The organism is Pseudoxanthomonas taiwanensis (genome assembly GCF_010093135.1).
In the GTDB taxonomy this organism is placed as follows: Bacteria; Pseudomonadota; Gammaproteobacteria; order Xanthomonadales; family Xanthomonadaceae; genus Pseudoxanthomonas; species Pseudoxanthomonas taiwanensis.
Genome location: NZ_PDWK01000011.1, coordinates 1 through 53,625, shown reverse-complemented (window position 1 = coordinate 53,625; position 53,625 = coordinate 1). Strand labels below are relative to the sequence as shown.

Genomic DNA, 53,625 nt, shown 5'->3' with positions numbered 1-53,625 from the left:
AACCAATCTGGTCGAAGGCATCAACAACAAGATCAAGGTCATCAAGCGGGTGGCCTACGGCTACCGGGACGACGCCTACTTCTTCCTGAAGATCCGGGCGGCCTTCCCCGGACTTGGGTGAAGAACCTTTTTTCCAGGGCCCGGGGAGGCCCCGCTTGCCGAAGGCGCGGCCTGCCGATATGGTCGGGCCGTCGGACGGAGGCGGCACGCAACCCGCCTGTGTCCTCCCCCGGGGACGACGACTACACGGAACCGCCATGCCCCGCTACGAGATGCTCGACAACATCGCCCACAAGGGCCTGCGGGTGTCCGCCCGGTTCGGGCCGGAGTACGGCGACGACGTGGGGCTGGTGCAGGCGTTCCCGACCGAATTCGCCGAGCTGCAACGCGAATATCCGATCTTCTTCCGCAAGGGCGAGGACGGCAGCTTCCACGCCGTGGCGCTGCTGGGCTTCTCGCCGCGCGAGAACCTGTTCCTGCGCGACGGCCGCTGGAACGCGCGCTACCTGCCCGGCGCGATCGCGCGCGGGCCGTTCCTGATCGGCTTCCAGGAGCAGATGGTGGCCGGCGAGCTGCACAGCGAGCCGGTGGTCCACATCGACATGGAGCACCCGCGCCTGCGCGACGGCGACGGCCATCCGCTGTTCCTGCCGCAGGGCGGGTACAGCCCCTACCTGGAGCGGGTGATCACCGTGCTGCGCGGCATCCACACCGGTGTCCAGGCCGGCGCGGCGATGTGCGCGGCGCTGCAGGAACACGAACTGATCCAGCCGTTGGCGCTGGAGGTGCGCTTCGACGACGACCACGCCGTGCGCCTGGAGGGGCTGTACGGCATCGATCGCGAGCGCCTGGCCGCGCTGGACGCGGCCCGGCTGCACGCCCTGCACCGCGACGGCTGGCTGGAGGGCGCCTACCTGGTGCTGGCCTCGCTGCACAACATGCGTCACCTGATCGCCGAGAAGCAGCGGCGCCTGCGCGAGGAGGCGGGCCTGCCGGTGGAGGGCCTGGTGGCCTGAGGACCATGGACGCGCGTTTCGCCCCCGTCCGCGTGCTGGAGGGCTGCCGGCCGGAGACGCTGCCGCTGCGGCGCCTGCTCGAGGAAGGCGTGCCCACCGTGCTCAAGGGCCTGGTGCGCGACTGGGGCCTGGTGCAGGCCGGCCTGCGCTCGCCGCAGGCGGCGATGGACCACCTGCGCCGCCACTACAACGGCCGACCGGTGCAGTACAACTGGGGCGAACCGGCCACCGCCGGCCGCCCGTTCTACAACGAGGACTTCACCGCGCTGAACTGCCAGGTGCGGCGCGGCAGCCTGGAGCAGGTGCTGGACGAGCTGGCCGCGCTGCTGGACGAACCGAACCCGCCCACCTACTACGTGGCCTCGCTGCCGGTGGACTACTGCCTGCCCGGGCTGCGCGCCGACAGCGACCTGGACCTGGCCGCGCACGGCGTGAACGCGCCGCCGGCCATCTGGATCGGCAACCGGGTCACCGCCTCGTGCCACTACGACGCGCCGGACAACATCGCCTGCTGCGCGGTGGGACGGCGCCGCTTCACCCTGTTCCCGCCGGAGCAGATCGCCAACCTCTACCCCGGCCCACTGGATCCCACGCCGGGCGGACAGGCGATCAGCGTGGTGGACTTCGAACATCCGGACCTGGTCCGCTACCCGCGCTTTGCCCAGGCGCTGGAGGCGGGGCAGAGCGTGGAGCTGGAGCCGGGGGATGCCATCTTCATCCCCAGCATGTGGTGGCACCACGTCCAGGGGCTGACCCCGTTCACCGTGCTGGTGAACTACTGGTGGGGCAGCATGCCGGCCTGGATCCCCACGCCGATGCACGCGCTCTACCACGCCATGTGGGCCATCCGCGACCGGCCCGAGCGCGAGAAGCGCGCCTGGCGCGAGGTGTTCGAGTACTACGTGTTCGGCCCGTCCGGGCGCGCCGGCGAGCACCTGCCGGAGCAGGCGCGCGGCCTGCTCGGGCCGATCGACGAGGTCCGTGCGCGCCAGCTGCGGGCCATGCTCATCCAGAAGCTCAACCGTTGAGGGGCGCCGCGCCGGCCGGCGCGGCGGAGGTCCAGTCCGGCGTACGCCGGGGCCAGGGGAGGAACCGACTTGGAGAACGCAAACGGGAGGATCCGCAAGGTCGTCATCGCCGGCGGCGGCACCGCCGGCTGGGTCACCGCCTGCGCGCTGACCCACCAGTTCCGCGACCTGCTGGAGATGGTGCTGGTGGAGTCGGAGGAGATCGGTACGGTGGGCGTGGGCGAATCCACCATCCCCACCATCCGCACCTTCCACCGCCTGCTGCAGATCGACGAGCGCGAGTTCATGAGCGCGGTGGCCGGCAGCTTCAAGCTGTCGATCTCCTTCGAGAACTGGAAGCGGCCGGGTGACCGCTACTTCCACCCGTTCGGCACCACCGGCATGAACACCTGGTCGTGCGACTTCCACCAGTTCTGGCTGGAAAGCCTGCGCCGCGGTGTGAAGTCGGAGCTGGGCGACTACTGCCTGGAAACGGTGGCCTCGCGCCAGGACCGGTTCGCCCTGTTCGGGCCGCCCGGCGGTGCCGCCCAGCAGTGGTCCATGCGCTGGACCCGCCCGGCGACCTCGTTCGAGCGCTCGGACCTCAGCTACGCCTACCACTTCGATGCGGCGCTGTACGCCGCCTTCATGCGCCGCAAGTGCGAGGGCCGTGGCCTGGTGCGCATCGAGGGCAAGATCCGCGAGGTGCGCAAGGATCCGGAGAACGGCTTCGTCCGCGCCCTGGTCCTGGAGGACGGCCAGGTCGTGGAGGGGGACCTGTTCATCGACTGCACCGGCTTCCGCGCCCTGCTGATCGGCCAGGCCCTGGGCACCGGCTACGAGGACTGGAACAACTGGCTGCCCTGCGACCGTGCGGTGGCCATGCAGGTGGAGACGGACGACCCGCCGGTGCCGTATACCCGAGCGGTGGCCCACCAGGCCGGCTGGCGCTGGCACATCGCCCTGCAGCACCGGGTCGGCTGCGGCTGGGTGTTCTCCAGCGCGCACATGTCCGACGACGAGGCCGCGGCCAGGCTCAAGGCGGCCTATCCGGGCACACGCCTGGTGCGCGAGCCCTGGGTGGTGCGCTTCCGCACCGGCCGCCGCCTGCAGGTGTGGAACAAGAACGTGGTGGCCCTGGGCCTGGCCTCCAGCTTCATCGAGCCGCTGGAGTCCACCAGCATCCACCTGACCCTCAGCGCGGTGACCCGCCTGGTGCAGATGTTCCCGCACACCGGCATCGACGAGTCGGTGGTGGCGCGCTACAACCAGGTCAGCCGGGCCGAGCTGGAGCACGTGCGCGACTTCATCATCCTGCACTACCACCTCAACCAGCGCGACGAGCCGCTGTGGCAGGCCTGCCGCAACATGCGCATCCCCGACGCGCTCGCCAACCGCATCCAGGTGTTCCGCGACACCGCCTACGCCTGGCAGGGCGAGGACGAGCTGTTCCGCCTGGACTCCTGGACGCACTGCATGCTCGGGCAGGGGGTGGTGCCGAAGAACCACCACCCGCTGGCCCGCGGCCTGGCCGACGCCGACATGCGCAAGCTGTTCGAGGCCATCCGCCGCCCGATCGAGCAGCTCGTGGCGGCCATGCCGCCGCACCACGAGTTCCTGCGCAGCTACTGCCCGGCCGACCCGTCGGTTTGGGAAATGCGCGGCAAGTCCACGGTGGGCTAGGGGTGATCATCGACCTGAACCCGCGGATGCGCGTGCAGCGCCTGTCGATCGGACGGGAAGGCACGCCGCTGCTGGTCATCGACGGGCCGGTGCTGGAACCGGAGCGGCTGGTGCGCAAGGCCGCGCGCAGCCGGTTCACCCCGCAGGGGGCGATGTTCCCCGGCATCCGCGCCCGCGCCCCAGCCTCGTACGAGGTGTTCCTGGAGAAGCTGGTCCGGCCGTACCTGGTGGACTTCTTCGGCCTGCGGCCGGGCCGCTTCGCCTTCCCGATGTGCCACTACTCGCTGGTGACCCGGCCGCCGGAGCAGCTGGCCTTCCTGCAGCGCATCCCGCACATCGACTCCACCACCCGCCAGGGCCTGGCCTTGGTCCACTACCTGTTCCGCGGCCCGTGGGGCGGCACCGCCTTCTACCGGCACCGCGCCACCGGCTTCGAGTACGTGGACGTGGAGCGCTACGAGGCCTACTTCGGCCAGCTGGAGCGCGAGGCGCAGGGGCCGGACGCGCCGGGGCCGGGCTACATCGGCGAGGACACGCCGATGTTCGAGCGCATCGGCCAGGTGGAGGCGGCGTTCAACCGCATCGTCATCTACCCGCGCAACTGCCTGCACTCGGCCACCATCGACAACCGCAACGTGCCGCCGCCCGACCCGCTGGCCGGGCGGTTGTCGGTCAACGCGTTCATTGACGTGCTCGACTGAACCGCCGCGCCCGCTTGCGCTATCGTTGGCCCGGGCACACGGGCACGGGAGAGGATGCGGTGATCCGCCAGATCGTGAGGATGGGCGAGCCGGTGCTGGTGCGCGCGGCCGAGCCGGTGGAGCACATGGGCACCGGCGAGCTGCGCGACCTGGCCGAGGACATGTGGCAGACCATGGAGCAGGCCGGCGGAGTCGGCCTGGCCGCGCCGCAGGTGGCCGTCGGCCTGCGCGTGATCGTGTTCGGCTTCGAGCACAGCAGCCGCTATCCGCATGCCCCGCCGGTGCCTCCCACGGTGCTGGTCAACCCGGCGATCGAGCCGCTGACCGGCGAGGTCGAGGAGGACTGGGAAGGCTGCCTGTCCATCCCCGGGCTGCGCGCGAAGGTGCCACGCATCCGCCGCATCCGCTACAGCGGCTACGACGTGGAGGGCCGCCGCATCGAGCGGGTGGCCGAGGGCTTCCACGCCCGCGTGGTGCAGCACGAGGTGGACCACCTGGACGGCATCCTGTACCCGATGCGCATGCGCGACTTCACCAGCTTCGGCTTCACCGACGTGCTGTTCCCGGAGCTGGCCGACCGCCGCTGAGGCGGCCTCCGCCACGCCGCGACGCTGGCGTTTCCCCTTCCCATTCCGAGGAGAACGCATGAGAAGAGTGCTTGCCTGCCTGTGCCTGCTGCTCGCCCCGGCCCTGTCCGTGCAGGCGCAGGCGCCTGCGCCGGCGGACGACTGCCTGCGCGCCCGCGCCGTGGTCGCCGACCTGATGCGCATCACCAGCCCGGACGGCGTGCAGGAGTCGTACAAGGTGCGCATCGGCGGCATCGAGCAGTGGCTGTACGTGCGCGGGCAGGACCGCGCCAACCCGCTGCTGCTGTTCGTGCACGGCGGCCCGGCCTCGCCGGCCGCGCCCAGCCTGTGGCAGTTCCAGCGCCCGCTGGAGGAGTACTTCACCGTCGTGCAGTGGGACCAGCGCGGCGCCGGCCGCACCTTCCTGGACAACGATCCGGACGCGGTGGCCGACAGCATCCGCATCCAGCGCTACGTGGACGACGCCATCGAGGTGGCCGAGCACCTGCGCCAGCGCTACGGCAAGCGCAAGCTGGTCCTGGTCGGGCACAGCTGGGGCACGGTGGTGGGCATGCACGCGGCGCTGCGGCGCCCGGACCTGTTCCACGCCTACGTGGGCATCGGCCAGGTGATCAACACCCGCGAGAACGAGCGCCTGAGCTTCGAGTACGGCCTGCGGCAGGCGCGCCTGCACGGCAACACCGAGGCCCTCGCCGAGCTGGAGTCCATCGCTCCGTACCCGGGTGATGCGCCGATCACCCGCGAGCGCATCGTCGTCGCGCGCAAGTGGCCGCAGTTCTACGGTGGCCTGAGCGCCTTCCGCGAAAGCTCGCTGTACTACTTCGGCGCCTGGCGGCTCTCGCCCGAGTACGACGCGGCCGCGGCCCGGGCCATCGACGCCGGCAGCCTGTTCACCCTGGACCGGCTGCTGCCGGAGTTCCTGCAGGTGGATTTCACCGGCGTGCAGGAGTTCCCGGTGCCGGTGGTGATGTTCATGGGCCGGCACGACTACACCACGCCGTCCGGGCCGACCGCGCGCTGGCTGGAGCAGGTGCGCGCGCCGTACAAGCGCGGGGTGTGGTTCGAGCACTCGGCGCACATGATCCCGTGGGAGGAGCCGGGCAAGACCCTGGTCAGCCTGCTGGAGCACGTGCGCCCGCTGGCGCTGGAGGACTAGGCGCGGGCGTGTCCCGGCCTCAGGCCAGGGCGTAGCGCAGCGCGAACAGCCCGGCCACCAGCCACACCGCCGGGTGCACCTGCCGCCAGCGGCCGGTGCCGGCCTTGAGCACCGCGTAGGCGATGAAGCCGAAGGCCAGGCCGTTGGCGATGGAGTAGGTGAAGGGCATGGCCAGGGCGCACAGCGCCGCCGGCACCGCCTCGGTCAGCTCGCTCCACTGCACCTCCACCAGCTCGCGCAGCATCAGCCCGGCCACGTACAGCAGCGCCGGCGCGGTGGCGTAGGCCGGCACCATCGCCGCCAGCGGCGAGAACAGCAGCGCGGCCAGGAACAGCGCGGCCACCACCAGCGCGACCAGGCCGGTGCGGCCGCCGGCCTGCACGCCGGAGGCGCTCTCGGCGTAGGCGGTGGTGGAGCTGGTGCCCAGCAGCGAGCCGGCCAGGATCGCGGTGCTGTCGGCCAGCAGGGCGCGGCCGAAGCGCCGGCGGCCGTCCGGCAGCCGCAGCAGGCCGGCGCGGCCGGCCACGCCGTACAGGGTGCCGGTGGCGTCGAACACCTCCACCAGCACGAACACCAGCACCACGTGCAGCAGCACCGACCAGCCGGAGCCCTCCTCCCAGTGCAGCAGGCCGGGCAGGTCCAGCTTGAGGAAGGTGGGGGCCAGGCTGGGCGGCAGCGAGACCAGGCCGTTCCACTGCACCAGTCCCAGCGCCCAGGCCAGGGCGGTGACCGCGAGGATGCCCGCCAGGATCGCGCCGCGCACGCCGCGCGCCTCGAGGATGGCGATCAGCAGGAAGCCGCCGAGGGCCAGCAGCGGCTCGGGCGCGGTCATCGCGCCCAGGCGCACCAGGGTGTCCGGGTCGGCGACCACCACCCCGGACTTCTGCAGGGCGATGATGGCCAGGAACAGGCCGATGCCGGCGACGATGGCGCTGCGCAGCGAGGCCGGGATGCCGTCCACCAGCCAGCGCCGCACACCGGTCACGGTCAGCAGCAGGAACACGACGCCCGACAGCAGCACCGCGGCCAGCGCCTGTTCCCAGGGCAGGCCGGCGGCGCCGACCACGGTGAAGGCGAAGAAGGCGTTGAGGCCCATGCCGGGGGCCATGCCCACCGGGAAGTTGGCCGCCAGCCCCATCACCGCCGAGCCCAGCGCCGCGGCCAGGCAGGTGGCGACGAACACCGCGCCGGCGTCCATGCCGGTGGTGGCCAGGATCGCCGGATTGACGAAGACGATGTAGGACATCGTCAGGAAGGTGGTCAGGCCTGCCAGCAGCTCGGTGCGCACGCTGGTGCCGTGCTCGCGCAGCTTGAACAGGCGTTCGGGCAGGGACATGGCGGCCTCCGGACGCGGCGGGGGCTGGAAAAGGCACCGGCCGCGCGGGGCGGCCGGTGGCAGCTTACTTCAGGGCCTTGAAGCGCAGGCGCTTGGGACCGGCGTCGTCGCCGAGGCGGCGCTTCTTGTCCTCCTCGTACTCGCGGTAGTTGCCCTGGAAGAACTCCACGTGCGAGTCGCCCTCGAAGGCGAGGATGTGCGTGGCGATGCGGTCCAGGAACCAGCGGTCGTGGGAGATCACGAAGGCGTTGCCCGGGAACTCCAGCAGGGCGTCCTCCAGGGCGCGCAGGGTCTCCACGTCCAGGTCGTTGGACGGCTCGTCCAGCAGCAGCACGTTGCCGCCCTGCAGCAGGGTCTTGGCCATATGCAGGCGGCCGCGCTCGCCGCCGGACAGCGAGCCGACGCGCTTCTGCTGGTCCGGGCCCTTGAAGTTGAAGCGGCCGATGTAGGCGCGCGACTGGATCTCGATGCCGTTGATGTTGAGGATGTCCAGGCCGCCGGACACCTCCTCGAACACGGTCTTGTCCGGGTCCAGCGCGTCGCGGCTCTGGTCCACGTAGGCCAGCTTCACCGTCGGGCCGATGATGATCTCGCCCGAGTCCGGCTTTTCCTGGCCGGTGATCATCTTGAACAGCGTGGACTTGCCGGCGCCGTTCGGGCCGATGATGCCGACGATCGCGCCCGGCGGCACGATGAAGCTCAGGTCGTCGATCAGCAGGCGGTCGCCGAAGCGCTTGGAGACATTGCGGAACTCGATCACGTTGTTGCCCAGGCGCTCGCCGGGCGGGATGAAGATCTCGTTGGTCTCGTTGCGCTTCTGGTACTCGATGCTCTGCAGCTCCTCCAGGCGGGCCAGGCGCGCCTTGCCCTTGGAGCGGCCGCCCTTGGCGTTCTGCCGGGCCCACTCCAGCTCGCGGGCGATGGCCTTCTGGCGCGCCTTCTCCTGGTTCTCCTCCTGGCGCAGGCGCTCTTCCTTCTGCTTGAGCCACTCGGTGTAGTTGCCCTTCCAGGGGATGCCGCGGCCGCGGTCCAGCTCCAGGATCCACTCGGCGGCGTTGTCCAGGAAGTAGCGGTCGTGGGTCACGGCCACCACGGTGCCTGGGTAGCGCTGCAGGAACTGCTCCAGCCACTCCACCGACTCGGCGTCCAGGTGGTTGGTCGGCTCGTCCAGCAGCAGCATGTCCGGCTTGGACAGCAGCAGGCGGCACAGCGCCACGCGGCGCTTCTCGCCGCCGGACAGGTGGGCGATCTTCGCGTCCCACGGCGGCAGGCGCAGGGCGTCGGCGGCGACCTCCAGCTGCTGCTCGAGGGTGTGGGCGTCGCCGGAGGCCAGGATCGCCTCCAGGCGCTCCTGCTCCCTGGCCAGGGCGTCGAAGTCGGCGCCTTCCTCGGCGTAGGCGGCGTAGACCTCCTCCAGGCGCTTCTGCGCCTGCAGGATCTCGCCCACGCCTTCCTCCACCGCCTGGCGCACGGTGTGCTCGGGGTTGAGCTGCGGCTCCTGCGGCAGGTAGCCGATCTTGATGCCGGGCTGCGGGCGGGCCTCGCCTTCGTAGTCGGTGTCCACGCCGGCCATGATCCGCAGCACGGTGGACTTGCCGGCGCCGTTGAGGCCCAGCAGGCCGATCTTGGCGCCCGGGAAGAAGCTCAGCGAGATGTCCTTGATGATCTGCCGCTTGGGCGGGATCACCTTGGACACCCGGTTCATGGTGTAGATGTATTGCGAGGACAAGGCAGACTCCTGGCGCGCGTCCGGCCGGCCCGTGCCAGCGGGCCGGCAAGGTAGGAATGAGGGATAGCCCGCGATTATAGCCCCTTCCCGCGGAGGTGCCCGGCTTCCGGGGGCACCGGGCGGGGCGGGGGCGGCCCGGATTCAGGCGCCGCCCCCGGCCCGCCCGGCGATGCGGCGGCCGGGCGGGCCGGGCCTTACAATCAGCAGCTTGCCCCATCCTCCCCGGAGTGACCGATGTTCCCGCGCGACGCCCGCATCGAAACCTACGACCCCGAACTGGCCCAGGCCATCGCCGCCGAGCGGCGCCGCCAGGAGGACCACGTCGAGCTGATCGCGAGCGAGAACTACGCCAGCCCCCGGGTGATGGAGGCGCAGGGCAGCGTGCTGACCAACAAGTACGCCGAGGGCTACCCGCGCAAGCGCTACTACGGCGGCTGCGAGTACGTGGACGTGGCCGAGCAGCTGGCCATCGACCGCGCCAGGCAGCTGTTCGGCGCCGACTACGCCAACGTGCAGCCGCACTCCGGCTCCCAGGCCAACCAGGCCGTGTACTTCGCCCTGCTGCAGCCGGGCGACACGATCCTGGGCATGTCCCTGGCCCACGGCGGCCACCTGACCCACGGTGCCAGGGTCAACGCCTCGGGCAAGCTGTTCAACGCCGTCCAGTACGGGGTCAACGACCAGGGCCTGATCGACTACGACGAGGTCGAGCGCCTGGCCGTGGAGCACAAGCCGAAGATGGTGGTGGCCGGCTTCTCGGCCTACTCGCGCGTGGTCGACTGGGCGCGCTTCCGTGCCATCGCCGACAAGGTCGGCGCGTACCTGTTCGTGGACATGGCCCACGTGGCCGGCCTGGTGGCCGCCGGGGTGTACCCGAGCCCGCTGCCGCACGCCCACGTGGTCACCTCCACCACCCACAAGACCCTGCGCGGCCCGCGCGGCGGCATCATCCTGGTCAGCCGCCAGGGGGCCGGCGAGGCCTTCGAGGAGATCGAGAAGAAGCTGCAGAGCATCGTCTTCCCGGGCATCCAGGGTGGCCCGCTGATGCATGTGATCGCGGCCAAGGCGGTGGCCTTCAAGGAGGCGCTGGAGCCGGAGTTCAAGGCCTACCAGCAGCAGGTGGTGAAGAACGCCCGGGCCATGGCCCGCACCCTGGTCGAGCGCGGCTACAGGATCGTCTCCGGGGGCACCGACAACCACCTGATGCTGGTGGACATGATCGGCAGGGAGGTGTCCGGCAAGGACGCCGAGGCCGCCCTGGGCCGCGCCCACATCACCGTCAACAAGAACTCGGTGCCCAACGACCCGCGCTCGCCGTTCGTGACCTCGGGCCTGCGCCTGGGTACCCCGGCGGTGACCACCCGCGGCTACACCGAGGCCGACTGCGTCGAGCTGGCCCACTGGATCGCCGACGTGCTCGACAACCCCAACGACGAGGCGGTGATCGCGCGCGTGCGCGAGCAGGTCACCGCGCAGTGCCGGAAGTACCCGGTCTACGGCTGACCGCGGCCGGAACGCGCCGGCGGGCCAGGTCCGCCGGCCGCCGGCCGGCGGACCGCCAGCGCAAAACGGAGCGCCGCCATGCATTGTCCCTACTGCCAGCACAGCGAAACCCGCGTGATCGACTCGCGCGTGTCCGACGACGGCGCCACCATCCGCCGCCGCCGCGAGTGCGAGGCCTGCGGCGAACGCTTCAGCACCCTGGAGACGGTGGAGCTGAAGCTGCCGGCCATCATCAAGAACGACGGCAGCCGCGAGGCCTTCGACGCGCGCAAGGTGCGGGTGGGCTTCGACCGCGCGCTGCAGAAGCGGCCGGTGTCCGAGGAGCAGATCGAGGCGGCGGTGCGCGCGGTGGTGCACGCCGCGCGCATGAGCGGCGAGCGCGAGCTGCCCTCGCGCCGGATCGGCGAGTTCGTCATGGAGCAGCTGCGCAAGCTGGACCACGTGGGCTACGTGCGCTTCGCCTCGGTCTACCGCAGCTTCCAGGACGTGGCCGACTTCCGCGAGGAGATCGAGAAGCTGGAGCGCGAGCTGCCGCCGGCTGCCGGCCAGCTGCCGCTGCTGCAGGGCGCCGAGGTGGTGCCGCTGGAGCCGCACGGCGAGCGCCAGCGCAAACGCTGAGTGTCCGGTGCGCATCGACTGGCTCAGCGCGCATCCGCGGCATGCCGCCGCGCTGGCGCGGGCCCACGTCGCGGCCTTCGGGGCGCTGCTGCCGGACTGGACCGTGGCCGAGGCGTTGGCCGAGCTGCGCTCGCACGACCGCCCGGCGACGATCCCGTCCACCCTGGTGGCGCTGGACGGGGGCGGCGGCTGGCTCGGTTCGGTGAGCCTGCTGGCCGAGGACCACCCGGACATCCCGCAGTATTCGCCCTGGCTGGCCAGTCTGTACGTGCGCCCGGAGGCGCGCGGCCGCGGCGTCGGCCGTGCCCTGGTGGCGCGCGCCGTGGCCGAGGCCGGCGCCCTGGGGACGCGGACCCTCTACCTGTACTGCGCCTCCGACATGGCCGTCTGGTACCGTGGCCTGGGCTGGCGCGAACACGAGGTGCTGCGGCTCGGGCCGCTGCTGGTGCACGTGCTGGCCACCGACTGCCTGGAACACGCATGAGCTTCGACGCCTTCGACCACGCCTGCATGGCGCGCGCCCTGGAGCTGGCCGAACGCGGCCTGTACACCGCCCGTCCCAATCCCGCGGTCGGCTGCGTGATCGCGCGCGACGGCCGGGTGGTGGGCGAGGGCTGGCACCCGCGCGCCGGCGAGCCGCACGCGGAGGTGTTCGCCCTGCGCCAGGCCGGCGAGGCCGCGCGGGGCGCCACCGTCTACGTCACCCTGGAGCCGTGCGCCCACCACGGCCGCACCCCGCCGTGCGCCGATGCCCTGGTCGCGGCCGGCGTGGCGCGGGTGGTGGCGGCCGTGCGCGACCCGGTCCCGCAGGTGGACGGGGCCGGGTTCGCCCGCCTGCGCGCGGCCGGCGTCGAGGTGGCCTCCGGCCTGCTGGAGGCGCAGGCGCGCGAGCTCAACCGCGGCTTCCTGGCGCGGGTGCAGCGCGGCCGGCCGTGGCTGCGGGTGAAGCTGGCGGCCAGCCTGGACGGGCGCACCGCCCTGGCCAGCGGCGAGTCGAAGTGGATCACCGGCGAGCAGGCCCGTGCCGACGTGCAGCACTGGCGCGCCCGCAGCGGCGCCATCCTCACCGGCGCGGACACCGTGCTGGCCGACGACCCGGCGCTGACCGCGCGGGTGCAGGCCGAGGTGGTGCCGCCGCTGCGCGTGGTGGTGGACTCGCGCCTGCGCAGCCTGGCGCGTGCGCGGGTGCGCGACGGCGCCGCGCCCACCCTGTACCTGCACGCGCCGGACGTGGTGCCGCCGGCCGGGCTGCAGGCGGAGTTCGCCGCCGTGCCGCTGCGCGACGGCCATCTGGACCTGGAGGTGGCGCTGCGCCTGCTGGGCGAGCGTGGCATCAACGAGGTCCAGGTCGAGGCCGGCCCCGTGCTGTGCGGCGCCCTGCTGCGCGCCGGCCTGGTGGACGAGCTGCTGCTGTACCAGGCGCCGCTGCTGCTGGGCGATGCGGCGCGGCCGCTGTTCGCCGGGCTGGGCATCGGCTCCATGGCCGGGCGCCTGCGCTTCCGCCTGATGGACGAGGCGCGTCTGGGCGAGGACCGGCGCCTGCTGCTGCGGCCGCAGGCCTGAAAACGCGGACGGGCCCCGCAGGGCCCGTCCGGTGGCGGGTGGCGGCCGGCCTCAGAAGCTGGCGCGCACGCCCAGGTTGTAGCGGGTGACGTCCTCGTAGGCCTCGATCTCGCCGACCAGGCCCCAGGTGCGGTTGAGGTTCACCTGCAGGCCCAGGCTGCCGAGCCACTCGCCGTCCAGGTCGCTGCCGTCCAGGTAGCCGGCCTTGGCCCACAGCTCCGTGTGCGCCGAAGGCTTGCCGCGCAGGCCGACGGTGGCACGGCCGGCGGTGACGTGCTCGTCCACGAGGTCGACCGGGTCGGCGATGCCGGACAGGCGGACCTTTCCGTTCAGGCGCACCCAGGCCAGGTCGGCGGTGAAGTCCAGGCGGTCGGTGAAGCCCTGGTGCCAGCCGATGCCGAACTCCGGCTGGGCCAGCTCGAACTTCACGCGGCCCGGCGCCAGGCGGTAGGTCTTGGACACCTCGGCGTAGCCACCGAACAGGTAGACCTGGTCGGCAATGGCATAGGAGCCGCGGATGTAGGCGCCGTCCCCCTTGGGGTCGTCCAGCCAGTCGTCGTCGATCTTGACCTCGGTCCAACCGGCTTCGACGTAGGTGTAGCTCATGTCCCCGGCCACCGCGGTGGCGAAGGGCGTGGCGGCCAGCATCAGGGCTGCAACCAGCTTGCGCATATTTCTGTCTCCTGTTCCGTGTATGGCTTCCGTTCCGCGGAAGCCGCACGATCAACCGTGATCGTGCGCACGCAGATTAACGGGATCTTTATGAACGGTTCCGGACGTGCCGGTGCGGCGGTGTAGAATCCGCCCGCCGGGTCTCCCGGCAGAACCGAACGTCTTCAGGGCGGGGTGGAATTCCCCACCGGCGGTAGGCGCGGTCCCGGCATCGCCGGCCCGCGCGAGCCCGCGAGCGCTCCCGCTACGCGGGAGGTCAGCAGATCCGGTCCAAAGCCGGAGCCGACGGTCCGGGCACGCGGCCTGCCGCGCGCCCCACAGTCCGGATGGAAGAAGATGGCCACCACCCGGTCCGCATGCGGACCGGCGGCGGCTCGTGCCTTGGGGCGTTTTTCGCTTCCACTCCTGCGAGAAACGCGACATGCCCTCCTTCTGCAACACCGCTTTCCTGCCTCCGTCCCGGGAGGTGCGCTGATGTTCACCGGCATCATCGAGGGCGTCGGCCGCCTGACCGCGCGCGAGGCGCGCGGTGGCGATGTCCGCTTCACCTTCCAGGTCGGCAGCCTCCCGTTCGACCATGTCTCCCTCGGCGAGAGCATCGCCGTCAACGGCGTGTGCCTGACCGTGGTCGCCTTCGACGCGGCCTCGTTCCAGGCCGACGCCTCCAACGAGACCCTGGCCCTGACCACGCTCGGCACCCTGGAGTCCGACGCAATGCTCAACCTGGAGCGGGCCATGCGTCCGACCGACCGCCTCGGCGGCCATCTGGTCAGCGGCCACGTGGACGGCATCGGCCGCGTGCTGGCCATCGAACCGGACGCGCGCGCCCAGCGCTGGCGCTTCGCCGCGCCCGCGCACCTGCTGAAGTACATCGCGAAGAAGGGCTCGATCTGCGTGGACGGGGTGAGCCTGACCGTCAACGCCGTGGACGGGGAGGGCTTCGAGGTGGCGCTGATCCCGCACACCGTGGCCCACACCCGCTTCGCCCACATCGGCGTGGGCGAGCCGGTCAACCTGGAGGTGGACCTGGTGGCCCGCTATGTTGAGCGCCTGCTGGCCGCGCGGGAGGTGCAGGCATGAGCTTTGCGCCCATCCCCGAGCTGCTGGAGGAGATCCGCGCCGGCCGCATGGTCGTGATCGTGGACGACGAGGACCGCGAGAACGAGGGCGACCTGATCATGGCCGCCGAGCTGGTCCGCCCGGCCGACATCAACTTCATGGTCACCCACGCCCGCGGCCTGGTGTGCCTGAGCATCACCCGCGAGCGCGCCAACCAGCTCGGCCTGGCGCCGATGGTCTGGCACAACACCGCCCAGTTCCAGACCAACTTCACCGTCTCCATCGAGGCGGCCGAGGGCGTGACCACCGGCATCTCCGCCTACGACCGCGCCCACACCATCCGCACCGCGGTCAAGCCTGATGCCAAGCCTTCCGACCTGTCGCAGCCGGGCCACATCTTCCCGCTGATCGCCCAGCCGGGCGGCGTGCTGACCCGTGCCGGCCACACCGAGGCGGCCTCCGACCTGCCGCGCCTGGCCGGCCTGGAGCCGGCCGGCGTGCTGGTGGAGATCCTCAATCCCGACGGCACCATGGCACGGCGCCCGCAGCTGGAGGCCTTCGCCCGCGAGCACGGGCTGAAGATCGGCTCCATCGCCGACCTGATCGCCTGGCGCCTGGCCACCGAGCACACCGTCGAACGGGTGGATGAACGCGACATCCAGACCGAGTTCGGCCCGTTCCGCCTGGTCACCTACCGCGACCGCATCGCCCACGAGCTGCACTTCGCCCTGGTGCGCGGCAACCCGGACGGGCAGCGGCCGACCCTGGTGCGCGTGCAGGTGGAGAATCCCCTGGCCGACCTGCTGCACTGGCGGCGCGAGGACTTCGGCGTGGCCGCCACCGACGCGCTGCGCGCCATCGCCGCCGAGGGCGAAGGCGTGATGGTGGTGCTCTCGGCCCCGCGCGACAGCGAGGCGCTGCTGGCCCGCCTGCGCGAGCAGCCGGAGCCGCGCGCCGGGCACAAGGACAAGGACGTGGGCCAGTGGCGGCGCAACGGCGCCGGAGCGCAGATCCTGGCCGACCTGGGCCTGCGCAGGCTGCGTGTGCTGGGTACGCCGCGCCGCCAGGTGGGCCTGTCCGGTTTCGGCCTGGAAGTCGTCGAATACCTGGCCCCGTGACCGCCGGCCGGCCCCACCGGCCCGGCGGCCCCGCGTCCGGTAAACTGTGCGACCCCGACAATCCCCGATCCCATGCCCCTTTACGAAGGTGATCTCCGCCTGCCGGCCGGCGCCCGCTTCGCCATCCTCGCCAGCCGCTGGAACGCGCGCATCACCGACGCCCTGGTCGCCGGCGCGCGCCGCTGCCTGGCCGACAACGGCGTGCCGGAAGCGGCGGTGGACGTGGTGCGCGTGCCCGGCGCCTGGGAGCTGCCGATGGTCGCGCGCCGCCTGGCCGCCGCCGGCGGCCACGCCGCGCTGATCGCGCTCGGCTGCGTGGTGCGCGGCGACACCCGCCACTACGAGCACGTGGCCGACCTGTGCGCCGAGGGCCTGATGCGCGTGGCCCTGGACACCGGGGTGCCGGTGCTCAACGGCGTGCTGGCGGTGGAGCGCTTCGAGGACGCCGAGGCCCGCGCCGGTGGCAGCCACGGCAACAAGGGCGAGGAAGCGGCGATGGCCGCGCTGGAAATGGTCAACCTGCTGGAGCGCCTCCCATGAGCCGTTCGTTCCGCAACCGCACCGGCGTCGATCCGGTCCTGCGCGCCCGCGCCCGCCGCCGCGCCCTGCAGGCCATCTACGCCTGGCAGATTTCCGGCGGCACCCCGCAGCAGGTGATCGCCCAGTTCGCCCACGAGCAGGCGCACGAGGTGGCCGACCTGGCCTACTTCGAGGACCTGGTGACCGGCGTGCTGACCCGCCGCGCCAGCCTGGACGAAGCCCTGGCCCCGCACCTGGACCGCGCCGTGGAGGAGGTGGACGCCATCGAACGCGCGGTGCTGCGCGTGGCCGCCTACGAGCTGCTGCACCGCCTGGACGTGCCGTACCGCGTGGTCATCAACGAGGCCATCGAGACCGCCAAGCGCTTCGGCTCCGAGCACGGCCACACCTACGTCAACGGCGTGCTCGACCGCGCCAGCGCGCAGTGGCGCGCCGCCGAGGTGCAGGCCGCGCGCAACGGCGGGCGCTGAGCGGCGCCGCGCGGGAGGCGTGGCGATGGCCGAGTTCGACCTGGTCGAACGCATCCGCCGCCGCGCCGGCGCGCGCGCCGACGTGCGCCTGGGCATCGGCGACGACGCCGCGCTGCTGCCGGTGCCGGCCGGCCACGAGCTGGTGGTCACCGCCGACACCCTCAACGCCGGCGTGCATTTTCCCGCCGGCACCGCGCCCGCCGACCTGGGCTGGAAGGCGCTGGCGGTGAACCTCTCCGACCTGGCCTCGATGGGCGCGCGCCCGGCCTGGTGCACGCTGTCGCTGTCCCTGCCCGGGGCCGCGGAGGCCTGGCTGGACGGCTTCCTCGACGGCTTCCTGGAGCTGGCCGCGCGCCACGACGTGGCGCTGGTGGGGGGGGACACCACCCGCGGCCCGCTGTCGGTGGCGGTGACCGCCCTGGGCCTGGTGGAGCAGGGCGCCGCGTTGCGCCGCGACCGTGCCCGCCCCGGCGCCGCGGGGTGGGTCACCGGCACCCTGGGCGATGCCGCTGCGGCGCTGGTGCTGGACGGGCACATGCCCGCGCCCGGCGGCGCCACGCCGGTGGCCGGGGAAGAGGCGCGGGCGTTCCTGCGCGCGCGCCTGCACCGGCCCACGCCACGGGTGGAGGCCGGGCGCTCCCTGCTCGGCCTGGCCCGTGCCTGCGTGGACGTGTCCGACGGCCTGCTGGCCGACCTGGGGCACATCTGCGAACGCAGCGGCGTGGGCGCGGAGGTGTGGCTGGAGGCCCTGCCGGCCTCGCCGGCGCTGGCGGCCGTGTCCGGCGCGCGGCGCGCCGCGCTGCAGGCAACCGGGGGCGACGACTACGAGCTGTGCTTCACCGCGCCGGCGGCGCTGCGCGAGGAGGTGGCGCAGGTGCTGGAACAGGCCGGCGTGGAGGCCACCCGCATCGGCCGCATCGTGGCAGGCTCCGGCGTGCGCGCCCTGGCCGCCGCCGGCAGCCCGTGGCAGCCCCCGCACGCCGGCTACCAGCACTTCGCGCCGGCATCCCCCCTGTAGGAGCCGCGTCCGCGGCGACCTGGCCGGCGCATCCGGAGCCGGCGTTCAGGCGTCACGGCACGGACGCTCCCGGCTCGCGTGCGTGCGCCGCGACCGGACGTGCACGTCGCATCGCCGCGCATGCGGCTCCTACAATGGCGGGGCAACGCCGGGAGGCCGCCTTGGACATCCACGATTTCGACGCCGTCCCCCTCGACCAGCTGCGCGCCGGCGGCGGGCTGAAATGGCGCGCCTTCCCCGACTGCATCGGCGCCTTCGTCGCGGAGATGGACTTCGGCCTGGCCCCGCCGATCGCCGCCGCGTTGCAGCAGGCCCTGGCCCGCGGCCAGGTCGGCTACCTGTCGCCGGACCTGACCCGCGCCCTGGCCGAGGCCTGCGCCGACTGGCAGCGCCGCCACCACGGCTGGGAGGTGCCGGCCGAAGCCATCCACGCCGTGCCGGACGTGCTGGGCGCGCTGGAGGTGGTGCTGCGCCATTACCTGCCGGCGGCCACGCCGGTGGCGCTGCCGGTGCCCAACTACATGCCGTTCATTCCGCTGCTGCGGCTGCTGGGCCATCCGGTGCTGGAGGTGCCGATGCGGCGCGAGGACGGCGCCTGGGTGCTGGACGAGGCCGCGCTGGAGGAGGCTTTCGCCCGCGGCGCGCGCCAGCTGGTGCTGTGCAACCCGCACAACCCGATCGGCAAGGTGTACGGCCGTGACGAGCTGGCGCGCATCGCGGCCATCGCCGCGCGCTTCGACGCGCGCGTGTTCGCCGACGAGATCCACGCGCCGATCGTCTATCCCGGCCACCGCCACGTGCCCTATGCCTCGGTGTCGGAGCAGGCCGCGCGCCAGGCCATCACCGCGGTGTCCGCATCCAAGGCCTGGAACCTGGCCGGGCTGAAGTGCGCGCAGCTGGTGTTCACCCGTGACGAGGACCTGGCGCTGTGGCGACGCATAGGCCTGTTCGCCGGCCATTCCACCGCCACCCCGGGCGTGATCGCGCACACCACCGCCTGGCGCGAGGGCGATGCCTGGCTGGCGCGGGGGCTGGAGTACCTGGAGGGCAACCGCGCGCTGCTCGGGCAGTTGCTGCGCGAGCGCCTGCCGCAGTTGCACTGGATCGCACCGCAGGGCACCTACCTGGCCTGGCTGGACTGCCGCGCGCTGCCGCTGGAGATGCCGCCGCACGCCTTCTTCCGCCGCCGCGCGCGCGTGGCCCTGACCGACGGCGCCGAATGCGGCACCGGCGGCGAAGGCCACGTGCGGCTCAACTTCGCCATGCCGCGCCCGCTGCTGCGCGAGGCCATCGAACGCATGGCCGAGGCCGTCGCCTCCCTGTAGGAGCCGCGTCCGCGGCGACCCGGCAGGCGTAACCGGCGCCGGCGTCCCACCGCCACGTTGCGAGCGCCCGGCACGGGTGCATCCGTCGCGACCGGCCGCGCGCGTCGTGTCGCCGCTTGCGCGGCTCCTACAGGGGGGGCAGGACCTTGCCGGGGTTGAGGATGCCGTCGGGGTCGAGGGCGGCCTTGACCGCACGCATGGCGGCCAGGGTGGGGGCGTCGAAGGCGCGGGCCATCCAGTCGCGCTTGGCCACGCCGATGCCGTGTTCGCCCGAGAGCGTGCCACCCAGGGCGATCACCTGCGCGAACAGGCCCTCCAGCGCCGCCTGCGCGCGCGCCGATTCGGCCGCATCCTCGGGGTGGTACATGATGTTGACGTGCAGGTTGCCGTTGCCGGCATGGCCGAACACCACGATCGGCAGGGCATGTTGCGCCGACAGCGCCTCGGCGGCGGCCACCAGGTCCGGGATGCGCGAGACCGGCACCACCACGTCCTCGTTGATCTTGCCCGGGGCGATGCCGCGCAGCGCCGGCGAGAGCGCGCGCCGCGCCGCCCACAGGCGGTCGCGCGCGGCCCCGTCCATGGCCACGTCCAGGTCGAGCAGGCCCTCGCCCTGGGCGGCCTCGGCCAGCGCCTGCAGGGCCAGGGGCAGGATGTCGTGGTCGCCGTCGGCCTCCACCAGCAGCATGGCGCCGGCCTCGGGCACGTCGCTGCCGTTGCGGCGGAGCAGGGCGATGGCGCTGCGGTCCATGAACTCCAGCATCGCCGGCACCTGCGGCTGCGCCATCAGCCGCGCCACCGCCGCCGCGGCGGCGGCCGCGTCGCGGTAGAACACGCGCAGTCCGGCCTGCGCCACCGGCCGCGGCAGCAGCCTCAGCGTGGCCTCGACGATCAGGGCCAGGGTGCCTTCGCTGCCGACGATCAGGTGGGTGAGGTCGTAGCCGGTGGCGTCCTGGGTCCACGGCCCGCCGCAGCGGATCAGCTCGCCGGTGCCGGTCACCGCCACCAGGCCCAGCACGTTGTCGCGGGTGGCGCCGTACTTCACCGCGCGCGGGCCGCCGGCGTTGCAGGCCAGGTTGCCGCCGACGGTGCAGTGTTCGGCACTGGACGGATCCGGCGCCCAGAACAGGCCGTGCGGCTGCAGCGCCTGCTGCAGGGCGGCGTTCGGCACACCCGGCTCGACCACCGCGCAGCGGTCGCCGGGGCTGATCGCCAGGATCCGGTCCATGCGCGCGAAGGAGACCACCACGCCGCCGGCGAAGGGCACCGCGCCAGCGGCGGTGCCGGTGCCGGCACCGCGCGCCACCACCGGCACGTGGTGGGGGCGGCAGGCGCGCACGATCGCGGCCACCTGGGCGCGGTCGCGTGGCAGGGCCACGCCGTCGGGCAGGGCATGGCGGCGGGAGTCGTCCCCGCCGTGCGCGGCGCGCGCCGCCTCGTCGGTGCGCCAACCTTCGGCGCCCAGCAGGGCGGACAGTTCGGCGTCGAGGGCGGCAGGCAGCGCGGTCATCGCCGGATTGTACGGCGCGGCCGCGCGGGGACGGTCAGACCTCGTCCAGGCGGAAGGCGTCGCGGGTCCAGACGATGTGCGGGGAGGCCGGGTCGCCGTGGGCGGCGACCACGTCGAAGCGGCAGGGCAGTTCCGCCAGCTGCGGGTGGGCGGCCAGGTAGGCCTGCGCGGCATGGACCAGCCGGCGCCGCTTGCCGGCGTCCACCGAAGCCAGGCCGTCGCCGAAGGCGTGGCCGGCGCGGTAGCGCACCTCGACGAACACCACGGTGTCGCCCTCGGCGCCGGGTTCGCGCATCACCAGGTCCAGCTCGCCGCCGCGGCTGGCGACGTTGCTGGCCAGGGTGCGCAGGCCGGCGCGCTCCAGGCGGGCGCGGACCGCGGCCTCGCCCCCCGCGCCGCGCGTGCGGCCGGGGTCCCGGGGGCGGCCTCCCTGCCGCGGCGCCATGGCCGTCAGTCGCGCAGCGGCACCGGGGTGCCGCCGCTGAAGGTGGCCCAGGCCGGCTGGCGCAGCACCGCGCCGAAGCCGTCTAGGCGCAGGGTGCCGGTGGCCCCGCGCAGTTCGCCGTCGGCGCGGGTGGCCAAGCGTTCCAGGTAGGCGCTGATGCGCCAGGCGTCGTAGCCGAAGGCGAACAGGCGCGCGGCCGGGCCGCGCGCGGTGGGCACCAGCTCGGCGGCACGCTGGGCCGAAGGCAGCTGCGCCGCGCCGCGCACCGGCCAGGCCTCGGTCGGATACACGGTGCCGTCCAGCACCGCGTCCTCCTCCGCCCTGCCGGTGCCGGAGGTCAGCTGCGAGGTGGCCACCCGGGTCTTGACACCCAGCCCGGCCAGGGCCAGCTGCGGGACCAGTGCCCGCGCCTGCGGGCCGCGCATGGCCAGGAACACCGCATCCGCGCCGGCGGCCGCGGCCTGCCCCAGTTGCGCGCTGACGTCGCCGGGCTGCTCGCCCACGCGCACCGTGGCGGCCACTTCGCCGCCGCGCTCGGCCAGGCGCCGGGCGAAGGCCTCGGCGGCGCGCTGGCCGTTCTCGTCGTTGGCGGCGATGACCAGCACGCGGCGGTGTTCGCGCGCGACCAGGTAGTCGGCCGCGGCCACGCCGTCCTCCTCCGGCGCCAGCGAGAAGGTGGCGTGGCCGGGCGGGGGCGGCACGTTGCCGCGGTTGAGCGCCAGGGTGGGCACGCCGGCGCTGGCCTGGCCGAACACGGCGCCGACCTCCTCGCGCGACAGCGGGCCGATCACGAAGTCGGCCTGCTCGGCCGTCGCGCGGGCGTAGGCGGCCAGGGCCCCGGCCGGGGTGCCGGCGGTGTCGTAGAAGCGGATCTCCGGGCGCTGGCGGGTCTCGCCGTAGTAGCCGGCCAGCAGGCCGTCGCGCACCGAGGCGGCGGCGGTGGACAGCGGGCCGCTGAGCGGCAGCAGCACCGCCAGCCGGCGCGGCGGCCGGTAGCCGTCGGCGGCGGCCGGCGGCCGGTCGTCGAAGTTCCAGGCCGGATCCCGGTCGAACGGACGCGGCAACGGCAGGCCGCGGCGCAGCAGGGCGCGCGCGGTGAAGTTGTACAGCGGCTCGCCGGCCGGCAGCGCCGCGGCGCGGGCGCCCAGGGTGGCGTCGTCCAGGCCCGAGAGCAGGCGCTCGATCGCGCGGCGGTTGTCCTCGCGCGCCTGGCCCTGCAGGCCGGCGTCGGCGCGCGCGCGCGCGGCCGCGGCGCCGATGGCGTCGCCGGCGGCTTCCAGGGCCGCGCCCTGAGCCAGCTGCCAGCGGGCCTGCTGCCCCGTCGGCAGCAGTGCCGGATCGCCGTCCAGGGGGACCGGCACCTGGCCGTCGGCCAGCGCCAGCTCGGCCCGCAGCAGCGCTAGGCGGGCGCGGCTGGCGCCGCCCACCCGGCGCGCCTCGACCTGCGCCAGCAGGCTGCGCGCGCGCGCCTCGTCCCCGGCCTCGCGCCAGGCGAAGGCGGCGTCGGCCAGCAGGGCGTGGCGCTGGCCGTTGCGCGCGGTGGCCGCCAGCGCCTCCAGCTGCTGCGCGGCCTGGCGCGCCTGGCCCTGCTCCAGCAGGGCGATGGCCACGGCGTGGCCCGGATCGGCGCTGGGCGCGGGCGCCACCGAGGCGCAGCCGGCGGCCAGCAGTACGGCCAGGCCGGGTGCCAGCCAGCGCCGGGCCGGGTGCGGTTGCTGGGGTGCGCGCGTGTGCCTGTCCATGCGGGGGCCGGGCCTCGGTGAAAAGGGCTTACGATTCTATCCCTCCCACCGTCGCCCCGACCTTGATGTCCGCCCCCACCCTGTACGTCGTCGCCACGCCCATCGGCAACCTGGGCGACCTGTCCCCGCGGGCCCAGCAGGTGCTGCGCGAGGTGGCGGCGGTCTGCGCCGAGGATACCCGCCGCAGCGGCCAGCTGCTGGCGCACTTCGGCATCGGCACCCCGCTGCTGGCCCTGCACGAGCACAACGAGCAGCAGCTGGCCGAGCGCCTGGTGGCGCGGCTGCTGGGCGGCGAGTCGCTGGCCCTGGTCAGCGACGCCGGCACGCCGCTGGTCAGCGACCCCGGCTACCGCCTGGTGCGCGCCGCCCGCGAGGCGGGGGTCAGGGTCAGCCCGGTGCCGGGCCCGTGCGCGGCCATCGCCGCGCTGAGCGTGGCCGGCCTGCCCTCGGACCGCTTCGCCTTCGAGGGCTTCCTGCCGGCCAAGGCCTCGGCCCGGCGCGAGCGCCTGGCCGCGCTGGCGGGCGAGCCGCGCACCCTGGTCTTCTATGAGTCGGCCCACCGCATCGCGGAGATGCTGGAGGATGCCTGCGCGGCCTTCGGCCGGGATCGTCCGGCGGTGCTGGCGCGCGAGCTGACCAAGCTCTATGAGACCGTGCTCGACGGCACCCTGGGGGGGCTGCGCGAGCGCGTCCACGCCGACGCCGACCAGCGCCGGGGCGAGTTCGTGGGGGTGGTGCAGGGCGCCGGCGACGACGCCGACGCGCGCCTGGCCGAGGGACGGCGCCTGTACGCCCGCCTGGCCGAGCACCTGCCGCCCTCCACCGCGGCCAAGCTGGCCGCGGAGCTGACCGGCGCCCCACGCAAGGCGCTCTACGGCGGCTGAGGGCCCCTCGGGCGTGCGACAATGCGCCCTGGCGGAGTCGGCCAGACAGTCGCGGCACCCTTCGCGGGTGTCGAGGAAAGTCCGGGCTCCACAGGGCACGGTGCCAGGTAACGCCTGGGCGGCGCGAGCCGACGGAAAGTGCAACAGAAAGCAAACCGCCGATGGCCCGGCCGTCCCGCAAGGGGCGCCGGGATCAGGCAAGGGTGAAATGGTGCGGTAAGAGCGCACCGCGAGCCTGGTAACAGGCCGGCACGGCAAACCCCACCGGGAGCAAGGCCAAATAGGGACCCCATGACGTGGCCCGCGTCGGGTCTGGGTAGGCTGCTAGAGCGCCGCGGCGACGCGGCGCCCAGAGGAATGACTGTCCACGACAGAACCCGGCTTACCGGCCGGCTCCGCCCCTCCATTTCCTCCGGCCGTCCGGCGGCATGAGCCCCGGACGGCCGCGTCTGCCCGTGCGCCGCCTCCGCGGCGTCCATCCGCCCAATACCGTGACGTACATCACAAGGACTTCCCGTTGCGCGGACCGGGTGCCGCGGGCGCGGCGGGCCGGATCCGGGGCCTGGTCCGGGCTGCCGGCCTCCACGCGGCCTTCACGGAGGCCGATTCTCAAAAAATGAGACTAAACAGCGACTTGTGGAAAACCCTTGAACTTGTCTGTGAACATCGCTGCAAATCATTGACGCAACAGGCGATTTTTTCTGCAGGAGCCTGTTGACAACCCTGTTGGTGACCCCTAAGGTGGGCATCCGAGGGAAAACCGGGGATTTCGTGGTTTTCCGTGGTTGAACTGCCTCCCAGCCGGGGTCGAGAGTGTTCCAGGGCGAGACCGCCATCACCGTGGACGACAAGGGGCGCGTGGCCATCCCGACGGCCTACCGCGACCTGATCGCGCGCGAGTGCGGCAACCGCCTGGTGATCACCTACAACCCGTTCGAGGCCGGGTCGCTGTACCTGTACCCCTACAAGGAGTGGGAACGGGTGCGCGACGCGGTCAACAAGCTGCCCAGCACCCGGGCGGCGCACCGCAGCCTGCAGCTGAAGCTGGTTGGTGCCGCCACCCCCGTGGAGCCGGACGCCAACGGGCGCATCTCCATCCCGGCCAGCCACCGCAGCGCGGTCGGCATCGAGAAGAAGGCCGTGCTGCTGGGCATGGGGGACAAGTTCGAGCTTTGGAGCGAGCAGGCGCACCACGCGCAGATCCGGCGGACGCTGACCGACGAGGATCTGAGCGAGCACATGCTCGACCTGAGGTTGTGAGCATGGGGGACCGGATGCGCATGGGCGCGCAGGCCGGCCACCCCGCTGACCCGTCAGCGCCGGCGGCGCACCTGCCGGTGCTGTTCACGCAGGTCGTGGATGGGTTGCGCGTGGTCGCGGATGGACGCTACCTGGACGGCACCTTCGGGCGCGGCGGCCACGCGCGCGGGGTGCTGCAACGACTCGGCCCGGGAGGCCGGCTGCTGCTGATGGACAAGGACCCGGAAGCGATCGCGGAAGCCGAGCGCAGCTTCGGCGGCGACCCGCGTGTGGCCATCCGGCGCGGCAGCTTCGCCACGCTCGGCGCCTGGGAGCAGGCCCGCGACCTGGACGGGGTGCTGTTCGACCTGGGCGTGTCCTCGCCGCAGCTGGACGTGGCCGAGCGCGGCTTCTCCTTCGGCAAGGACGGGCCGCTGGACATGCGCATGGACCCGGACTCGGGCGAGAGCGCCGCGCAGTGGCTGGCGCGTGCCGACGAGGCCGAGATCGCCGAGGTGCTGTGGCGCTACGGCGAGGAGAAGCAGAGCCGGCGCATCGCCCGCGCCATCGTCGCGCGCCGCGCGGTCAAACCGCTGACCCGCACCGCCGAGCTGGCCGAGCTGGTGGCCGGCGTGGTGCCGCGCGGCAAGGACCGGAGCCATCCGGCCACGCGCAGCTTCCAGGCCATCCGCATCCACATCAACCGCGAGCTGGCCGACCTGGAGGCCGGGCTGGACGCGGCCCTGGCCGCGTTGCGCCCGGGCGGGCGGCTGGCGGTGATCAGCTTCCACTCGCTCGAAGACCGCATCGTCAAGCAGTTCATCGCGCGCCATGCCAAGGCGCCGCCGGCCAACCGCCGCCTGCCGCAGCAGGAGGCGTTCGTGCCGATGCTGGCCGCCATCGGCGGCGCGATTCGCGCCGACGAGGCGGAGGTGGCCGCCAACCCGCGCGCGCGCAGCGCCGTGCTGCGCGTGGCCGAGAAGCTGCCGGTGGCGGAGGTGGCGCCATGATCCCCCGCATCCTGGCTGGCGTGCTGCTGCTGGCCGTGGTGGCCAGCGCCATCGGCGTGGTCTACCAGCGCTACCGCCACCGCCAGCTGTTCGTGGAGCTGACCCGGCTGGAGCGCGAGCGCGACGAGCTGAACATCGAATTCGGCCGGCTGCAGCTGGAGCAGGCCACCTGGGCCCAGGCCAACCGCATCGACCAGGTCGCGCGGCAGCGGCTGGGGATGAAGTTCCCCGCGGCCGAGGACATCGTGGTGGTGCGGCCATGAAGCGCGCCCCCCGCCAGCGCGGCAAGTTCAACCTCCGCGGCCGCATGATGCTGGTCGCGTGCACGCTCGGCCTGTGCTCGGTCGCGCTGGTCGGCCGCGCCGCCTACGTGCAGCTGGTCAACGCCGATTTCTACCAGCGCCAGGGCGAGGCGCGCTTCGTGCGCGAGATCCCGATCCCGACCTCGCGCGGCATGATCACCGACCGCAACGGCGAGCCGCTGGCGGTGTCCACCCCGGTCGAGTCGATCTGGGCCAACCCGCAGGAGCTGCTGCGCTACCCCGAGCGCCTGCCGGAGCTGGCCAAGGCCCTGGACGTGCCGCTGGACCAGCTGGCCAGCCGCCTGTCGCAGCGCGCCGACAAGGAGTTCGTCTACCTCAAGCGCCGGATCAACCCGGACCAGGCCAGGGCGATCCTGGCCCACAACATCCCNGGGGTGTTCAGCCAGCGCGAGTTCCGCCGCTTCTACCCGCAGGGCGAGGCGATGGCCCACGTGCTGGGCTTCACCAACATCGACGACCGCGGCCAGGAGGGCCTGGAGCTGGCCTTCGACGAGTGGCTGCGTGGCAAGCCCGGCGCCAAGCGTGTGATCCGCGACCGCCACGGCCGCATCGTCGAGAACATCGACCTGATCCGTCCCGCCGAGCCGGGCAAGGACCTGACCCTGTCGATCGACCGCCGGATCCAGTTCCTGGCCTACCGCGAGCTGCGCAACGCGCTGGCCACGCACAAGGCCAGCAGCGGTTCGGCGGTGGTGCTGGACGTGGCCACGGGCGAGATCCTGGCCATGGTCAACCTGCCCAGTTACAACCCCAACGCGGTCACCGGCCACAACCCGGACGCGCGCCGCAACCGCGCGGTCACTGACCTTGTCGAGCCGGGCTCGACCATGAAGCCGATCACCGTGGCCGCGGCGCTGACCGCCGGCACCGCCAGGCTCGACACCCGGGTGGACACCAGCCCGGGCTACATGGCGCTGGGCCGGTTCACCATCCGCGACCACCACAACTACGGGGTGCTGGACGTCACCGGCATCATCACCAAGAGCTCCAACCTGGGCTCGGTGAAGCTGTCCGAGCCGCTGTCGGCGCAGTTCTTCTACGATTTCATCCGCCGCTTCGGCTACGGCAGTGCGCCGCAGAGCGGCTTCCCCGGCGAGGCCGCCGGCGTGGTGCTGCCGCCTTCGCGCTGGAACGGCCTGACCAAGGCCACCATGTCCTACGGCTACGGTCTGTCGGCCACCGCGCTGCAGGTTGCCCAGGCCTACGCGGCGCTGGGCAACCACGGCCGCCTGATCACGCCCACCTTCGTCAAGGGCCAGATCAACGAGGCGCGCCAGGTGGTGGCCCCGGAGATCGCCGATGCGGTGGTGCGGATGATGCAGACGGTGACCGAGCCGGGCGGCACCGCCACCCAGGCCGCGATCCTGGGCTACCACGTGGCCGGCAAGACCGGCACCTCGCGCCAGGCCGCCGCCGGCGGCTATTCGCGCCGCTACACCACGCTGTTCGCCGGCCTGGTGCCGGCGACCAACCCGCGCTTCGCCACCGTGGTGGTGATCAACGATCCGCAGGGCGGCGCCTACTACGCCGGCCTGGTCGCCGCGCCGGTGTTCCGCGCGGTCATGGAGGACACGCTGAGGCTGATGGACGTACCGCCGGACGACATCGAGACCTGGCTGGCCGCCCAGGCCAAGGGCGAGGCCAAGCGCCAGGCGGCGCTGCCGCCCCTGCCGCCGCCGCTGGAGGAGGACCCCTACGACGCGGCCATTCCCGCGGCGATGCCCGGGGTGGGCGATGGAGGCGAGCCATGAGCCGCACCATGCCCCTGTCGCGCCTGCTGCCGGACGTCGCGCTGCCGCGCGACGTGGCCGTTTCCGGGCTGGTGATGGACAGCCGCGAGGTCAGGCCGGGCGATGTCTTCGTCGCCATCGCCGGCTTCGGCACCCACGGCCTGGCCTTCGCCCGCCAGGCGCTGGAGGCCGGGGCGGTGGCGGTGCTGTTCGAACCGCCGGCGCCGGAGGCGTACCCGCCGCCGCCGGAGGCCATCCCGGTGCCCGGCCTGCGCGCCCGCCTGGGCGCGATGGGCGACCTGTTCCACGGCCATCCCTCGCACGCGATGACCATGGTCGGGGTCACCGGCACCAACGGCAAGACCTCGACCGTGCAACTGCTGACCCAGGCCTGGCACCTGCGCGGCGTGCGCGCCGGCAGCATCGGCACCCTGGGCGTGGGCGTGTACGGCCAGGTGCGCCCGACCGGCTTCACCACGCCACTGGTGCTGCCCATGCACGCGCTGCTGGGCCAGCTGCGCGACGCCGGCGTGCAGGCCGTGGCCATGGAGGTCAGCTCGCACGCCCTGGACCAGGGCCGGGTGGACGGCGTGCACTACGACGTGGCGGTGTTCACCAACCTCACCCGCGACCACCTGGACTACCACGGCGACATGGAGCGCTACGGCCTGGCCAAGGCGCGCCTGTTCGAGCGCCCGGGCCTGCGCGCGGCGGTGCTGAACCTGGACGACGCCTACGCCCGCACCCTGCGCGGCCACCTGGCGCCGGAGGTGCGTGTGGTGGGCCTGAGCTCGCGCGGCCAGGACGGTGCCACGGTGCGCGCCGACAACCTGCGCCTGGACGTGCGCGGCATCGGCTTCGACCTGGTGGTGGACGGCCAGGCGCACGCGGTCGCCTCGCCGCTGCTGGGCCGCTTCAACGTGGACAACCTGCTGGCCGTGGCCGGCGTGCTGCACGCGCTGGGCGAGGCCCCCGGCAGCATCGCCGCCACCCTGGCGCAGCTGCAGCCGGTGCCCGGGCGCATGAACCGCCTGGGCGGCGACGGCGTGCGCCCGCTGGTGGTGATCGACTACGCGCACACCCCCGACGCGCTGGCCCAGGCGCTGGCCAGCCTGCGCGCCCATGCCGCGGCGCGGCTGCTGTGCGTGTTCGGCTGCGGCGGCGACCGCGCCCGCGGCAAGCGCCCGCAGATGGCGCGGATCGCCGAGGCCGGCGCCGACAAGGTGTTCGTCACCGACGACAACCCGCGCACCGAGGATGGCGAGACGATCGTGGCCGACATCCTGGCCGGCTTCGCCCGCGCGGAGGCGGTGGTGGTGGAGCGTGACCGTGCCCGCGCCATCGCCCGCGCCATCGCCGAGGCCGGCCCGCAGGACATCGTGCTGGTGGCCGGCAAGGGCCACGAGCCGTACCAGGAGATCAACGGCGTGCGCCATCCGTTCGACGACACGCTGGTGGCGCGCGCCGCGCTGGAGGGCCGGGCATGAACCGCATCCCGCTCTCGCTGGTGGCGCACTGGGCCGGTGGCGAACTGCACGGCGAGGACGTGCTGGTGGACGCCATCGGCCACGACACCCGCAGCCTGGTCCCCGGCAGCCTGTACGTGGCCCTGCAGGGCGAGCGCTTCGACGGCCATGCCTTCGTCGCCGACGCGGCCCGGCGCGGCGCCGTCGCCCTGCTGGTCGAGCGGCCCATGGCCACGGACCTGCCGCAGGTGCAGGTGCCCGACAGCCTGCGCGCGCTGGCGCGCATCGCCGCCGGCATGCAGCGTGGCCGCCGGGCGAAGGTGGTGGCCATCACCGGCAGCAACGGCAAGACCACGGTCAAGACCCTGCTGCTGGAGATCCTGCGCCGCGCCGGCCTGGCCTACGCCAATCCCGGCAACCGCAACAACGAGGTCGGCCTGCCGCTGGCGGTGATCGACGCACCGGAGGACGCCGACTTCGCCATCTACGAGATGGGCGCCGGCAAGCCGGGCGACATCGCCTACCTGACCGAGGTGGTGCCGCCGCACGTGGCGCTGGTCAACAACATCGCCCCGGCGCACCTGGAGCGCATGGGCAGCCTGCTGGGCGTGGCGCAGACCAAGGGCGCCATCTACGCCGCGCTGGGCGAGGGCGGGGTGGCGGTGGTCAACGCCGACGAGGCCTTCGCGCCGTGGTTCGAGCAGCAGGTGATCCGCCCGGCCGGGACCGGCCGCCGCGTGCTGCGCTTCGGCCTGGAGGCCAGCGCCGAGGTGACCGCGCGCGACCTGCGGCCGGGTGCCGGCGGGCAGCGCTTCACCCTGGCCACGCCGGAGGGCGAGGCCGAGGTCGTGTTGCAGCTGCCCGGCCGCCACAACGTGCGCAACGCCCTGGCCGCCGCCGCCCTGGCGCTGGCCTGCGGCGTGCCGCTGGCCACCGTCGCCGAGGGCCTGGCCGCGGCGCAGCCGGTGCCGGGCCGCCAGGTGGCGCACGTGCTGGCCGACGGCACCGTGCTGGTGGACGACAGCTACAACGCCAACCCCGGTTCGGTGGCCGCGGCCATCGACGTGCTGGCCGCCTCCGGCGACGAGGCCTGGCTGGTGCTGGGTGACATGCGCGAGCTGGGCCCGGACGCCGAGGCACTGCACGCCGAGGCCGGCGCACGCGCCCGCGCCGCCGGCATCGCCCGGCTGTACGCGCTGGGGCCGCTGAGCGCCTCCGCGGCGCGTGCCTTCGGCGAGGGCGGGCGGCATTTCGGGACGCACGAGGCACTGGCCGCGGCGCTGCGGGAGGACCTGCGCGCCGCGCCGGCACCGCGCGAGGGGGGCGGGCGCCGGCTCCTGGTGAAGGGTTCGCGCGGAAGCGCGATGGACAGGATCGTGACTGCGCTGCTGGCGCGGGGAGACGTATAGATGTTGCTTGAACTGGCGCGCTGGCTGCACAAGCTCGAGAGCTTCTTCGGGCTGTTCGGCTACATCACCTTCCGCGGCATCCTCGCCGCGCTGACCGCGCTGTTCCTGTCCCTGTGGCTGGGGCCGGCGGTGATCCGCCGTCTCGGCCAGCTCAAGGGCGGCCAGCCGATCCGCAAGGACGGCCCGCAGACCCACTTCTCCAAGGCCGGCACGCCGACCATGGGCGGCGCGCTGATCCTGATCACGGTGATGCTGTCGATCCTGCTGTGGGGCGATCTGCGCAACAAGTACGTGTGGACCGTGCTGCTGGTGATGCTGGCCTTCGGCGCCATCGGCTGGTACGACGACTGGCTCAAGATCGTCAAGCGCGACCCCAACGGCCTGAAATCGCGCTGGAAGTACCTGCTGCAGTCAGTCTTCGGCCTGGCTGCCGGCCTGTACCTGTACCTGTACGCCGACGTGCCGGCGGCCACCACGTTCTACGTGCCCCTGTTCAAGTCGGTGGCCCTGCCGCTGGCCGGCATCTCCTTCGTGGCGATCGCCTACTTCTGGATCGTCGGCTTCTCCAACGCGGTCAACCTGACCGACGGTCTGGACGGCCTGGCGATCATGCCCACCGTGCTGGTGGCCGTGGCCCTGGGCGTGTTCGCCTACGCCTCCGGCCACGCCGTGTTCGCCAACTACCTGCAGATCCCGCAGGTGCCCGGCGCGGGCGAGCTGGTGATCATCTGCGCGGCCATCGCCGGCGCCGGCCTGGGCTTCCTCTGGTTCAACACCTACCCGGCGATGGTGTTCATGGGCGACATCGGCGCCCTGGCCCTGGGCGCGGTGCTGGGCACCATCGCGGTGATCGTGCGCCAGGAACTGGTGCTGGTGGTGATGGGCGGCATCTTCGTCATCGAGACCCTGTCGGTGATGATCCAGGTCGCCAGCTTCAAGCTCACCGGCAAGCGCGTGTTCCGCATGGCGCCGATCCACCACCACTTCGAGCTGAAGGGGTGGCCGGAGCCGCGGGTGATCGTCCGCTTCTGGATCATCTCGGTGATCCTGGTCCTGATCGGCCTGGCCACGCTGAAGGTGCGCTGATGAACGACCTGTCCCGCCAGGCAACCCGGCTCGAGGCCATCGGCGGCCGCTTCGACCCCTGGCTGGTCGGCGCCGCCCTGGCGCTGGCCGCGCTCGGCGTGGTGATGGTCGCCTCTTCCTCCATCGCCATCGCCGAGAACCTTGGGGCCGGGCCGTTCCACTACCTGGTCCGCCACGTCATGTTCCTGGGTGTGGGCATCGGCCTGGCGGCGGTGCTGATGCGCACCGAGCTGAAGCTGGTGGAGAAGTACAACCAGGTGCTGCTGCTGGGCTGCCTGGTGCTGCTGCTGCTGCCCTGGATCCCCGGTCTGGGCGTGAGCGTCAACGGTGCCCGCCGCTGGATCAACCTCGGCCTGTCCCGCTTCCAGGTGGTGGAGGCGGTGAAGGGGCTCTACATCGTCTGGCTGGCCAGCTACCTGGTGCGCTTCCGCGACGAGGTCAACGCCACCTGGCCGGCCATGCTCAAGCCGCTGGGCGTGGCGGGCCTGCTGATCGGCATGCTGCTGGCGCAGCCGGACTTCGGCTCGGCGACCCTGATCCTGGGCATCACCACCGGCATGCTGATCCTGGGCGGGGTGAACCTGCCGCGCATGTCCGCGCCGGTGCTGGCCGTGCTGCCGGTGCTGGTGGCGCTGGTGGTGTTCGAGCCCTACCGCATGCGCCGCGTGACCTCGTTCCTGGACCCCTGGGCCGACCAGCTCGGCTCGGGCTACCAGCTGTCCAACGCGCTGATGGCCATCGGCCGCGGCGAGTGGTTCGGTGTGGGCCTGGGCGCCTCGGTGCAGAAGCTCAACTACCTGCCGGAGGCGCACACCGACTTCATCTTCTCGGTGATCGCCGAGGAGCTGGGCTTTGTCGGCGTGTGCGCGGTGATCGGCCTGTACGCGCTGCTGGTCGGCCGGGCCCTGTACCTGGGCCTGAAGTGCGTGGACATGCGCCGCCACTTCGCCGGCTACTGCGCCTTCGGCGTGGCCCTGTGGCTGGGCATGCAGAGTTTCGTTTCCATCGGCGTGAACCTGGGCCTGCTGCCGACCAAGGGCCTGACCCTGCCGCTGGTCTCCTCCGGCGGCTCGTCGGTGCTGATGACCTGCGTGGCCCTGGGCCTGCTGCTGCGCGTGTCCTACGAGCTGGAGCGCGCCACCCGACAGGTCGCGCGGCTGCGCCCGGATGCCGCGCACGCGGCCTCCCCCGCGGATGCGCCGCCGCCGCAGGCGCCGATGCCGCCGGTGGCCACCGCCGGCTACCGCCAGGCCGATGCCCGCCCGGTGCGCGCGCCGGCGTCCGCGCCGTCGCCACAGGTCGCCTCCGGCCGCGGCACCTCGCGCGTGGAACCGACCTTCGGGAGCTTCGCATGAGCACGACCGGCATGCCCGCGCCCGAAGCGCGCCCGGTCATGGTGATGGCCGGCGGCACCGGTGGCCACATCTTCCCGGCGCTGGCCGTGGCCGACGAGCTGCGCGCGCGCGGCGTCCCGGTCACCTGGCTGGGCGCGTCCGGCGCGATGGAGACGCGCCTGGTGCCGCAGCACGGCATCGAACTGGACACGCTGCCGATCGCCGGCGTGCGCGGCAAGGGCACGATGACCGTGCTGGCCGCGCCGCTGCGGCTGGCGCAGGCGGTGCGCGCCGCCACCGCGGTGCTGCGCCGCCGCCGGCCGCGCGCGGTGATCGGCTTCGGCGGCTTCGCCTCCGGCCCCGGCGGCCTGGCCGCGCGCCTGGCCGGCATCCCGCTGCTGGTGCACGAGCAGAACCGCGCCGCCGGCCTGACCAACCGCGTGCTGGCACGCCTGGCCCGGCCCGGGCTCACCGGCTTCCCGGGCCCCTTCCCGGGCGAGGAGGCGGTGGGCAACCCGGTCCGGACCGAGATCGCCGCGCTGCCGCCGCCGGAGGAGCGCATGGCCGGCCGCGGCGGCCCGGTGCGCGTGCTGGTGCTGGGCGGCAGCCAGGGCGCGCGCGCCCTCAACCAGGCCATGCCGCGCGCGCTGGCCGCACTGCGCGACGTGCCGCTGCACGTGGTCCACCAGTGCGGCGAGAAGCTGCGCGAGGAGGCGCAGCGGGCCTATGCCGAGGCCGGCGTGGCCGCGCACGTGGAGGCGTTCATCGCCGACATGGCCGGCGCCTACGAATGGGCCGACCTGGTGGTGTGCCGCGCCGGCGCCTCCACCCTGGCCGAGCTGTGCGCGGCCGGCGTGGGCAGCGTGCTGGTGCCATTCCCCGCCGCGGTGGACGACCACCAGACCCGCAACGCCGAGTACCTGGCCGACCAGGGCGCGGCGCTGCTCTTCAAACAGGATGGACGGCTGGCTGACCGGCTGGAGGAGGCGCTGCGCGCCCTGGCCGGCGACGCGCGGCGGCGCCTGGACATGGCCCGCGCCGCGCGCGCCCTGGCCCGCCCGGACGCGGCCGCGCGCATCGCCGACGCCGTCCTGCAGGAATCGAACCAGGGAGCTTCCGCATGATCCGCCGCCTGCACGACACCCAGGACCTGGTGCGGGCCTTTCCCCGCGTGCACTTCGTCGGCATCGGCGGCACCGGCATGAGCGGCATCGCCGAGGTGATGCTGACGCTGGGCTACGAGGTCTCCGGCTCGGACGTGGCCGACAACGCCGCCACCCGCCGCCTGGCCCGGCTGGGCGCGCGCATCGTGCGCGGGCATTCGGCGGCCAACGTGCTGGGCACCGACTGCGTGGTGGTCTCCTCGGCCATCCGCGAGGACAACCCCGAGCTGATGGAGGCGCGTGCCCAGCGCATCCCGATCGTGCCGCGCGCGGCCATGCTGGCCGAGCTGATGCGTTTCCGGCGCGGCATCGCCGTGGCCGGCACCCACGGCAAGACCACCACCACCTCGCTGACCGCCGCGGTGCTCAGCGAGGGCGGCATGGATCCGACCTTCGTGATCGGCGGGCAGCTGCTGGCCGCCGGCGCCAACGCCAAGCTCGGCGGCGGCCAGTGGCTGGTGGCCGAGGCCGACGAGAGCGACGGCAGCTTCCTGCGCCTGAACCCGCTGATCGCGGTGGTCACCAACATCGACGCCGACCACCTGGAGAACTACGGCGGCGACTTCGCGCGCCTGCGCGCGGCCTTCTCCGAGTTCCTGCAGCGCCTGCCGTTCTACGGCCTGGCGGTGCTGTGCATCGACGACCCGGAGGTGGCGGCGATGGCCGCGGCCATGCCGCGCCACGTGATGACCTACGGCACCGCCGAGAACGCCGACGTGCGCGCCGACGACATCGTCCAGGAAGGGCCGCGCATGCGCTTCACCCTGTGCCTGCCGGAGGGCGTGAGCCTGCCGGTGAGTCTGGCCCTGCCGGGCCGGCACAACGTGCTCAACGCCCTGGCCGCGGCCGCGGTGGGCTGGCAGCTGGGCCTGGCGCCGGAGAAGATCGCCGCGGCGCTGGAGAAGTTCGCCGGCATCGGCCGCCGTTTCAACGACCTGGGCGAGGTCGCCACGCCGGGCGGCGCGCGCGTGCGCATCGTGGACGACTACGGCCACCATCCGCGCGAGCTGGCGGCGGTGTTCGCCGCCGCGCGTGGTGGCTGGCCCGACAAGCGCCTGGTGGTGGCCTTCCAGCCGCACCGCTACACCCGTACCCGCGACCAGTTCGACGCCTTCGCCGCGGTGCTGTCGGAGGTGGATGCGCTGGTGCTCAGCGAGGTCTACCCGGCCGGCGAGGCGCCGATCCCGGGTGCCGACTCGCGCGCCCTGGCCCGCGCCATCCGCGCGCGCGGCCGCAGCGAGCCGGTGGTGGTCGGGTCGGCCGCCGAGCTGCCGAAGGTGCTGCCGGACGTGCTGCGCGACGGTGACCTGCTGCTGATGATGGGCGCCGGCGACATCGGCTACATCGCCCACCAGATCGCGGCCGAAGGCTTCGGAGGCAAGGCATGAGCAGTCCGGTCCTGCCGCCGCCGCGCCACGCCGACCCGGCAGTGTTCGGCCGCGTCGCCGTGCTGATGGGCGGCACCAGTTCCGAGCGCGAGGTCTCGCTCGATTCCGGCCGCAACGTGCTCGAGGCGCTGCGCGCGCGGGGCATCGACGCCCATCCGGTGGACGGCATTCCCGCGCTGGTGGCCGCGCTGGCGGAGAAGCGCTTCGACCGCGTGTTCAACATCCTGCACGGCGGCGATGGCGAGAACGGCGTGGTCCAGGGCCTGCTGCAGGCCCTGGGCGTGCCGTACACCGGCCCCGGCGTGCTGGGCAGCGCGCTGACCATGGACAAGATCCGCACCAAGCTGCTGTGGATCGCCGCCGGCCTGCCGACCGCGCGCTTCGTGCGCATCCCGCCGGGCGGCGACCTGGCCGCGGCGGTGCGCGAGCTGGGGCTGCCGGTGTTCGTGAAACCTTCCTGCGAGGGCTCCAGCGTCGGCGTGTTCCCGATCCGCGGCGAGGCCGACCTGGCCCCGGCGCTCGAATTCGCCGCCGGCTACGGGGGCGAGCTGCTGGCCGAGCAGATGCTCACCGGCGGCGAGTACACCGTGGGCATCCTCGGCGAGGTGGCCCTGCCCAGCATCCGCATCATCCCGGCCTCGGGCTGGTACGACTACCACGCCAAGTACATCGCCGAGGATACCCGCTACCTGTGCCCGGGCCTGGAGGGCGCCGAGGAGGAGGAGATCCGCGCGCTGGCTCTGGCCGGCTTCCAGGCCGCCGGATGCAGCGGCTGGGGCCGTGTGGACGTCATGCGCCACGCCGATGGCCGCTTCATGCTGATGGAGGTCAACACCGCGCCGGGCATGACCAGCCACTCGCTGGTGCCCAAGGCCGCGGCGCAGCTGGGCGTGGGCTTCGAGGAGCTGTGCTGGCGCATCCTCGAGCAGACCCTGGAAGGAGGTGCGGTGGCATGAACGCGCTGCTGCGCCTGCTGGCCTGGCTGCTCGCGCTGGCGCTGGTCGCGCTGCCGGTGGTGGCCGTGCTCAACGGCTGGGTCGGCGCCGAGCGCTTCCCGCTGGCGCGGCTGCGCGTCAGCGGCCAGTTCGAGCGGGTGCAGGCCGAGCAGCTGCGCGCGGCGGTGGCGCCGCACGCGCGGCGCGGCTACTTCGCGGTGGACCTGCACGCGGCCCAGCGCGCGGTCGAGCGGCTGCCGTGGGTGGAGAGCGCGCAGGTGCGCAAGCAGTGGCCCGACGTGCTGGAGGTGCGCGTGGTCGAGCATCGGCCGTTCGCGCGCTGGGGCGAGGACCGCATGCTGTCCGAGCGCGGCGTGCTGTTCCCGCTGCCGCCGGACCTGGCCGACGCGCGCCTGCCGCGCCTGGATGGCCCGCCCGCGCGCGCGCCCGAGGTGGTGGCCCTGTACAACGAGGCGCGCGAGCTGTTCGCGCCGCTGGGCTACGGCGTGGCCGAGCTGGGCGTGGACGCGCGCGGCAGCTGGTCGCTGGTGCTGGACAACGGCACCCGCGTGGTGGTCGGCCGCGACGACGCGCGTGCCCGCCTGCAGCGCTTCGTGCGCGTGCTGCCGCAGCTGCTGGCCGGCCAGGCGCGGCCGCTGGAACGCGCCGACCTGCGCTACACCAACGGATTCACCCTGGCGTGGGGCCGCCCGGCCACGCGCGATTCCTCCTTCCACACGCCCGCGTCCGCGCAGGCGCGGGCAAAACAGGCGAGCAGTACATGAACCGCAAAGGCGACAAGTCCCTCATCGTCGGCCTCGACATCGGCACCTCCAAGGTGGTGGCGCTGGTGGGCGAGTACTCGCCGGGCAACCCGATCGAGGTCATCGGCATCGGCTCGCACGAGTCGCGCGGCCTCAAGCGCGGCGTGGTGGTGGACATCGAGTCCACGGTGCAGTCGATCCAGCGCGCGGTCGAGGAGGCCGAGCTGATGGCCGGCTGCGAGATCCGCTCGGTGTACGCCTCGATCTCCGGCAACCACGTCCAGTGCAAGAATTCGCCGGGCATCGTTCCGATCCGCGACGGCGAGGTCACCTGGCAGGACCTGGAGCGGGTGCTGGATGCGGCCAAGGCGGTGGCGATCCCGGCCGACCAGCGCATCCTGCACGCGATCCCGCGCGAGTACGTGCTGGACGACTCCCAGGAGGGCATCCGCAACCCGGTGGGCATGACCGGCGTGCGCCTGGAGGTGCACGCGCACCTGGTCACCTGCGCGCAGTCGGCGGCGCAGAACATCACCAAGTGCGTGCAGCGCTGCGGCCTGAACGTGGACGACCTGATCCTGTCCTCGCTGGCCTCCTCGGTGGCGGTGCTGACCGCCGACGAGCGCGAGCTGGGCGTGGTCCTGGTGGACATGGGGGCCGGCACCACCGACATCGCGGTGTTCATCCAGGGCGCGATCTGCCACACCGCCTCGCTGCCCATCGCCGGCGACCACGTCACCAACGACATCGCGCACATGCTGCGCACGCCCACGCCGGAGGCCGAGCAGATCAAGGTGCGCTACGCCTGCGCGCTGGCCCAGCTGGCCACTGCCGAGGAGAGCATCCAGGTGCCGTCGGTCGGCGACCGGCCGCCCCGGCGCATGCCGCGGGCCTCGCTGGCGCAGGCGGTGCAGGGCCGCTACGAGGAGATCTTCGAGATGGTCCAGGCCGAGCTGCGCCGCTCCGGTTTCGAGGAGCTGGTGCGCGCCGGCATGGTGCTGACCGGCGGCGCCTCGAAGATGGAGGGCGTGATCGAGCTGGCCGAGGAGATGCTGCAGATGCCGGTACGCATCGGCAATCCGCAGCACGTCTCCGGCCTGGGCGAGGTGGTGGGCAACCCGGTGCACGCCACCGGCGTGGGCCTGCTGCTGATGGGCAGCCAGATCGAGCACCCGCGGCGGCCGTCGCTGCCGAGCGGGCGCGCGGCCAGCTTCTTCAAGAAGCTGCGCAACTGGTACCGCGGCGAGTTCTGAGGCAGGCCGCGGCGGGGCCGCGGCCGGTGAGGGCGGGGCGGAAGAAGAAGGTTTTTTGCAGGAGCCGGGTCGCACCCGGATGGAAGACGCAAGGAAACGCGGAAGGGGCGGGAAGGCCCTGCACGCAACAGGCAACAACCAAGACGCCGGAGCACAGAAAGCCGGCAACCAATAAATCGAGGACAACGGACATGGCACATTTCGAACTGATCGAGAAAGTGGCTCCCAACGCGGTCATCAAGGTCATCGGCGTCGGTGGCGGCGGCGGCAACGCCGTCGCGCACATGGTCAACAGCAACATCGAGGGCGTGGAGTTCATCACCGCCAACACCGACGCCCAGGCGATCAAGAACTGCGGCGCCAAGCTGCAGCTGCAGCTGGGCAGCAATGTGACCAAGGGCCTGGGCGCCGGCGCCAATCCGGAGGTCGGCCGCCAGGCCGCGCTGGAGGACCGCGAGCAGATCATCGCCGCGCTGGAGGGCGCGGACATGGTGTTCATCACCGCCGGCATGGGCGGCGGCACCGGCACCGGCGCGGCGCCGGTGGTGGCGCAGCTGGCCAAGGAGATGGGCATCCTGACCGTGGCCGTGGTCACCAAGCCGTTCCCGTTCGAGGGCCGCCGCCGCATGCAGGTGGCGCTCAAGGGCATCGAGGAGCTGGGCCAGCACTGCGACTCGCTGATCACCATCCCCAACGAGAAGCTGATCACCGTGCTGGGCCGCAACGCCACGATGATCCAGGCCTTCCGCGCCGCCAACGACGTGCTGCAGGGCGCGGTGCAGGGCATCGCCGACCTGATCGTGCGCCCGGGCCTGATCAACGTGGACTTCGCCGACGTGCGCACCGTGATGAGCGAGATGGGCCTGGCCATGATGGGCACCGGCTCGGCGCGCGGCGACGACCGTGCCCAGGCCGCGGCCGAGGCTGCGATCCAGAACCCGCTGCTGGACGACGTCAACCTGGCCGGCGCCAATGGCATCCTGGTCAACATCACCGCCGGCCCGGACTTCACCATGGCCGAGTTCGACGAGATCGGCCGCACCATCGAGGGGTTCGCCTCGGAGGACGCGACCGTGGTGGTCGGCACCGTGCTGGATCCGGACATGCAGGACGAGGTCAAGGTGACCGTGGTGGCCACCGGCCTGAACCGTGCCACCGCCCGCCAGCAGGTGCGCGGCGAGTTCGGCGCCCGCGACTCCGGCCGCGCTCCGGTGCGCCTGGTGCGCGACGGCACCACCGGCCTGGCCATCGACGACGGCTTCGGCGCCGCCGACCCGGTGTCCAGCCCCGTCGGTGTCCTGGGCCTGCGCCGCGGCGCCGCCGCGCCGGCGGCCCCGACCGGCACTCCGGTCACCGCCGACCTGCCGTCCGACTATCTGGACATCCCGGCGTTCCTGCGCCGCCAGGCCGACTGAGGTACCCCGGCGGGCGCGGCATCGCCGCACCCGGCGGAAAGCAGTTCCCCGGGGGCGCGCCTCGCCAATGCGCGCCATGCAACCCGGTGTCCGTGGTCCTTGCCGCCGGGCCCTCACCGGCCCGGCGGACTTTCCGCGGAGCCCGGGAATACCGGGCACGGGCGCAACGCTGCTTTCGTCAAGATTCAGCGAAATGCGTGGTATTCTCACCGGCCATTAATACGCAGCCGACGCCTACGGCGCATACCCCGATCCCATGACCCGGCAGCGCACCCTCAAGAACACGATCCGCGCCACCGGCGTGGGCCTGCACAGCGGCAACAAGGTCTACATGACCCTGCGCCCGGCGCCGGCCAACCACGGCATCGTGTTCCGCCGCACCGACCTGGATCCGGTGGTGGAAGTGCCCGCGTCCGCGGGCCTGGTCACCGAGACCACGCTGTGCACCGGTCTGACCTGCGGCAACGCCAAGGTCCAGACCGTCGAGCACCTGATGTCGGCCGCCGCCGGCCTGGGCATCGACAACATGATCGTCGAGCTGTCGGCGCCCGAGCTGCCGATCATGGACGGCTCGGCCGGCCCGTTCGTGTTCCTGCTGCAGTCGGCGGGCATCGTCGAGCAGGACGCGCCCAAGCAGTTCATCCGCATCCTGCGCGAGGTGGAGGTGCGCGATGGCGACAAGATCGCCCGCTTCACCCCGTACGACGGCTACCGGCTGGACTTCACCATCCAGTTCGACCACCCGATGATTCCCGCGCGGCAGTCGCACGCCAGCATCGAGTTCTCCACCGCCACGTACATCAGGGAGATCTCGCGCGCCCGCACCTTCGGCTTCATGCGCGACCTGGAGTACATGCGCGAGCTGAACCTGGCGCTGGGCGGCTCCATGGACAACGCCATCGTCCTGGACGAGTTCCGCGTGCTCAACGAGGACGGCCTGCGCTACGCCGACGAGTTCGTGCGCCACAAGATCCTGGATGCCATCGGCGACCTGTACCTGGTCGGCGCGCCGATCCTGGGTGCCTACGAGGGCTACAAGTCCGGCCACGCCCTCAACAACAAGCTGGCCCGGGCCCTGCTGGCCGACGCCTCGGCCTGGGAGAAGGTCAGCTTCCAGGATGTCCCGGCCCCGCTGGTCTACGGCGAACCGGCCCTGGCCTGATCCGCCGGCGCATCCGGCGCCGGTGTGCGACCACACGTTCCGGACGCCCCCGGCGCGGGGCTTCCGTCGCAACCGGATGGGCTTCGTCGCGTGGCCGCTGAAGCGCCTGTACGCAGCGCCCCGACCGGCCTGTCGGGGGCGGCCCGACGCCCGGTTGGGCTTCACCCCACCCAATCCCGCTTAACCATCGCATCGATTCGAATCTTCGATTCCGTGCGTGGCGTCACATTTTTCGGGATTGCATAACGGGCTCTTAACTTCCCGCTAACGACGTGGGTCCGAGGGGCCGCTAGGATGCCCCCCCGGGTTGTTACCGGTATGCAACATCGCGTTGCGCTGGACCCGCTACCGGACCCCGGAACCGTCCGGGGAGCCCGGGGGATCCACAGGGGAGGATTCCCGCAAGGACGCCAGGATGTCGCGCAAGGCTTTGCGCGCGGCATCCGAAGGGGGAGACGGTGCTTCCGCCACCGGCGGGCGCACCGGTGTGGTGGTCTTGACGACAACTGTAGAGGGATTCAGTCCGACGGATCGGGCCGCATCGAGGATCTCGGCTTCGGCAAGGCGCAGGCGCGCCCGCCAGACCGGGGAGTCGGTGACCAAAACGAGCTGCTCGCCGGACACGTTGGCCAGCCGGCAATGGGAGGCCAACCCCGGGGGCAGGAGGGGACGCAACTGCTGGTCCAGCGCGTCGAGCCACAAGGCGCGGCGCAGGGTGGCTCCAGTCTGGTCCGCGAAGGCGGCTTCGGCCGCTTGCAGCGGAATCGCCGCCCGGCGGTCGTTGGGCTTTGAACGAGGCATACCTACAGCATGAGCTACAAACTGATCATTAGGAACCCGCGCGCCGCCGTTGCCGGCCGCTGGGGGCAGATGCAGGGGTGGGCCACCCGCCGCCCGGGGCTCATGATCGCGGCCACGCTGGCCACCGGACTTCTGCTTGGCGCCGGCGCCGGCGCCGCGATGGCCCGGGCCGGCTCGGCCCAGATGGAAGCGCAACTGGCGCAACAGCAGCGTGAACTGGAGCAGGTGCGCCGCCAGTCGCAACAGGAAATCAACGCCCTGGCCGCGCGCCTGGGCGAGCTGCAGGCCCAGGCCAACCGCCTCAACGCCCTGGGCGAGCGCCTGACCGAGGTCGGCCAGCTGGAGGACGGTGAGTTCGACTTCCAGGGCTCGCCCGGCCAGGGTGGTGCCGGCCCGGTCGGCGACATGCCGCTGGAGGAGCTGCTGCAGGGCCTGGACGAGGTCGAGCGCCAGTTCGCCGCCTCCGGCAAGCAGCTGGCGGTGATGGAGTCGCTGCTGTTCGACCTGCAGGTCGAGAACGCCGCCGTGCCCGCCGGCGCCCCGGTGCGCCGCAGCTACATCACCTCCAGCTTCGGCCACCGTGCCGACCCGTTCGGCCGCGGCCGCCAGTTCCACAAGGGCATCGACTTCAACGCCAAGGTCGGCGATCCGGTCATGGCCGTGGCCGACGGCGTGGTCAGCTTCGCCGGCACCCGCAGCGGCTACGGCCACACCGTCGAGGTGGACCACGGCAACGGCTACGTCACCCGCTACGCACACAACTCGCGCCTGACGGTGAAGGCCGGCGACCTGGTCCGTGCCGGCCAGGAAGTGGCCAAGGCCGGTTCCAGCGGCCGCTCCACCGGCGCCCACGTGCATTTCGAGGTGTGGGAGAACGGCCGGGTGGTGAACCCGCGCAAGTTCCTGGCTTCCAGCCGCGCCCCGGTCGCCAGGCGCGGTCGCGGCTGAGCACCATCGTACGGCCCGGCCGGCGCCCCGCCACAGGGACAGGGGGCGCCGCAGGAGCGGCGTCCGCGGCGCCCCGGCCGGCGCACCCGGCGCCGGCGTTCAACCGCCACGCATCGAAGGCCCCAGGCGGGGGCGCCGCGCCCGGCCGGCTCCCTCGCGCCGCCCCTGACGCGGTCCCCCGACACATATTTATGTGCACCGGCCCGGTCGCCCTGCAGGGGCGGTTGGCCGGGGCGGGGCCCTCCGTCCGTCCCGCCGGGGGTTGAGAACGGCGCCCCGCGTCCCAAGCTACAATGCACTGTTGCCGGACAGGGCGCGTGGCGCCCTGTTTCGTTTGGACGCCGTCCCCCGGGGCTTGGCGCCGGCGCTCCTTTCCAACGGGCCTCTAGATGATCAACAAACTGCTCACCCGCATCTTCGGCAGCCGCAACGAACGGCTCCTGCGCCAGCTGGACCGCATCGTCGCCAACATCAACGCCCTGGAGCCGGAGATGCAGGCGCTCTCCGACGAGGCGCTGCAGGCCAAGACCCCCGAGTTCCGCCAGCGCATCGCCAACGGCGAGTCCCTGGACAAGCTGCTGCCGGAGGCCTTCGCGGTCTGCCGCGAGGCCAGCCGCCGCGTGCTGGGCATGCGCCACTACGACGTGCAGCTGATCGGCGGCATGGTCCTGCACCTGGGCAAGATCGCCGAGATGCGCACCGGCGAGGGCAAGACCCTGGTGGCGACCCTGCCGGTGTACCTCAACGCCCTGGAAGGCAAGGGCGTGCACGTGGTCACGGTCAACGACTACCTGGCCCGCCGCGACGCCGCCTGGATGGGCAAGCTGTACAACTGGCTGGGCATGTCCGTCGGCGTGGTCTACCCGGGCATGCCGCACGGCGACAAGAAGGCCGCCTACGCCGCCGACATCACCTACGGCACCAACAACGAGTTCGGCTTCGACTACCTGCGCGACAACATGGCGATGTCGAAGCACGACCGCTTCCAGCGCGGCCTGCACTACGCCATCGTCGACGAGGTGGACTCGATCCTGATCGACGAGGCCCGCACCCCGCTGATCATCTCCGGCCCGGCCGACGAGTCGCCGGAGCTGTACATCCGCGTCAACCGCATCGTCCCGCACCTCAAGCGCCAGGAGACCGAGGACGGCGAGGGCGACTACTGGGTGGACGAGAAGGGCAAGCAGGTGCACCTGTCCGAGGAGGGCATGGAGCACGCCGAGCAGCTGCTGCGCGAGGCCGGCATCATCGCCGAGGACGACAGCCTCTACAGCGCCAACAACCTCCCGGTGGTTCACCACCTCAACGCCGCCCTGCGCGCGCACGCGCTGTACCAGCGCGACGTGGACTACATCGTGCGCGACGGCGAGGTGGTCATCGTCGACGAATTCACCGGCCGCACCCTGCCGGGCCGCCGCTGGTCCGACGGCCTGCACCAGGCCGTGGAGGCCAAGGAGGGCGTGCCGGTCCAGCGCGAGAACCAGACGCTGGCCAGCATCACCTTCCAGAACCTGTTCCGCATGTACCGCAAGCTCTCGGGCATGACCGGCACGGCGGACACCGAGGCCTACGAGTTCCAGAGCATCTACGGCCTGGAGGTGGTGGTCATCCCCACCCACAAGCCGGTCAAGCGTGTGGACCACCCGGACCAGGTGTTCCTCACCCGCGAGGGCAAGTTCCGCGCGGTGCTGGCCGACATCCAGGACTGCCACAAGCGCGGCCAGCCGGTGCTGGTGGGCACCACCTCGATCGAGACCTCCGAGATGCTCTCGGCCTTCCTGCGCAAGGCCGGCGTCCCGCACGAGGTGCTCAACGCCAAACACCACGAGCGCGAGGCGCAGATCGTGGCCAACGCCGGCCGCCCCGGTGCGGTGACCATCGCCACCAACATGGCCGGCCGCGGCACCGACATCGTGCTCGGCGGCTCGCTGGAGGCCGAACTGGCCGCCCTCGGCCCGGACGCCGGCGAGGAGGAGAAGGAGAAGGTCCGCGCCGCCTGGCGCGAGCGCCACGAGCAGGTCAAGGCCGCCGGCGGCCTGCACATCATCGGCACGGAGCGCCACGAGTCCCGCCGCATCGACAACCAGCTGCGCGGCCGCTCCGGTCGCCAGGGCGATCCGGGCTCCTCGCGCTTCTACCTGTCGCTCGAGGACAACCTCATGCGCATCTTCGCATCCGACTGGGTGCAGAAGGCCATGCGCATGATGGGCATGAAGGAAGACGACGTCATCGAGGACAAGCTGGTCAGCCGCCAGATCGAGAAGGCCCAGCGCAAGGTCGAGGCCCACAACTTCGACATCCGCAAGAACCTGCTCGAGTTCGACGACGTCAACAACGACCAGCGCAAGGTCATCTACGCCCAGCGCAACGAGCTGCTGGAGGCCGATTCGGTCAAGGAGAACATCGACGGCATCCGCGCCGACGTGGTGCACGACATGGTGGTGCGCTTCGTCCCGCCGGAGTCGGTGGACGAGCAGTGGGACCTGCCGGGCCTGGAGGCCGCCCTGGAGGGCGAGCTGGGCCTGCGCCTGGACCTGCAGGGTCTGGCCAGGTCGGCCGAGGAGCTGGACGCGGAAGGCATCGAGAAGCACGTGCAGGACGCCGTGGCCGCGCTGTTCGACGAGAAGGAGCGCCAGCTCGGCGCCGAGACCATGCGCGCGCTGGAAAAGCACATCATGCTCAACGTGCTCGACCAGGGCTGGAAGGAGCACCTGGCGCGCATGGACTACCTGCGCCAGGGCATCCATCTGCGCGGCTACGCGCAGAAGCAGCCCAAGCAGGAATACAAGCGCGAAGCCTTCGAGCTGTTCTCCGAGATGCTGGAGAACGTCAAGCGCCAGGTCATCATCCTGCTGGCCCGCGTGCGCATCCGCAGCGACGAGGAGATCGCCGCGCTGGAGGCGCAGGAGCGCGCCCAGGCCGAGGCCAAGCTGCGCCAGGCCCAGTTCCAGCACGAGTCCACCGGCGGCTACGGCGCCGACGAGGAGGCCGAGCAGGTCCACCGCGCCCGTGCCATGCCGCCGGCCGCCGGTCCCAAGGTCGGCCGCAACGACCCGTGCCCCTGCGGCAGCGGCAAGAAGTACAAGCACTGCCACGGCCAGCTCGGCTGACCGCCCGGCCGGCAACCGCCGGCCGGCCGTCACCACGACACGCGACCCGGCCCACGGCCGGGTCGTCGCATATCGAACACCTCCGGCGCGGCCGGCGCACGCGCCGCCACCCCGTTCCAGGAGCCGCGTCCGCGGCGACCCGGCCGGCGTACCAGGCGCCGGCGTTCAACCGCCGCGCATCGAATGCTCCCGGGCACGGGTGCACCCGCCGTGACCGGACGGGGCCGTCGCGTCGCCGCTGACGCGGCTCCTACAAAAAACGCGCGGCGGCCCGGCCGGCGTACCCGGCGTTCAACCATCACGCATCGAACGCCCTTGGGCGCGGGTGTCCCCGCCGCGACCGGACGGGTTCGTCGCGTCGCCGCTGACGCGGCTCCTACAAAAACGCGCGGCGGCCCGGCCGCGACCGCCACGCACCAACCGCCCGGCCCCGGGTCGCCGGGGCGGCCGATGTGATCCCGCGCCCGTTCCCGGCCGGGCGAGGTTTCGTCCCGGCGCCGCCTGCCTTTAAGCTGCACCCATGGAAGTCCCCTTGCGATCGATCCACGTGGTCGCCGGCGTCATCCGTGACCCGCGCGGCCGAATCCTCCTGGCCCGCCGCTCCGGGGGCCGTGACCTGGCCGGCCTGTGGGAATTCCCCGGCGGCAAGCGCGAGCCGGGCGAGAGCTCCGAGCAGGCCCTGGCACGGGAACTGAAGGAGGAACTCGGGATCGAGGCCGAGGTGGGCCACACGCTGATCGAGGTCCCGCAGCAGTACCCGGACAAGCGCATCCGCCTGGAGGTGCGCGACGTCCTCCGCTGGAAGGGCAGCCCCCGCGGCCGCGAGGGCCAGGCCCTGACTTGGGTGGCGCCCGAGCGCCTGGGCCGCTACAGCATGCCGCCGGCCGACCGCCCGGTGGTGGGCATGCTGCGCCAGCCGCCGCTGTATCTGGTCACGCCCGAACCTGGCCTGGACCATGCCGCCTGGCTGGCGGGCCTGGAGACCGCGCTGGAGGCTGGCCACAACCGCGTGCAGCTGCGCGCGCCACGGCTGGCGGCGGAGGCGGCCGGCACCTGGCGCACGCTGGTGGAGGCGGCGGTGGCGCGCTGCCGCGAGGCCGGGGCCGAGGTGCTGCTCAACCGCGACATCGCCCTGGCTGCCGCCCTGGGCGTGGGCGTGCACCTGGGCAGCGAGCAGCTGGCCACGCTGACCGCGCCGCCGCTGCCGGCGGGCCTGCCGATGGGCGCCTCCTGCCACACCCTGGAGGACCTGCGCGCCGCCCAGGCGCTCGGGTGCGACTTCGCCGGACTGGGCTCGGTGCAGGCGACCGCCAGCCACCCGGGGGCACCGACCCTCGGCTGGGACGGGTTCGCGCGGATGCGCGAGCAGGTCAGCCTGCCGATCTACGCCATCGGCGGCCTCGGTGCGGACGACCTGGCCGAGGCCCGCCGCCACGGCGCCCAGGGCATCGCCGCCATCCGCGATTTCTGGCCCGCGCCGCTGGACCTTTCCGGCGACCTGCGCGCCAGCGCCTGACCGCCCCGGTAACCGGCGTGCCCGTTGCCGCTGACGCGGCTCCTACAGGAACGCGCGGTGGCCCGGCCGGGACCGCCACGCATCAACCGCCCCTGGACACGGGGGCAGCCGCCGTGACCGGGTGCGTCGCCCCCTGTAGGAGCCGCGTCCGCGGCGACCCGGCCGGCGTACCCGACGCCCGCGTTCAACCCGCCACGCATCAAGCGCCTTGGGCACGGGTGCACCCGCCGCGACCGGACGGGTCCGCGTCGCCGCTGACGCGGCTCCTACAAAAAACGCGCGGCGGCCCGGCCGGGACCGCCACGCATCAACCGCCCCTGGACACGGGGGCAGCCGCCGTGACCGGGTGCGTCGCCCCCTGTAGGAGCCGCGTCCGCGGCGACCCGGCCGGCGTACCGGGTGCCGGCGTTCAACCGCCGCGCATCGAATGCTCCCGGGCACGGGTGCACCCGCTGCGATCAGACCGTTCCGTCGCGTCGCCGCTGACGCGGCTCCTACAGGGGATGGCACGCGGCCAGGGCGCGGTATTTGGCGTCGAGGGCGGCGACGGCGGTCTCGAGGTGGTCCGGGTGGCCGTCGTTGACGATCACGTCGTCGGCGATGGCCATGCGCGCCTCGCGTGGGGCCTGGGCGGCAATCATGCGTTCGGCCAGCTCCCGGGAGACGCCGTCGCGGCGCATCAGCCGCTCGCGCTGCAGCTCCACCGGCGTGTCCACCAGCAGGATGCGGTCCACCCAGGGATAGGCGGCGCGGCCACCGGCCTCGGTCAGCAGCGGCACCGCGGCGATGGCGTAGGGGCCGGGTGCGGTGCGGCATTCGGCCTCCAGCGCGGCGCGGATGGCCGGGTGGGTGATGGCCTCCAGCGCCCGCCGCGCATCGGCATCGGCGAACACCAGTTCGCGCAGCTTGCGCCGGTCCAGGGTGCCGTCCGGCAGCAGCACGCCCGGGCCGAAGCGGGCGACGATCCTGGACAGGGCCGGCTGGCCCGGCTCCACCACGCGGCGGGCAGTGACGTCGGCATCGGCCACGTGCACGCCCAGGGCCTGGAAACGCCGGGTGACCTCGGTTTTGCCCGCGGCCACGCCGCCGGTCAGGCCGATGATGAAACCGCTCATGCGTCGCGGTGATGGGGTGGGAAGCGCCAAGTCTACGGACCGGCCGCGGCGGCGTCTTGTGCCCTCGGGGGATGGCGCCGTGTTGCCGAGCGGGCCGGCGTCAGCGCCCCCGTTGCAGGAGCCGCGTCCGCGGCGACCCGGCCGGCGTGCCCGACGCCCGCGTTCAACCCGCCACGCATCAAACGCCTTGGGCACGGGGGCACCCGCTGCGATCGGACCGTTCCGTCGCGTCGCCGCTGACGCGGCTCCTACAGGAACGCGCGGCGGCCCGGCCGGGACCGCCACGCATCAACTGCCCCTGGACACGGGGGCAGCCGCCGTGACCGGGTGCGTCGCCCCCTGTAGGAGCCGCGTCCGCGGCGACCCGGCCGGCGTACCCGGCGCCGTCGTTCAACCGCCACGCATCAAACGCCTTGGGCACGGGTGCACCCGCTGCGATCGGACCGTTCCGTCGCGTCGCCGCTGACGCGGCGCCTACAAAAAACGCGCGGCGGCCCGGCCGGGACCGCCACGCATCAACTGCCCCTGGACACGGGGGCACCCGCCGTGACCGGGCGCGTCGCCCCCTGTAGGAGCCGCGTCCGCGGCGACCCGGCTGGCGTACCCGGCGCCGGCGCTCAACCGTCACGCATCAAACGCCTTGGGCGCAGGTGCACCCGCTGCGATCGGACCGTTCCGTCGCGTCGCCGCTGACGCGGCTCTTACAAAAAACGTGCGGCGGCCCGGCCGGGACCGCCACGCATCAACCGCCCTTGGACACGGGTGCACCCGCCGTGACCGGGTGCGTCGCCCCCTGTAGGAGCCGCGTCCGCGGCGACCCGGCCGGCGCACCCGGCGCCGGCGTTCAACCGTCACGCATCAAACGCCTTGGGCGCAGGTGCACCCGCTGCGATCGGACCGTTCCGTCGCGTCGCCGCTGATGCGGCTCCTACAAAAAACGTGCGGCGGCCCGGCCGGGACCGCCACGCATCAACCGCCCTTGAACACGGGGGCACCCGCCGTGACCGGGTGCGTCGCCCCCTGTAGGAGCCGCGTCCGCGGCGACCCGGCCGGCGTACCAGGCGCCGGCGTTCAACCGTCACGCATCAAACGCCTTGGGCGCAGGTGCACCCGCTGCGATCGGACTGTTCCGTCGCGTCGCCGCTGACGCGGCTCTTACAAAAAACGTGCGGCGGCCCGGCCGGGACCGCCACGCATCAACCGCCCTTGGACACGGGTGCACCCGCCGCGACCGGGTGCGTCGCCCCCTGTAGGAGCCGCGTCCGCGGCGACCCGGCCGGCGTACCCGGCGCCGTCGTTCAACCGCCACGCATCAACCGCCCCTGGACACGGGGGCACCCGCCGCGACCGGACGGGTCCGCCGCGTCGCCGCTGATGCGGCTCCTACAAAAAACGGGCGGCGGCCCGGCCGGGCCCGCCCCGCATCACCCGCCCTTGGACACGGGTCCACCCGCCGCGACCGGACGGGTCCGTCGCGTCGCCGCGGACGCGGCTCCCGCAAAAAACGCGGCAAGCTGCCGACGGGGCAATCGTTGCCGGTTACAGCCCCGCGTAGCGCATGTAGGCGTCCACCATCCGGTCGCCCCAGAAGAACACCAGCCAGCCGGCGATGGCCAGGTAGGGGCCGAACGGGATGGGGGTGGCGCGGTCGCGGCCGCGCGCAAACAGCCAGATGGAGCCGATCACCGCGCCCAGCACGGACGAGATCAGGATGATCGGGATGATGCCCTTGAGCCCGCACCAGGCGCCCAGCGCGGCCAGCAGCTTGAAGTCGCCGTGGCCCATGCCCTCCTTGCCGGTGAGCTGCTTGAACAGCCACCACACGCTCCACAGCAGCACGTAGCCGGCCACCGCGCCCAGCAGCGCCGGCTTGGCGGGCATGTACAGGTTGTCCAGGCTGGCCACCAGGCCCAGCCACATCAGCGGCAGGGTCAGCTGGTCCGGCAGCAGGCGGGTACGCAGGTCGATGCCCGACAGGGCGATCAGGAACCAGGTCAGCACCATCGCCCCGAAGCCCTGCCAGCCGAAGCCGAAGCGCCAGGCGCAGACCACGGTCAGCAGGCCGGTCAGCAGCTCCACCAGCGGGTACTGCAGGGAGATGCGCTGCCCGCTGTAGCGGGAGCGCCCGCGCAGCAGCAGGTAGCTCAGGACCGGGATGTTCTCCCACCACTTGAGCCGGTCGCCGGTGACCGGGTCGTGCGAGGGCTCGACGATGACCCCGGGTGGCGGCGGATCGTAGATCTCCGGCAGCTCCAGCACCTCGCGCGCCTCGCGCTTCCACTCCCACTCCAGCCGCCGCGGCAGCCGCAGGATGACCACGTTGAGGAAGCTGCCCACCGCCAGTCCAACGGCGGCCGCAAGCGGGTAGCCCAGGGCGGGCTGGGTGTCGAGATAGGCCATGCTGCCTTCTTGTTGTGCTCAGATCGTCGCGGCCAGCTTGAAGATGGGCAGGTACATGCCGATCACCATCGCGCCCACCACGCCGCCGATGAAGATCATGATCATCGGCTCCAGCAGGCTGCTCAGCGCGTCGACCGCGTTGTTGACTTCCTGCTCATAGTACTCGGCCACCTTGAACAGCATGGCGTCCAGGGCGCCGGCCTCCTCGCCGATGGCCGCCATCTGGATGACCATGTGCGGGAACAGTCCGGTCTGGCGCATGGCCACGTTGACGGGGTAGCCCACCGCCACGTCGTCGCGGATGCGGTAGACGGCCTTCTCGTACACCAGGTTGCCGGTGGCGCCGGCCACCGAGTCCAGCGCCTCCACCAGCGGCACGCCGGCCTTGAAGGTCACCGCGGTGGTGCGGGCGAAGCGGGCGATGGCGCTGTTGTGCATGATCTGGCCGATCACCGGCACCTTCAGGATCAGCCGGTCGAAGGCGTCCTGCATGGCCGGCGAGCGCTTGTACAAGAACAGCAGCAGGAAGATGCCGCCGCCCACCACCAGCAGGATGGCCCACCACCACTGGACCATGAAGTCGGAGGCGGCCACGATCATCTGGGTGAAGGCCGGCAGGTCCGCACCGAAGCTCTGGAAGGTGGCCTGGAACTGCGGCACCACGAAGATCAGAAGCACGGCGCTGACGATGATGGCCACGGCGATCACCACCGCCGGGTAGAACAGGGCCTTCTTGATCTTGCCCTTCAGCGACTCGATGTTTTCCTTGTAGGTGGCGATGGTGTCCAGCACCGTCTCCAGCACACCGGCGCTCTCGCCGGCGCGGACCAGGTTGCGGTACAGCTCGTCGAACTGCACCGGGTGCTTGCTCAGCGCCTCGTACAGCGACGAGCCACCCTCCACGTCGGCGCGGATCTGGGCCACCATGGCCTTCATGCGCGGGTTCTTGTGGCCGCTGGAGATGATCTCCAGCGCGCTCACGATGGGCACGCCGGACTTCATCATGGTGGCCATCTGCCGGCTGAAGAAGGCGATGTCCTTGGGCGTGATGACCGAGCCGTGCTTGCCGAACAGCGGCTTGGGCTTGGGCTTGACCACCGAGGGCGTGATGCCCTGGCGGCGCAGTTCGGCGCGCAGCAGATTGGCGTTCTTGGCCATCTGCTCGCCCTTCATGGTCACTCCACGCTTGTCCTTGCCCTCCCAGACGAAGGGCTGGAGCTGGCTGGTGGAACGGTCCACCGGGGCAGGGGCGGACTTCCTGACGGCAGTGCGGCTGGCGGACATGGACTTATGGTCTCCCCACCGGCATCCCCGTGCCGGCCTGACGGCTGCATGGTAGCGGGTATCCGGGAGGCTGGCACGCCATCCCCGTCACAGCTTGCCGGTGGGGCCTCAAGAAGCGGCCGGCCCGGCCGATACCGTTCCTTGGCCCGGCCAGGGCGCCCGTTTCCCCGTCCCCGGTGCTGCCCGGCCTCCGAGGCATATGACGTGGCGTGTCAGTTTGTGACGCGCGGCGTCAGTTGCCGGGAATCCCCAGGCCGAAATCCATCACGGCCGGCCCGTGAAAGTCTTCCCGGTTCCGGCGACCGGGGTGTCCGGATGCCGGATTTGCGACCGACTGCGGACTTTTGGCATGGGCTTTGCGTAAACTCTGGCACGCGGCGCCGCCGCGCAACGCCCGCGTTCCGCAGAGGGGCACGGGCCTGATGGGCAAGTGTCCCTTCCAAATCAACGTCTTAGGGGAAACAACACCATGAAGAAGTACCAGCAGGGCTTCACCCTGATCGAACTGATGATCGTCGTGGCGATCATTGCCATCCTGGCCGCCATCGCGCTGCCGGCTTACAGCGACTACACCAAGAAGGCCAAGGTCTCCGAGGTTGTCCTGGCGGCTTCGGCGCTGCGCACCGCGGTGTCCGAGTACGCGGCCTCCAACAACGAGCTGCCGGACGCTTCCTGGGAAGGTTACCAGGACCAGGAGTCCAAGTACGTTAAAGAGGTGAGCTGGGATGGCGAAAAGATCATCGCTACCGCCCAAGGCATCGGTGACGACGAGATCGATGAAAAGACCATCGAACTGGTAGCCACCCTGAACGCAAATACCGGCGTCGTGGAGTGGACCTGCGGCGGCACCATCGCGCCGAAGTACCGTCCGGGCAGCTGCCAGGACTAATCCCTCCGTCCAGCTGTAGTTCCCTGGGGGGCCTTCGGGCCCCCCAGTTCTTTGGGGCGGTAGCAAGAGCGTTTAGGGAAGGTCTGAACAACCCGCTCTGCCGCCCGGATTGCGGCATCGTGGCGCCGGCCTGGCGTCGCTTTCGAGCCGGATTTCGCCCGTGCAGGGCGGTTTTTGGCGGGTTTCCCCGCCTTACGGACGCA

At 72.4% G+C, this 53,625-nt stretch carries 47 protein-coding genes and 1 other RNA gene; 38 read left to right on the top strand and 10 right to left on the bottom strand.

From position 1 onward, the window contains the following. The 7 genes from CR938_RS03675 to CR938_RS03645 form a co-directional block, all read left to right on the top strand. A partial coding sequence (locus CR938_RS03675; RefSeq protein ID WP_149860985.1) for a transposase occupies positions 1-121 on the top strand: 121 nt, incomplete at its 5' end. Positions 122-257: 136 nt separating this feature from the next. Then, the gene (locus tag CR938_RS03670; protein WP_162123714.1) at positions 258-1,016 is read left to right on the top strand and encodes a SapC family protein; all 759 of its coding nucleotides are present in this window, start codon (positions 258-260) and stop codon (positions 1,014-1,016) included. A gap of 5 nt (positions 1,017-1,021) precedes the next feature. Continuing rightward, positions 1,022-2,044, top strand: coding sequence for a cupin-like domain-containing protein (locus CR938_RS03665; protein WP_162123713.1), 1,023 nt, complete (start codon positions 1,022-1,024; stop codon positions 2,042-2,044). 69 nt (positions 2,045-2,113) lie between these two features. Continuing rightward, on the top strand, positions 2,114-3,706 hold the full coding sequence (locus tag CR938_RS03660) for a tryptophan halogenase family protein (protein ID WP_162123712.1): 1,593 nt from the start codon (positions 2,114-2,116) through the stop codon (positions 3,704-3,706). A gap of 2 nt (positions 3,707-3,708) precedes the next feature. Further along, a complete protein-coding gene (locus CR938_RS03655; protein WP_162123711.1) occupies positions 3,709-4,407 on the top strand; it encodes a DUF6445 family protein in 699 nt (232 codons plus the stop codon). A gap of 59 nt (positions 4,408-4,466) precedes the next feature. Continuing rightward, a complete protein-coding gene (gene def / locus CR938_RS03650; RefSeq protein WP_162123710.1) occupies positions 4,467-4,994 on the top strand; it encodes a peptide deformylase in 528 nt (175 codons plus the stop codon). A gap of 58 nt (positions 4,995-5,052) precedes the next feature. Beyond that, positions 5,053-6,150, top strand: a complete 1,098-nt coding sequence (locus CR938_RS03645; RefSeq protein WP_162123709.1) for an alpha/beta fold hydrolase — start codon at positions 5,053-5,055, stop codon at positions 6,148-6,150. A 19-nt stretch (positions 6,151-6,169) separates the two neighbouring features. Here CR938_RS03645 and CR938_RS03640 read toward each other — a convergent pair whose 3' ends face one another. Together CR938_RS03640 and ettA are read right to left on the bottom strand one after the other, a co-directional pair. Then, on the bottom strand, positions 6,170-7,486 hold the full coding sequence (locus tag CR938_RS03640; RefSeq protein WP_162123708.1) for an NCS2 family permease: 1,317 nt from the start codon (positions 7,484-7,486) through the stop codon (positions 6,170-6,172). 64 nt (positions 7,487-7,550) lie between these two features. Next, positions 7,551-9,215, bottom strand: a complete 1,665-nt coding sequence (gene ettA / locus CR938_RS03635; RefSeq protein ID WP_162123707.1) for an energy-dependent translational throttle protein EttA — start codon at positions 9,213-9,215, stop codon at positions 7,551-7,553. A gap of 234 nt (positions 9,216-9,449) precedes the next feature. Between ettA and glyA the strand changes: the two genes are divergently transcribed. From glyA to ribD, 4 genes are all read left to right on the top strand, one after another. Beyond that, a complete protein-coding gene (glyA, locus tag CR938_RS03630) occupies positions 9,450-10,718 on the top strand; it encodes a serine hydroxymethyltransferase (RefSeq protein ID WP_162123706.1) in 1,269 nt (422 codons plus the stop codon). A gap of 78 nt (positions 10,719-10,796) precedes the next feature. Next, the gene (gene nrdR, locus CR938_RS03625; protein ID WP_162123705.1) at positions 10,797-11,336 is read left to right on the top strand and encodes a transcriptional regulator NrdR; all 540 of its coding nucleotides are present in this window, start codon (positions 10,797-10,799) and stop codon (positions 11,334-11,336) included. Between the two features lie 7 nt (positions 11,337-11,343). Continuing rightward, positions 11,344-11,820 carry a GNAT family N-acetyltransferase gene (locus CR938_RS03620; RefSeq protein WP_162123718.1) on the top strand — a complete coding sequence of 159 codons (477 nt, stop codon included), beginning with the start codon at positions 11,344-11,346 and terminating at the stop codon, positions 11,818-11,820. Further along, positions 11,817-12,899 (top strand): bifunctional diaminohydroxyphosphoribosylaminopyrimidine deaminase/5-amino-6-(5-phosphoribosylamino)uracil reductase RibD, encoded by a 1,083-nt coding sequence (gene ribD / locus CR938_RS03615; RefSeq protein ID WP_211365166.1) that lies wholly within the window; start codon positions 11,817-11,819, stop codon positions 12,897-12,899. The genes CR938_RS03620 and ribD overlap by 4 nt, the downstream gene beginning before the upstream one ends. A gap of 51 nt (positions 12,900-12,950) precedes the next feature. On the opposite strand, the gene CR938_RS03610 is transcribed toward ribD, so the two are convergent. After that, positions 12,951-13,571, bottom strand: coding sequence for a hypothetical protein (locus CR938_RS03610; protein ID WP_162123704.1), 621 nt, complete (start codon positions 13,569-13,571; stop codon positions 12,951-12,953). Positions 13,572-14,045: 474 nt separating this feature from the next. On the opposite strand from CR938_RS03610, the gene CR938_RS03605 reads away from it, so the two are divergent. The 6 genes from CR938_RS03605 (at position 14,046) to CR938_RS03580 (ending at position 19,101) form a co-directional block, all read left to right on the top strand. Continuing rightward, complete coding sequence (locus CR938_RS03605) at positions 14,046-14,651, top strand: riboflavin synthase (RefSeq protein ID WP_162123703.1); 606 nt, start codon at positions 14,046-14,048, stop codon at positions 14,649-14,651. Then, positions 14,648-15,748, top strand: coding sequence for a 3,4-dihydroxy-2-butanone-4-phosphate synthase (ribB, locus tag CR938_RS03600; RefSeq protein ID WP_162123702.1), 1,101 nt, complete (start codon positions 14,648-14,650; stop codon positions 15,746-15,748). The genes CR938_RS03605 and ribB overlap by 4 nt, the downstream gene beginning before the upstream one ends. A 72-nt stretch (positions 15,749-15,820) precedes the next feature. Beyond that, positions 15,821-16,288, top strand: coding sequence for a 6,7-dimethyl-8-ribityllumazine synthase (gene ribH / locus CR938_RS03595; RefSeq protein ID WP_162123701.1), 468 nt, complete (start codon positions 15,821-15,823; stop codon positions 16,286-16,288). Continuing rightward, positions 16,285-16,758: a transcription antitermination factor NusB gene (gene nusB / locus CR938_RS03590; protein ID WP_162123700.1), complete on the top strand. Its 474-nt coding sequence runs from the start codon at positions 16,285-16,287 to the stop codon at positions 16,756-16,758. Before ribH ends, nusB begins: the two co-directional genes overlap by 4 nt. Positions 16,759-16,783: 25 nt before the next feature. Continuing rightward, on the top strand, positions 16,784-17,776 hold the full coding sequence (gene thiL, locus CR938_RS03585) for a thiamine-phosphate kinase (RefSeq protein WP_162123699.1): 993 nt from the start codon (positions 16,784-16,786) through the stop codon (positions 17,774-17,776). A 161-nt stretch (positions 17,777-17,937) separates the two neighbouring features. Next, positions 17,938-19,101 carry a MalY/PatB family protein gene (locus CR938_RS03580; protein WP_211365165.1) on the top strand — a complete coding sequence of 388 codons (1,164 nt, stop codon included), beginning with the start codon at positions 17,938-17,940 and terminating at the stop codon, positions 19,099-19,101. 127 nt (positions 19,102-19,228) lie between these two features. Here CR938_RS03580 and CR938_RS03575 read toward each other — a convergent pair whose 3' ends face one another. The 3 genes from CR938_RS03575 to CR938_RS03565 are packed head-to-tail and all read right to left on the bottom strand — an operon-like array spanning position 19,229 to position 22,798. After that, positions 19,229-20,611, bottom strand: coding sequence for an FAD-binding oxidoreductase (locus CR938_RS03575; RefSeq protein ID WP_162123697.1), 1,383 nt, complete (start codon positions 20,609-20,611; stop codon positions 19,229-19,231). A gap of 34 nt (positions 20,612-20,645) precedes the next feature. Further along, positions 20,646-21,056, bottom strand: a complete 411-nt coding sequence (locus CR938_RS03570) for a YraN family protein (RefSeq protein ID WP_162123696.1) — start codon at positions 21,054-21,056, stop codon at positions 20,646-20,648. A gap of 5 nt (positions 21,057-21,061) precedes the next feature. Continuing rightward, positions 21,062-22,798, bottom strand: a complete 1,737-nt coding sequence (locus tag CR938_RS03565; RefSeq protein ID WP_162123695.1) for a penicillin-binding protein activator — start codon at positions 22,796-22,798, stop codon at positions 21,062-21,064. A 65-nt stretch (positions 22,799-22,863) separates the two neighbouring features. Here CR938_RS03565 and rsmI point away from each other — a divergent pair, with 65 nt between their 5' ends. From rsmI to lpxC, 17 genes are all read left to right on the top strand, one after another. Further along, the gene (gene rsmI, locus CR938_RS03560; RefSeq protein WP_162123694.1) at positions 22,864-23,682 is read left to right on the top strand and encodes a 16S rRNA (cytidine(1402)-2'-O)-methyltransferase; all 819 of its coding nucleotides are present in this window, start codon (positions 22,864-22,866) and stop codon (positions 23,680-23,682) included. A 33-nt stretch (positions 23,683-23,715) separates the two neighbouring features. Then, positions 23,716-24,083, top strand: an RNA gene (gene rnpB, locus CR938_RS03555) — RNase P RNA component class A. A 412-nt stretch (positions 24,084-24,495) separates the two neighbouring features. Next, a complete protein-coding gene (gene mraZ, locus CR938_RS03550) occupies positions 24,496-24,942 on the top strand; it encodes a division/cell wall cluster transcriptional repressor MraZ (protein ID WP_162123693.1) in 447 nt (148 codons plus the stop codon). Between the two features lie 14 nt (positions 24,943-24,956). Next, positions 24,957-25,931, top strand: a complete 975-nt coding sequence (gene rsmH, locus CR938_RS03545) for a 16S rRNA (cytosine(1402)-N(4))-methyltransferase RsmH (RefSeq protein WP_162123716.1) — start codon at positions 24,957-24,959, stop codon at positions 25,929-25,931. Further along, entirely contained in the window at positions 25,928-26,194 is a 267-nt protein-coding gene (gene ftsL, locus CR938_RS03540) for a cell division protein FtsL (protein ID WP_162123692.1), read from the top strand. The genes rsmH and ftsL overlap by 4 nt, the downstream gene beginning before the upstream one ends. After that, positions 26,191-28,005, top strand: coding sequence for a peptidoglycan D,D-transpeptidase FtsI family protein (locus tag CR938_RS03535; RefSeq protein WP_162123691.1), 1,815 nt, complete (start codon positions 26,191-26,193; stop codon positions 28,003-28,005). Before ftsL ends, CR938_RS03535 begins: the two co-directional genes overlap by 4 nt. Next, positions 28,002-29,471, top strand: a complete 1,470-nt coding sequence (locus CR938_RS03530) for a UDP-N-acetylmuramoyl-L-alanyl-D-glutamate--2,6-diaminopimelate ligase (protein WP_162123690.1) — start codon at positions 28,002-28,004, stop codon at positions 29,469-29,471. The genes CR938_RS03535 and CR938_RS03530 overlap by 4 nt, the downstream gene beginning before the upstream one ends. Continuing rightward, positions 29,468-30,859, top strand: a complete 1,392-nt coding sequence (locus CR938_RS03525; protein WP_162123689.1) for a UDP-N-acetylmuramoyl-tripeptide--D-alanyl-D-alanine ligase — start codon at positions 29,468-29,470, stop codon at positions 30,857-30,859. Before CR938_RS03530 ends, CR938_RS03525 begins: the two co-directional genes overlap by 4 nt. Then, positions 30,860-31,945, top strand: a complete 1,086-nt coding sequence (gene mraY / locus CR938_RS03520; protein ID WP_162123688.1) for a phospho-N-acetylmuramoyl-pentapeptide-transferase — start codon at positions 30,860-30,862, stop codon at positions 31,943-31,945. It begins immediately after the preceding gene. Continuing rightward, a complete protein-coding gene (ftsW, locus tag CR938_RS03515; RefSeq protein ID WP_162123687.1) occupies positions 31,945-33,300 on the top strand; it encodes a putative lipid II flippase FtsW in 1,356 nt (451 codons plus the stop codon). The genes mraY and ftsW overlap by 1 nt, the downstream gene beginning before the upstream one ends. After that, positions 33,297-34,403, top strand: a complete 1,107-nt coding sequence (gene murG / locus CR938_RS03510; RefSeq protein ID WP_246190955.1) for an undecaprenyldiphospho-muramoylpentapeptide beta-N-acetylglucosaminyltransferase — start codon at positions 33,297-33,299, stop codon at positions 34,401-34,403. The genes ftsW and murG overlap by 4 nt, the downstream gene beginning before the upstream one ends. After that, positions 34,400-35,830: a UDP-N-acetylmuramate--L-alanine ligase gene (murC, locus tag CR938_RS03505; RefSeq protein WP_162123686.1), complete on the top strand. Its 1,431-nt coding sequence runs from the start codon at positions 34,400-34,402 to the stop codon at positions 35,828-35,830. The genes murG and murC overlap by 4 nt, the downstream gene beginning before the upstream one ends. Further along, positions 35,827-36,786, top strand: a complete 960-nt coding sequence (locus CR938_RS03500; RefSeq protein WP_162123685.1) for a D-alanine--D-alanine ligase — start codon at positions 35,827-35,829, stop codon at positions 36,784-36,786. Before murC ends, CR938_RS03500 begins: the two co-directional genes overlap by 4 nt. Beyond that, complete coding sequence (locus tag CR938_RS03495; RefSeq protein ID WP_162123684.1) at positions 36,783-37,550, top strand: cell division protein FtsQ/DivIB; 768 nt, start codon at positions 36,783-36,785, stop codon at positions 37,548-37,550. The genes CR938_RS03500 and CR938_RS03495 overlap by 4 nt, the downstream gene beginning before the upstream one ends. Further along, on the top strand, positions 37,547-38,782 hold the full coding sequence (gene ftsA, locus CR938_RS03490) for a cell division protein FtsA (protein WP_162123683.1): 1,236 nt from the start codon (positions 37,547-37,549) through the stop codon (positions 38,780-38,782). The genes CR938_RS03495 and ftsA overlap by 4 nt, the downstream gene beginning before the upstream one ends. A 191-nt stretch (positions 38,783-38,973) precedes the next feature. Next, positions 38,974-40,197 (top strand): cell division protein FtsZ, encoded by a 1,224-nt coding sequence (gene ftsZ / locus CR938_RS03485; RefSeq protein WP_162123682.1) that lies wholly within the window; start codon positions 38,974-38,976, stop codon positions 40,195-40,197. A 256-nt stretch (positions 40,198-40,453) separates the two neighbouring features. Beyond that, positions 40,454-41,359 carry a UDP-3-O-acyl-N-acetylglucosamine deacetylase gene (gene lpxC, locus CR938_RS03480; protein WP_162123681.1) on the top strand — a complete coding sequence of 302 codons (906 nt, stop codon included), beginning with the start codon at positions 40,454-40,456 and terminating at the stop codon, positions 41,357-41,359. Positions 41,360-41,704: 345 nt separating this feature from the next. Here the strand turns inward: lpxC and CR938_RS03475 are convergent, their stop codons facing one another. After that, a complete protein-coding gene (locus CR938_RS03475; protein WP_162123680.1) occupies positions 41,705-42,160 on the bottom strand; it encodes a DciA family protein in 456 nt (151 codons plus the stop codon). A gap of 9 nt (positions 42,161-42,169) precedes the next feature. On the opposite strand from CR938_RS03475, the gene CR938_RS03470 reads away from it, so the two are divergent. From CR938_RS03470 to CR938_RS03460, 3 genes are all read left to right on the top strand, one after another. Then, entirely contained in the window at positions 42,170-43,108 is a 939-nt protein-coding gene (locus tag CR938_RS03470; RefSeq protein WP_162123679.1) for a M23 family metallopeptidase, read from the top strand. A 389-nt stretch (positions 43,109-43,497) separates the two neighbouring features. After that, positions 43,498-46,218, top strand: coding sequence for a preprotein translocase subunit SecA (secA, locus tag CR938_RS03465; protein ID WP_162123678.1), 2,721 nt, complete (start codon positions 43,498-43,500; stop codon positions 46,216-46,218). Positions 46,219-46,738: 520 nt separating this feature from the next. Continuing rightward, positions 46,739-47,734: a Nudix family hydrolase gene (locus CR938_RS03460; protein ID WP_162123677.1), complete on the top strand. Its 996-nt coding sequence runs from the start codon at positions 46,739-46,741 to the stop codon at positions 47,732-47,734. 494 nt (positions 47,735-48,228) lie between these two features. On the opposite strand, the gene coaE is transcribed toward CR938_RS03460, so the two are convergent. From coaE to CR938_RS03445, 3 genes are all read right to left on the bottom strand, one after another. After that, positions 48,229-48,849: a dephospho-CoA kinase gene (coaE, locus tag CR938_RS03455; protein ID WP_162123676.1), complete on the bottom strand. Its 621-nt coding sequence runs from the start codon at positions 48,847-48,849 to the stop codon at positions 48,229-48,231. Positions 48,850-50,388: 1,539 nt separating this feature from the next. Continuing rightward, a complete protein-coding gene (locus tag CR938_RS03450) occupies positions 50,389-51,249 on the bottom strand; it encodes a prepilin peptidase (RefSeq protein WP_162123675.1) in 861 nt (286 codons plus the stop codon). Between the two features lie 18 nt (positions 51,250-51,267). Continuing rightward, positions 51,268-52,533 carry a type II secretion system F family protein gene (locus CR938_RS03445; protein ID WP_162123674.1) on the bottom strand — a complete coding sequence of 422 codons (1,266 nt, stop codon included), beginning with the start codon at positions 52,531-52,533 and terminating at the stop codon, positions 51,268-51,270. A 469-nt stretch (positions 52,534-53,002) separates the two neighbouring features. On the opposite strand from CR938_RS03445, the gene CR938_RS14765 reads away from it, so the two are divergent. Continuing rightward, complete coding sequence (locus CR938_RS14765; RefSeq protein WP_162123673.1) at positions 53,003-53,422, top strand: pilin; 420 nt, start codon at positions 53,003-53,005, stop codon at positions 53,420-53,422. The last annotated feature ends 203 nt before the right edge of the window (positions 53,423-53,625 follow it).

Bases quoted from the DNA above. Each gene is read 5' to 3' on its own strand.
- glyA (WP_162123706.1), top strand. From the start codon at position 9,450: ATGTTCCCGCGCGACGCCCGCATCGAAACCTACGACCCCGAACTGGCC.
- CR938_RS03460 (WP_162123677.1), top strand. From the start codon at position 46,739: ATGGAAGTCCCCTTGCGATCGATCCACGTGGTCGCCGGCGTCATCCGT.
- CR938_RS14765 (WP_162123673.1), top strand. From the start codon at position 53,003: ATGAAGAAGTACCAGCAGGGCTTCACCCTGATCGAACTGATGATCGTC.
- thiL (WP_162123699.1), top strand. From the start codon at position 16,784: ATGGCCGAGTTCGACCTGGTCGAACGCATCCGCCGCCGCGCCGGCGCG.
- CR938_RS03450 (WP_162123675.1), bottom strand. From the start codon at position 51,249: ATGGCCTATCTCGACACCCAGCCCGCCCTGGGCTACCCGCTTGCGGCC.
- CR938_RS03500 (WP_162123685.1), top strand. From the start codon at position 35,827: ATGAGCAGTCCGGTCCTGCCGCCGCCGCGCCACGCCGACCCGGCAGTG.
- ftsW (WP_162123687.1), top strand. From the start codon at position 31,945: ATGAACGACCTGTCCCGCCAGGCAACCCGGCTCGAGGCCATCGGCGGC.
- CR938_RS03645 (WP_162123709.1), top strand. From the start codon at position 5,053: ATGAGAAGAGTGCTTGCCTGCCTGTGCCTGCTGCTCGCCCCGGCCCTG.
- nusB (WP_162123700.1), top strand. From the start codon at position 16,285: ATGAGCCGTTCGTTCCGCAACCGCACCGGCGTCGATCCGGTCCTGCGC.
- mraY (WP_162123688.1), top strand. From the start codon at position 30,860: ATGTTGCTTGAACTGGCGCGCTGGCTGCACAAGCTCGAGAGCTTCTTC.
- ribD (WP_211365166.1), top strand. From the start codon at position 11,817: ATGAGCTTCGACGCCTTCGACCACGCCTGCATGGCGCGCGCCCTGGAG.
- rsmI (WP_162123694.1), top strand. From the start codon at position 22,864: ATGTCCGCCCCCACCCTGTACGTCGTCGCCACGCCCATCGGCAACCTG.
- CR938_RS03670 (WP_162123714.1), top strand. From the start codon at position 258: ATGCCCCGCTACGAGATGCTCGACAACATCGCCCACAAGGGCCTGCGG.
- CR938_RS03530 (WP_162123690.1), top strand. From the start codon at position 28,002: ATGAGCCGCACCATGCCCCTGTCGCGCCTGCTGCCGGACGTCGCGCTG.
- coaE (WP_162123676.1), bottom strand. From the start codon at position 48,849: ATGAGCGGTTTCATCATCGGCCTGACCGGCGGCGTGGCCGCGGGCAAA.
- rsmH (WP_162123716.1), top strand. From the start codon at position 24,957: ATGCGCATGGGCGCGCAGGCCGGCCACCCCGCTGACCCGTCAGCGCCG.
- CR938_RS03610 (WP_162123704.1), bottom strand. From the start codon at position 13,571: ATGCGCAAGCTGGTTGCAGCCCTGATGCTGGCCGCCACGCCCTTCGCC.
- secA (WP_162123678.1), top strand. From the start codon at position 43,498: ATGATCAACAAACTGCTCACCCGCATCTTCGGCAGCCGCAACGAACGG.
- murC (WP_162123686.1), top strand. From the start codon at position 34,400: ATGATCCGCCGCCTGCACGACACCCAGGACCTGGTGCGGGCCTTTCCC.
- CR938_RS03665 (WP_162123713.1), top strand. From the start codon at position 1,022: ATGGACGCGCGTTTCGCCCCCGTCCGCGTGCTGGAGGGCTGCCGGCCG.
- CR938_RS03495 (WP_162123684.1), top strand. From the start codon at position 36,783: ATGAACGCGCTGCTGCGCCTGCTGGCCTGGCTGCTCGCGCTGGCGCTG.
- ribB (WP_162123702.1), top strand. From the start codon at position 14,648: ATGAGCTTTGCGCCCATCCCCGAGCTGCTGGAGGAGATCCGCGCCGGC.
- CR938_RS03570 (WP_162123696.1), bottom strand. From the start codon at position 21,056: ATGGCGCCGCGGCAGGGAGGCCGCCCCCGGGACCCCGGCCGCACGCGC.
- ribH (WP_162123701.1), top strand. From the start codon at position 15,821: ATGCCCCTTTACGAAGGTGATCTCCGCCTGCCGGCCGGCGCCCGCTTC.
- CR938_RS03640 (WP_162123708.1), bottom strand. From the start codon at position 7,486: ATGTCCCTGCCCGAACGCCTGTTCAAGCTGCGCGAGCACGGCACCAGC.
- CR938_RS03525 (WP_162123689.1), top strand. From the start codon at position 29,468: ATGAACCGCATCCCGCTCTCGCTGGTGGCGCACTGGGCCGGTGGCGAA.
- nrdR (WP_162123705.1), top strand. From the start codon at position 10,797: ATGCATTGTCCCTACTGCCAGCACAGCGAAACCCGCGTGATCGACTCG.
- lpxC (WP_162123681.1), top strand. From the start codon at position 40,454: ATGACCCGGCAGCGCACCCTCAAGAACACGATCCGCGCCACCGGCGTG.
- murG (WP_246190955.1), top strand. From the start codon at position 33,297: ATGAGCACGACCGGCATGCCCGCGCCCGAAGCGCGCCCGGTCATGGTG.
- ftsZ (WP_162123682.1), top strand. From the start codon at position 38,974: ATGGCACATTTCGAACTGATCGAGAAAGTGGCTCCCAACGCGGTCATC.
- ftsL (WP_162123692.1), top strand. From the start codon at position 25,928: ATGATCCCCCGCATCCTGGCTGGCGTGCTGCTGCTGGCCGTGGTGGCC.
- CR938_RS03475 (WP_162123680.1), bottom strand. From the start codon at position 42,160: ATGCCTCGTTCAAAGCCCAACGACCGCCGGGCGGCGATTCCGCTGCAA.
- CR938_RS03565 (WP_162123695.1), bottom strand. From the start codon at position 22,798: ATGGACAGGCACACGCGCGCACCCCAGCAACCGCACCCGGCCCGGCGC.
- CR938_RS03575 (WP_162123697.1), bottom strand. From the start codon at position 20,611: ATGACCGCGCTGCCTGCCGCCCTCGACGCCGAACTGTCCGCCCTGCTG.
- CR938_RS03445 (WP_162123674.1), bottom strand. From the start codon at position 52,533: ATGTCCGCCAGCCGCACTGCCGTCAGGAAGTCCGCCCCTGCCCCGGTG.
- ftsA (WP_162123683.1), top strand. From the start codon at position 37,547: ATGAACCGCAAAGGCGACAAGTCCCTCATCGTCGGCCTCGACATCGGC.
- CR938_RS03605 (WP_162123703.1), top strand. From the start codon at position 14,046: ATGTTCACCGGCATCATCGAGGGCGTCGGCCGCCTGACCGCGCGCGAG.
- CR938_RS03470 (WP_162123679.1), top strand. From the start codon at position 42,170: ATGAGCTACAAACTGATCATTAGGAACCCGCGCGCCGCCGTTGCCGGC.